Source organism: Nitrospira sp. (assembly GCA_029194675.1).
Classification (GTDB): Bacteria; Nitrospirota; Nitrospiria; order Nitrospirales; family Nitrospiraceae; genus Nitrospira_D.
In genome coordinates, this window is sequence record JARFXP010000002.1 from 691,718 (window position 1) to 749,388 (window position 57,671).

General features: G+C 55.0%; 56 protein-coding genes (2 of these 56 running past the window's edge). 43 read left to right on the top strand and 13 right to left on the bottom strand.

What is annotated here, in order from left to right:
- The 4 genes from fliD to P0120_12230 all read left to right on the top strand — a co-directional run.
- A protein-coding gene (gene fliD / locus P0120_12215; protein ID MDF0675082.1) for a flagellar filament capping protein FliD crosses the window boundary here: on the top strand, positions 1–283 show its end. The gene continues 1,121 nt to the left of window position 1, outside the view; only the last 283 of its 1,404 coding nucleotides appear in the window; its start codon lies beyond the left edge, outside the window; the stop codon is at positions 281–283.
- A 21-nt stretch (positions 284–304) separates the two neighbouring features.
- Complete coding sequence (gene fliS / locus P0120_12220; GenBank protein ID MDF0675083.1) at positions 305–697, top strand: flagellar export chaperone FliS; 393 nt, start codon at positions 305–307, stop codon at positions 695–697.
- Complete coding sequence (locus P0120_12225; GenBank protein ID MDF0675084.1) at positions 694–1,020, top strand: hypothetical protein; 327 nt, start codon at positions 694–696, stop codon at positions 1,018–1,020. Before fliS ends, P0120_12225 begins: the two co-directional genes overlap by 4 nt.
- An 87-nt stretch (positions 1,021–1,107) precedes the next feature.
- On the top strand, positions 1,108–1,719 hold the full coding sequence (locus P0120_12230) for a PilZ domain-containing protein (protein MDF0675085.1): 612 nt from the start codon (positions 1,108–1,110) through the stop codon (positions 1,717–1,719).
- A gap of 26 nt (positions 1,720–1,745) precedes the next feature.
- Here the strand turns inward: P0120_12230 and P0120_12235 are convergent, their stop codons facing one another.
- Together P0120_12235 and P0120_12240 are read right to left on the bottom strand one after the other, a co-directional pair.
- Positions 1,746–2,645 (bottom strand): P-loop NTPase, encoded by a 900-nt coding sequence (locus tag P0120_12235; GenBank protein MDF0675086.1) that lies wholly within the window; start codon positions 2,643–2,645, stop codon positions 1,746–1,748.
- 332 nt (positions 2,646–2,977) lie between these two features.
- Positions 2,978–3,196, bottom strand: a complete 219-nt coding sequence (locus P0120_12240; protein MDF0675087.1) for a hypothetical protein — start codon at positions 3,194–3,196, stop codon at positions 2,978–2,980.
- Positions 3,197–3,373: 177 nt separating this feature from the next.
- Here P0120_12240 and P0120_12245 point away from each other — a divergent pair, with 177 nt between their 5' ends.
- The 21 genes from P0120_12245 (at position 3,374) to P0120_12345 (ending at position 23,621) form a co-directional block, all read left to right on the top strand.
- Complete coding sequence (locus P0120_12245; GenBank protein MDF0675088.1) at positions 3,374–3,754, top strand: chemotaxis response regulator CheY; 381 nt, start codon at positions 3,374–3,376, stop codon at positions 3,752–3,754.
- 48 nt (positions 3,755–3,802) lie between these two features.
- A complete protein-coding gene (locus P0120_12250) occupies positions 3,803–4,390 on the top strand; it encodes a protein phosphatase CheZ (GenBank protein MDF0675089.1) in 588 nt (195 codons plus the stop codon).
- Between the two features lie 12 nt (positions 4,391–4,402).
- Positions 4,403–5,173, top strand: a complete 771-nt coding sequence (locus P0120_12255) for a flagellar motor protein (GenBank protein ID MDF0675090.1) — start codon at positions 4,403–4,405, stop codon at positions 5,171–5,173.
- 27 nt (positions 5,174–5,200) lie between these two features.
- Complete coding sequence (locus P0120_12260; GenBank protein MDF0675091.1) at positions 5,201–6,106, top strand: flagellar motor protein MotB; 906 nt, start codon at positions 5,201–5,203, stop codon at positions 6,104–6,106.
- A gap of 99 nt (positions 6,107–6,205) precedes the next feature.
- A complete protein-coding gene (locus P0120_12265) occupies positions 6,206–6,508 on the top strand; it encodes an STAS domain-containing protein (protein ID MDF0675092.1) in 303 nt (100 codons plus the stop codon).
- Positions 6,509–6,551: 43 nt separating this feature from the next.
- On the top strand, positions 6,552–6,821 hold the full coding sequence (locus P0120_12270; GenBank protein ID MDF0675093.1) for a hypothetical protein: 270 nt from the start codon (positions 6,552–6,554) through the stop codon (positions 6,819–6,821).
- Between the two features lie 55 nt (positions 6,822–6,876).
- Positions 6,877–7,248: a response regulator gene (locus P0120_12275; GenBank protein MDF0675094.1), complete on the top strand. Its 372-nt coding sequence runs from the start codon at positions 6,877–6,879 to the stop codon at positions 7,246–7,248.
- A 172-nt stretch (positions 7,249–7,420) separates the two neighbouring features.
- Positions 7,421–9,589 (top strand): chemotaxis protein CheA, encoded by a 2,169-nt coding sequence (locus P0120_12280; GenBank protein MDF0675095.1) that lies wholly within the window; start codon positions 7,421–7,423, stop codon positions 9,587–9,589.
- 222 nt (positions 9,590–9,811) lie between these two features.
- A complete protein-coding gene (locus P0120_12285) occupies positions 9,812–10,342 on the top strand; it encodes a chemotaxis protein CheW (GenBank protein MDF0675096.1) in 531 nt (176 codons plus the stop codon).
- Positions 10,343–10,494: 152 nt separating this feature from the next.
- Entirely contained in the window at positions 10,495–10,593 is a 99-nt protein-coding gene (locus P0120_12290) for a DUF2934 domain-containing protein (GenBank protein ID MDF0675097.1), read from the top strand.
- A 274-nt stretch (positions 10,594–10,867) separates the two neighbouring features.
- On the top strand, positions 10,868–13,372 hold the full coding sequence (locus P0120_12295; GenBank protein MDF0675098.1) for a PAS domain S-box protein: 2,505 nt from the start codon (positions 10,868–10,870) through the stop codon (positions 13,370–13,372).
- Positions 13,369–14,127: a response regulator gene (locus P0120_12300; GenBank protein ID MDF0675099.1), complete on the top strand. Its 759-nt coding sequence runs from the start codon at positions 13,369–13,371 to the stop codon at positions 14,125–14,127. Before P0120_12295 ends, P0120_12300 begins: the two co-directional genes overlap by 4 nt.
- Positions 14,128–14,708: 581 nt before the next feature.
- Positions 14,709–17,480, top strand: a complete 2,772-nt coding sequence (locus P0120_12305) for a methyl-accepting chemotaxis protein (GenBank protein MDF0675100.1) — start codon at positions 14,709–14,711, stop codon at positions 17,478–17,480.
- 257 nt (positions 17,481–17,737) lie between these two features.
- The gene (locus P0120_12310; GenBank protein MDF0675101.1) at positions 17,738–18,556 is read left to right on the top strand and encodes a protein-glutamate O-methyltransferase; all 819 of its coding nucleotides are present in this window, start codon (positions 17,738–17,740) and stop codon (positions 18,554–18,556) included.
- 5 nt (positions 18,557–18,561) lie between these two features.
- The gene (cheD, locus tag P0120_12315) at positions 18,562–19,173 is read left to right on the top strand and encodes a chemoreceptor glutamine deamidase CheD (GenBank protein ID MDF0675102.1); all 612 of its coding nucleotides are present in this window, start codon (positions 18,562–18,564) and stop codon (positions 19,171–19,173) included.
- Positions 19,174–19,246: 73 nt separating this feature from the next.
- The gene (locus tag P0120_12320) at positions 19,247–20,311 is read left to right on the top strand and encodes a chemotaxis response regulator protein-glutamate methylesterase (GenBank protein MDF0675103.1); all 1,065 of its coding nucleotides are present in this window, start codon (positions 19,247–19,249) and stop codon (positions 20,309–20,311) included.
- Between the two features lie 16 nt (positions 20,312–20,327).
- Positions 20,328–20,666: an STAS domain-containing protein gene (locus P0120_12325; protein ID MDF0675104.1), complete on the top strand. Its 339-nt coding sequence runs from the start codon at positions 20,328–20,330 to the stop codon at positions 20,664–20,666.
- Between the two features lie 47 nt (positions 20,667–20,713).
- Positions 20,714–21,064 carry an STAS domain-containing protein gene (locus P0120_12330; protein ID MDF0675105.1) on the top strand — a complete coding sequence of 117 codons (351 nt, stop codon included), beginning with the start codon at positions 20,714–20,716 and terminating at the stop codon, positions 21,062–21,064.
- Between the two features lie 69 nt (positions 21,065–21,133).
- Positions 21,134–22,342 (top strand): SpoIIE family protein phosphatase, encoded by a 1,209-nt coding sequence (locus P0120_12335; protein ID MDF0675106.1) that lies wholly within the window; start codon positions 21,134–21,136, stop codon positions 22,340–22,342.
- 23 nt (positions 22,343–22,365) lie between these two features.
- Positions 22,366–22,725 carry an Hpt domain-containing protein gene (locus P0120_12340; GenBank protein MDF0675107.1) on the top strand — a complete coding sequence of 120 codons (360 nt, stop codon included), beginning with the start codon at positions 22,366–22,368 and terminating at the stop codon, positions 22,723–22,725.
- A complete protein-coding gene (locus P0120_12345) occupies positions 22,722–23,621 on the top strand; it encodes a response regulator (protein MDF0675108.1) in 900 nt (299 codons plus the stop codon). Before P0120_12340 ends, P0120_12345 begins: the two co-directional genes overlap by 4 nt.
- 57 nt (positions 23,622–23,678) lie before the next feature.
- Here the strand turns inward: P0120_12345 and gspK are convergent, their stop codons facing one another.
- From gspK to P0120_12400, 11 genes are all read right to left on the bottom strand, one after another.
- A complete protein-coding gene (gene gspK / locus P0120_12350; GenBank protein MDF0675109.1) occupies positions 23,679–24,623 on the bottom strand; it encodes a type II secretion system minor pseudopilin GspK in 945 nt (314 codons plus the stop codon).
- The gene (gspM, locus tag P0120_12355) at positions 24,610–25,158 is read right to left on the bottom strand and encodes a type II secretion system protein GspM (GenBank protein MDF0675110.1); all 549 of its coding nucleotides are present in this window, start codon (positions 25,156–25,158) and stop codon (positions 24,610–24,612) included. The genes gspK and gspM overlap by 14 nt, the downstream gene beginning before the upstream one ends.
- The gene (gene pilM / locus P0120_12360; GenBank protein MDF0675111.1) at positions 25,155–26,738 is read right to left on the bottom strand and encodes a pilus assembly protein PilM; all 1,584 of its coding nucleotides are present in this window, start codon (positions 26,736–26,738) and stop codon (positions 25,155–25,157) included. Before pilM ends, gspM begins: the two co-directional genes overlap by 4 nt.
- A 178-nt stretch (positions 26,739–26,916) precedes the next feature.
- Complete coding sequence (gene gspN / locus P0120_12365) at positions 26,917–27,822, bottom strand: type II secretion system protein GspN (GenBank protein ID MDF0675112.1); 906 nt, start codon at positions 27,820–27,822, stop codon at positions 26,917–26,919.
- The gene (locus P0120_12370) at positions 27,798–28,421 is read right to left on the bottom strand and encodes a type II secretion system protein GspJ (protein ID MDF0675113.1); all 624 of its coding nucleotides are present in this window, start codon (positions 28,419–28,421) and stop codon (positions 27,798–27,800) included. Before P0120_12370 ends, gspN begins: the two co-directional genes overlap by 25 nt.
- Positions 28,393–28,830, bottom strand: a complete 438-nt coding sequence (locus tag P0120_12375) for a prepilin-type N-terminal cleavage/methylation domain-containing protein (GenBank protein ID MDF0675114.1) — start codon at positions 28,828–28,830, stop codon at positions 28,393–28,395. The genes P0120_12370 and P0120_12375 overlap by 29 nt, the downstream gene beginning before the upstream one ends.
- Positions 28,831–28,836: 6 nt before the next feature.
- Positions 28,837–29,541, bottom strand: coding sequence for a prepilin-type N-terminal cleavage/methylation domain-containing protein (locus tag P0120_12380; GenBank protein MDF0675115.1), 705 nt, complete (start codon positions 29,539–29,541; stop codon positions 28,837–28,839).
- A gap of 7 nt (positions 29,542–29,548) precedes the next feature.
- A complete protein-coding gene (gene gspG / locus P0120_12385) occupies positions 29,549–30,112 on the bottom strand; it encodes a type II secretion system major pseudopilin GspG (GenBank protein MDF0675116.1) in 564 nt (187 codons plus the stop codon).
- Between the two features lie 32 nt (positions 30,113–30,144).
- Positions 30,145–31,383, bottom strand: coding sequence for a type II secretion system inner membrane protein GspF (gspF, locus tag P0120_12390; GenBank protein MDF0675117.1), 1,239 nt, complete (start codon positions 31,381–31,383; stop codon positions 30,145–30,147).
- Between the two features lie 97 nt (positions 31,384–31,480).
- The gene (gene gspE / locus P0120_12395; protein ID MDF0675118.1) at positions 31,481–33,337 is read right to left on the bottom strand and encodes a type II secretion system ATPase GspE; all 1,857 of its coding nucleotides are present in this window, start codon (positions 33,335–33,337) and stop codon (positions 31,481–31,483) included.
- A gap of 162 nt (positions 33,338–33,499) precedes the next feature.
- Positions 33,500–34,411 (bottom strand): hypothetical protein, encoded by a 912-nt coding sequence (locus P0120_12400; GenBank protein MDF0675119.1) that lies wholly within the window; start codon positions 34,409–34,411, stop codon positions 33,500–33,502.
- A gap of 148 nt (positions 34,412–34,559) precedes the next feature.
- Between P0120_12400 and gmd the strand changes: the two genes are divergently transcribed.
- The 18 genes from gmd to P0120_12490 form a co-directional block, all read left to right on the top strand.
- Positions 34,560–35,567, top strand: coding sequence for a GDP-mannose 4,6-dehydratase (gene gmd, locus P0120_12405; protein MDF0675120.1), 1,008 nt, complete (start codon positions 34,560–34,562; stop codon positions 35,565–35,567).
- 15 nt (positions 35,568–35,582) lie between these two features.
- On the top strand, positions 35,583–36,542 hold the full coding sequence (locus tag P0120_12410) for a GDP-L-fucose synthase (protein ID MDF0675121.1): 960 nt from the start codon (positions 35,583–35,585) through the stop codon (positions 36,540–36,542).
- 166 nt (positions 36,543–36,708) lie between these two features.
- Positions 36,709–37,809, top strand: a complete 1,101-nt coding sequence (wecB, locus tag P0120_12415) for a UDP-N-acetylglucosamine 2-epimerase (non-hydrolyzing) (GenBank protein MDF0675122.1) — start codon at positions 36,709–36,711, stop codon at positions 37,807–37,809.
- A 684-nt stretch (positions 37,810–38,493) separates the two neighbouring features.
- The gene (locus tag P0120_12420) at positions 38,494–39,543 is read left to right on the top strand and encodes a glycosyltransferase family 4 protein (protein ID MDF0675123.1); all 1,050 of its coding nucleotides are present in this window, start codon (positions 38,494–38,496) and stop codon (positions 39,541–39,543) included.
- Positions 39,544–39,556: 13 nt separating this feature from the next.
- Positions 39,557–40,666: a family 10 glycosylhydrolase gene (locus tag P0120_12425; protein ID MDF0675124.1), complete on the top strand. Its 1,110-nt coding sequence runs from the start codon at positions 39,557–39,559 to the stop codon at positions 40,664–40,666.
- A 524-nt stretch (positions 40,667–41,190) separates the two neighbouring features.
- Entirely contained in the window at positions 41,191–42,141 is a 951-nt protein-coding gene (locus P0120_12430) for an O-antigen ligase family protein (protein ID MDF0675125.1), read from the top strand.
- Positions 42,142–42,265: 124 nt separating this feature from the next.
- Complete coding sequence (locus P0120_12435) at positions 42,266–43,822, top strand: flippase (GenBank protein ID MDF0675126.1); 1,557 nt, start codon at positions 42,266–42,268, stop codon at positions 43,820–43,822.
- Complete coding sequence (locus tag P0120_12440; GenBank protein MDF0675127.1) at positions 43,813–44,649, top strand: methyltransferase domain-containing protein; 837 nt, start codon at positions 43,813–43,815, stop codon at positions 44,647–44,649. Before P0120_12435 ends, P0120_12440 begins: the two co-directional genes overlap by 10 nt.
- Before the next feature lie 76 nt (positions 44,650–44,725).
- On the top strand, positions 44,726–45,853 hold the full coding sequence (locus P0120_12445; GenBank protein ID MDF0675128.1) for a glycosyltransferase family 4 protein: 1,128 nt from the start codon (positions 44,726–44,728) through the stop codon (positions 45,851–45,853).
- Positions 45,850–46,719 (top strand): WecB/TagA/CpsF family glycosyltransferase, encoded by an 870-nt coding sequence (locus P0120_12450; GenBank protein MDF0675129.1) that lies wholly within the window; start codon positions 45,850–45,852, stop codon positions 46,717–46,719. The genes P0120_12445 and P0120_12450 overlap by 4 nt, the downstream gene beginning before the upstream one ends.
- 284 nt (positions 46,720–47,003) lie before the next feature.
- Positions 47,004–47,672, top strand: coding sequence for a hypothetical protein (locus tag P0120_12455; GenBank protein ID MDF0675130.1), 669 nt, complete (start codon positions 47,004–47,006; stop codon positions 47,670–47,672).
- Positions 47,673–47,840: 168 nt separating this feature from the next.
- Positions 47,841–49,415: a VPLPA-CTERM-specific exosortase XrtD gene (gene xrtD, locus P0120_12460; protein MDF0675131.1), complete on the top strand. Its 1,575-nt coding sequence runs from the start codon at positions 47,841–47,843 to the stop codon at positions 49,413–49,415.
- A gap of 32 nt (positions 49,416–49,447) precedes the next feature.
- Entirely contained in the window at positions 49,448–51,082 is a 1,635-nt protein-coding gene (locus P0120_12465; protein ID MDF0675132.1) for an MraY family glycosyltransferase, read from the top strand.
- Positions 51,083–51,157: 75 nt separating this feature from the next.
- Positions 51,158–53,542 (top strand): tetratricopeptide repeat protein, encoded by a 2,385-nt coding sequence (locus tag P0120_12470; protein MDF0675133.1) that lies wholly within the window; start codon positions 51,158–51,160, stop codon positions 53,540–53,542.
- Between the two features lie 9 nt (positions 53,543–53,551).
- Entirely contained in the window at positions 53,552–54,154 is a 603-nt protein-coding gene (locus P0120_12475) for a polysaccharide biosynthesis/export family protein (protein MDF0675134.1), read from the top strand.
- Between the two features lie 92 nt (positions 54,155–54,246).
- The gene (locus tag P0120_12480) at positions 54,247–55,377 is read left to right on the top strand and encodes a hypothetical protein (GenBank protein MDF0675135.1); all 1,131 of its coding nucleotides are present in this window, start codon (positions 54,247–54,249) and stop codon (positions 55,375–55,377) included.
- 46 nt (positions 55,378–55,423) lie between these two features.
- Positions 55,424–57,154, top strand: coding sequence for a Wzz/FepE/Etk N-terminal domain-containing protein (locus P0120_12485; protein MDF0675136.1), 1,731 nt, complete (start codon positions 55,424–55,426; stop codon positions 57,152–57,154).
- A 14-nt stretch (positions 57,155–57,168) separates the two neighbouring features.
- A protein-coding gene (locus tag P0120_12490) for a CpsD/CapB family tyrosine-protein kinase (GenBank protein MDF0675137.1) crosses the window boundary here: on the top strand, positions 57,169–57,671 show its 5' portion. Its footprint extends 325 nt past the window's final position; the window shows 503 of its 828 coding nt (coding positions 1–503); it begins with the start codon at positions 57,169–57,171; the stop codon falls past the right edge of the window.

Here is a 57,671-nt window from a genome sequence, read left to right on the forward strand (position 1 = left end):
TCTGTTCGTGAATCAAACGGGCAGCGCCGGAGTCGCCCAGCTCCTCAATGCAGCGGTGGATACGCTCGATGATATTGAATCAGGAGCGCTGACGCTCCGAAAACGAGGCCTCACCGACCAGATTTCGGATCTGACGGACGAGATTGCCCGGAAAGAAGATCTCATCACGGAGTATGAGGAACGCCTCCGCCGCCAGTACGCTGCGCTCGATGGGCTCCTTAGGCAAATGCAAAGCCAGATCGGTTTCCTTCAGTCTAATTCCTCACTCACGGGGAAAAATTAAGATCGTCCACGGAAGGGACCTATGCTCACTCAATACACGAACCAGTATCAGCAGACACAGGTGATGACCTCCTCCAGAGTCCAGGTCGTCGTGCTGCTCTACGACGCGGCCATCCAATCGATCGAACTGGCCAGGGGCGGGATTGAGTCGAACAATCTAAGGGAAAAAGGCCGATTCCTCGGACGAGCCATTTCCATCATCGGGGAGCTCAATAGTGTGCTCGATTTCGAACAAGGTGGTGAGATCGCGCATTCGCTGCACCGCCTCTACGAGTACATGCTCAGCGAACTGGTCACAGCCAATGCCCGAAACGATGCGCGCCGTCTCGATGGCCCGCTGCGTTGCATGACGACACTTCGTGAGGGGTGGCTTGAGATCGCGGCGCAACAGACTCGTATGGCAGGTGTACGATGAACTCCACGGGGGAAAATAGTCAAGACGTCGTTGCTCGGCTCACAGAGGCCGCTGCAGAGGCGGCTGAGATCGGACAATGGGACGTCGTTGCTCAATATTATCGCGAACGCGCTGACATCTTGTCGGCCATACAGACGCCGATTCGAGAGGCGAGCGATATGCTGAAGCTCGATGAACAGATCCGCGATCGTGTGCGTACTGCACAAGCCGTGTTGGTGTCTCTGTTGGGTGAGGCGGCGGCGACCAGGCAGCGACTTCAAGGTCTACATCAGCGACTTGAGGTGCAGGCTTCAGCTCCTGTGACCGTATCCGTGAAGGTGTAGCGTTTCCTCCGGAACTGAGCCGCCCTTCATGACCGAGAGCCGGCGCGCGCCGCTACGCTGAGACAGGCCCATAGCAAAGAAAGTTACATGACCATGGCGTCCCCAGTCACGTCACCTTCCGTACCATCCAAGGATTCCGCAGATGAACGGCGAGAATGGATCAGAATCGATGACCGGGTGCTGATGGAATATCGTTTGCTGACCGATACAGGAACCGTCAATTCTGTCGAGACAGGCAGCACCGCTCCGGAGATGATTTCAGCAGCAGTCACGAAGCCGACAGCGGATCTGCTCGCGCGCACTGGAGAGTCATTGATCGGCTCACCGGTGCTTCCATGGATCATGAAAGTCGATTACCTGCTCGAAGTCATCCTCAATTCCCTTGCGACGATCGCGCCGTCAAGTGTCGTCATGGCGAGGCTGACGAATGTCAATTTGAGTGGAGGAGGGGTGGGCTTCGCATCCTCCCGCGAATTCGCTGTCGGCGACCGAATATCGGTCAAGATGATCCTGCCTCCGTTTACCCCCATCCACACCGTGGCTGAGGTTATCCGATCGACATCGGACCCCCAGGGACAGGGTTGGATTCTTGCCACGGAATTCGTCGAGATCAGTGCAAACGATCAGGAGCACCTCATCCGTCACATTCTTCTTACACAAGCCGAACGATTGAGAGCACGCCGGATTTCCGTCTTGTAGAAACCGATGGTTCCTGAAGATACCGGTTATGCCGCTTGGGCAGGAGGGGCATTGAGGAGCTGTAGCAGCGTCTCTCCCATCCTCTCCAGCGCGGCGGCGGCAGGGGAAGAAGGGGCGTACTGAACCACCGGCACGTAGGCTCGTACCGCTTGTTCCATCGCAGGGTCTTCGGGGATTTCACCCAATAAGGTTAAGTCACCCCCAACATACTCCTTGAGCAACTTCCTAAGCTGCAGCACATTGACGCGAGCCCGCCCTGAGACTCGATTGAGGATGAGGGTTGGCTGAAAAGTTCGCAGAGTGTTTTCAGCAGACGCCCGGCCGGATTCATCGGTCTTGCCCGCCACGTCCAACACCTCTTCCACACTGTTGTAGTCTCGATTGGTAAACTCCTCTGGCATGACATCCTGCATCACGAACATTGACAAGACACGACGAATCGCCGCCAGCTTGATGAACCTGTAGAGATCCAGGACAGAGGTCGGGTCCGGGGTTGCGACAGCGAGGTGATGGTCAGCCATCAGAAAAAAATCGAGCGCATGATAGCCCGTTCCCGCTCCGATATCGATGATGATCACGTCCGCTCGAATATGCTGAAAATTCCGGATCAGGCGCATCTTCTGTGAATAGGCCATGTTGGCCGTCGCCAATGTGTCCCCGGTGCCCGGAATAATCCGCAAGTTCGGGTGAACGGAGAGACGTTGAGCCAGATCATCCAGGTGCTCGATTCGATGGTTGAGGAAGTCGGTCAGGGTGAACGACGGGTTTAGGAGACCGACCAGCACATGCGCATCGGCGCCGCCGACATCGAGGTCTGTGAGCACTACCTGTTTTCCCTTCCGTGCCAAAACGAGAGCCAGGTTGACCGAAACTACACTTTTCCCCACCCCGCCTTTTCCCGATGCGACCGATATGACACATGCCATTGAGTTCAGTTTCTATTGGTTTGAGCCTGGTAGCACATACTGTGTCGGTCAGTCGCGCAGAAACATGAATACACATCATCCATCAGAGTGGAACCGGTAAGAAGATAAGGTTGTAGGCCGACATCCGCCTCTACTGGGTGCTCAAGTTTTGGAACCGCTACGCCGATACCTCAATCGTCATGAATAATGAAGTACCGACAGCAGCAGCGATCCACACTGTGGAGACCACAGCACGGGAGGGGGAAATTCTGACCGTGATGGAGGTGGCTCGGTTTCTGCGGGTACCGAAGTCTACAGTCTATAAGCTCGCCCGAGTTGGCGATCTGCCGGCGTCAAAAATTGGAAAGCATTGGCGCTTCCTTCGCCGTGATATCCATGAATGGATGCATGGTCGGTCTCGGCAAGCCTAGCGATCCGAGAGTGGCTGTTTGGTTCATCGGCAGAATGATTCGACTGCCGTCCTCGGCCGACAAGTCTCCAGGCCATGAGTGGAGGCCTATCTTGTCGGCGATGCCCTCCCAGGACAAGCGTTTTCCAAGCACCTCGATCATTCCTCACTCATGCAGGGAAGTCGGCAACGCATCGAGCCTTTCCGGCTCAGGTCGATCGGCGAATGTGCCGATATCCGACGAAGCGCCGAGAGGCCCTGGAGAGGTTGAACCGTCCTATCATGGACAAGACCGTGAATCATCGTGGCTGTGACGGTAGGAGAAGAAAAAGGAGGGGCTATGTTGGCCGATCCAAACATGAAAATCCTTGTGGTCGATGACATGGTGACGATGAGAAGAATTGTCAAGAATATCCTGAAGCAGTTGGGATTCGCCAATATAGATGAGGCAGAAAACGGACAAGAGGCGCTGCAGAAGCTGCGAGCAGACACCTTTGGCTTCGTTGTGTCCGACTGGAACATGCCGGTCATGACTGGTATCGACATGCTCCGTGCGATTCGAGCAGACGAGAAGCTCAAAACAACGCCTGTCTTGATGGTGACCGCCGAGGCGCAACAAAGCAACTTGGTCGAGGCAGTGCAAGCGGGCGTCAACAACTATATCGTCAAGCCATTCACAGCCGAGACTTTGCAAGAAAAGATTGCGAAGATTTTCAAGTAACCCGTGATCAAACAGATCCGTGTTCACACTGGGATAGGGAGCAAGGTTGTGCATAATCAAGAACATAAATTGTACGAGGAACTCGGAGCCTTGACTCGTTTTGTGGACAACGCGATGAAAGCCATTTCGGTGGTTACCCCGCAGATCATTTCCAGTAGTACCCAGCTTCCAACCGCCGCCTCCCATTTGAGCGACCTGAGCAAAATGACGGAAGATGGCACACTTGAGGTGATGCGTTTGACGGAGATGATTCAGGATCATCACGGGCAGATCGCCAAAGATCTCTCCTCGGTCGTCGAAGTCTTGCAGGCGATGGATTGCGCGACTCTTGCAGGACGTCTCCAGAACGTGACCTCTGTTCTCGCTCGGGACGGCAAATGTCTGACGGAGATCATGACCGCTCTGTCCTTTCAAGATCTGGTGGCTCAACGGGTGAAGAAACTTGTTTCGATTCTCGACGAAGTGCAAGGAAAGCTGAAGGAGCTAGTGGTCCTGTTCGGATTTCAGGAAAGCTGCGAGGCTGCACGTGATGCGGGCACAGCCGGACACTTACTCAAACAACTCGAGGAATCGAAAACGACCGTCATGAAGCAGAAAGTCGCCGACGACATCCTGGCTCAGTTCGGATTCAAATGAGGCGTCCGTATAATGGATATTGCAACAGTACTCGGGATCGTGATCGCGTTGGGTTCCATCGTTGGAGGGCAAGTACTGGAAGGCGGCCACGTGAGTTCGATCCTGCAGCTGACTGCCTTTATCATCGTGATCGGTGGGACGGCCGGAGCGATCTGTATCCAGAATCCGCTGCCGGTCGTTATCAAGGCGGTCGGCGCCCTGTCTCTGGCGCTTTCCAGCCATCACATCGACAATAAGGGAACGATCAAGTTGATTTTGGATCTCGCAAACCTCTCGCGAAAGCAGGGGTTGCTGGCGCTCGAGGGAAAACTGAAAGACATCAAAGATCCCTTCATAAAGAAAGGAATTCAACTGATCGTTGACGGTACCGAACCAAAAGCTGTGCATGAGATTCTCGAAATTGAAGTGGAACACCATGAGGAACAAGGTATGATCGCGGCCAAGGTCTGGGAAGCAGCCGGAGGATACGCACCGACCGTCGGCATCCTCGGCGCGGTTCTGGGGTTGATTCATGTGATGGAAAATCTCGCCGATCCCTCGAAACTTGGCAGCGGGATCGCGGTCGCGTTCGTCGCCACGATCTACGGCGTGGGGGCGGCGAACCTCTTCTTCCTTCCCCTTGCCAACAAGATCAAGCTGAAGCTGAAAGAGGAAGCGGGGGGCCGCAACCTGATCATCATGGGGCTCGTTGGACTCGCTCATGGCGAAAATCCTCGGTTGCTGCAAGAAAAGTTGGAGAGTGTCCTTCCACACAGCGAACGTACGAAAGAGACAAAGAAATGAAACGTGAAATGTGAAAAGTGAAGCGGCATGCTCCAAGCCTGGGTCGAACGTCTCACCCCTTCACGTCTAACGGTTTACGCGCTTATGGCCAAGCACAAACACGAAGAACACGAAAATCACGAACGCTGGCTAGTCTCGTATGCCGATTTCATTACCTTGCTGTTTGCGTTTTTCGTCGTAATGTACTCGATCTCGTCGGTCAACATCGGGAAGTACCGAACCGTCAGCGAATCGATCAAGGCGGCGTTGAATCCGCTCGCTAACCACTCGGGTGCGAATCAGGTAATCAGCGTCGGCGAAGCAAAACTAGCGCTGCAAGGGCGGAATCTAACCGACGCCAAGGAAGTCATGATTCGCCGTATCCGCCAACTGACCCAAGTCATTAAGGATAAGCAACTGAAAGACATGGTGGCGTTCGTCACCGTCGTGCAGACGATCAATGGAGACATCGTAATTACGATCCCTGATCGACTCCTGTTTAACAGTGGAGAAGCGACTGTCAGAGCGGAAGCCCTGCCTTTTCTCGAAGGATTAGGCGGAGCTATCCTGGAAATGAACCGGCATGCCCGCGTCGAAGGACATACGGATAATGTTCCAATGCGGACAGCACAATTTCCTTCCAATTGGGAGCTGTCGGCCGCTCGGGCAGTGATGGTTGTGCGGGTATTGTCGGAACTCTACGGAGTACCGGCGGATCACCTGGCAGCCGTGGGGCATGCCGATACCAGACCCGTGACGGCCAACTCGGATGCGGAACAGAGGGCCAAGAATCGTCGAGTCGAAGTCGTCATTCTTGAGCAAGCGCCTCCGGCTCCCGTGCTCCCGTCCGAGGATGAGACGGATATATCCAAGCAATCGACAGAAGAAATGCCGCCGAGCGCATCGCAGGCTGGTCCTGAGTTGCTCGGCGAAGGCCGACTCCGGACGCCGTAGGCCTATCGCAGGTTCCCACAGGCAGCCCGACTCTCAAGTCTCGTTTAAATGCAACCGACAGTAAGTGTCAGTGACCTCAGAGAAGAGGTTTCACGATCGATGACAACAGAACTGGCTGCATCTCAGACGCAACGGACTGAAGATCAGAATCCCAGACACCTCGCCCCCAAGTGCGATCTCACCATTTTTGAGGTGGCAGAATTCAAGGAATCTCTGGTGAAGCTGTTTGCAAATGATGGGTTGGTGTCATTGGATCTCAGCGGCGTTGCGCGAGTGGACACAGCGGCGATTCAGCTGATGCTGGCCGCGCGCAAGCAAGGACGCATGATCGTGATGGGTATCTCCGATGACCTTCAGACCAAATTGAATCAGTTGGGATTGACCGATCCTCTGAGCGAGTGAGGCGCATGACAAGTCAACCAGCTTATCCAAGATCGTGACGGCGATGCAGTTTCAGGATATCACGCGGCAAAAGCTGGAACACGTTGGGCGAGCGTTGGATCGATGGAGCCGGCATCTCCTGACGCTGATGAAGGGACCCGAGGACGACAGTGGGAAGCAGGAGGTGGCTGCCCTGGAACTGATTAAGCAGCACTATACCATGGAGGAGGAGGAGGAACGTCGCGTGCATGCGACGGCGGTCGATCCTGATTACGGAGAACCGGTGCCCATGGACATGTCGAGCAACGAACCCGATCTCGTCGCGCTCTGTTAGAGCGAAGTCCGATGTTACTGCAATAGGATTCTGTCGCCGATGTCGGAGGGTCGCCATGGGCAAGACTGCGCTGATCGTCGATGATTCACCCACTATGCGTCAGCTGGTGTCGTCTACCTTGACGAATGCCGGTTTTACCGTCGTCGAAGCAGAGCATGGGAAAGATGCTGTAAATAAAGTTGCAGCAGAGCCCAAGCTGGATATCATCGTGACCGATCTGAATATGCCGGAGATGGACGGGATCACGCTCATCAAAGCATTACGGAAATTGAACGCGTTCAGATTCACACCGATCCTCATGCTCACGACCGAGTCAGCGGCTGACAAGAAACAGGCAGGAAAAGAAGCCGGTGCGACGGGCTGGATCGTCAAACCGTTCAACCCGGACATCCTGCTGAAAACGATCGCCAAGGTATTGCCGGTATAGCGGCGCGAACGTGCCTTTCGAGAAGCGTTCGCGTCGGAGTTTCAAGTTGAAAGTTCCAAGTTTCACGATGGAACCAGAAACCTGAGACTTGAAATCCGAAACGTGAAACCTGCCAACGAAACGACGCACGTCTCGCTGAGTCAAACGGGCCTTCGGAAGGACAAAGCAGAAGATGAGCAACGAGTTCGCACAATTTCAGGACGCGTTCTTTGAGGAGGCTGCCGAGCATCTCGCGGTCGTCGAAGAAGGGCTGCTGGAATTGGAACAGCATCCAGAGGATCTCGACCTGCTCAATAAGGTCTTTCGCTCGGCCCATTCGATCAAAGGCACAGCCGGCATGTTCGGCTTTCATGCGGTTGCGGAATTTACCCACAAGATGGAGACGTTGCTGGATTTACTGCGGAATGGGCGGAGGGCGGTTTCTCCCTCCATCGCGGGTCTCCTCTTAAGGGCAACCGATTGTTTGAAAGCGTTGATCCAATCAACGAAGTCAGGCGCGGCAATTGACGACGAAACAGTCCAGAGACTCGCTGGAGAGTTGGCCTCATCGAGAGCGTCGGACTCGCAGGCGTCGGCAGTGAATGTGAATAGGAAAAGTGCGCAACCTGTTTCAGACGAGAACTGTGGTGGAGATCAGACTTTTGTGATCAAGTGGACCCCTCCGGAATGGCTATTTCAACGAGGGCTCGACCCGCTTCAAACGTTCAAGGAACTAAAAAGCATTGGTGTCCTGACCGGAGTCACGCTCGATATGTCTCGACTACCGGGTCTTGACTGCATCGATCCGGAGACCTGCTACCTGTCATGGACCATGCAACTGACAACGAGCAAGGATCAGAAGGTAATCGAGTCCGTCTTTGAATTTGTCAGAGGAGACAGCGCGTTATCAATTCGGCCGATTGAAGGCGCGGGAGACCGATCGCAGAACCTTGTAACGGAGGCAGGCTTCTCTGTCGAACCAGAAGACCCCAAACCGCTCGGGCAAATTCTCATGGAAGGCGGCTTGGTCTCTCCCGACGAGCTTGATCACGCTCTGGGACAACAAAAGCGGGTAGGCGAAATTCTTGTCGAGCAAAATGTGGTCACCCAGCAACAGGTCGAGCAGGCGCTGCAGAAACAACGTCAGCAGGAATCTGTCGCGCAGGCCAAAAAAACCGATGCCACATCCATCCGCGTTGATACGGCAAAGATTGACAAGCTTATCAACTTGGTGGGTGAGCTGATGATCACCCAGTCTATGTTGAGCGATTTGGGGGCTCGATTCGAGATGCGCCATTTGCCGGTGTTCTTGGAGCGCATGGTGGAACTGGAACGGAACACTCGAGAAATTCAAGAACGTGTCATGAGCATTCGCATGTTGCCCATCGGTACCGTATTTGCCAGGTTTCCTCGGCTTGTGCGAGACCTTTCGACCAAAACAGGCAAGAAAATCCAACTCATCCTGTCCGGAGAAGAGACGGAATTGGACAAGACGGTCATCGAATCCATCGGCGATCCGCTCATACACTTGGTAAGGAACTCGGCCGATCACGGATTGGAGACTCCGGATGAGCGATTGGACAATAATAAGCAAGAGGTCGGGACGATCCGGCTCAGCGCGTTCCATGAGGGCGGAAATATCTGCATCACCGTGGAAGACGATGGGCGTGGATTGGACCGCGACAAGATTTTGGCGAAGGCGAATAAGCAAGGCTTGATCAGCGAGAACGATAACCTGACTGACGATCAAATTTGGCCGTTGATCTTCAAGCCAGGGTTTTCCACCGCGGAGACAATAACGGACGTGTCCGGTCGTGGTGTGGGTATGGATGTGGTAAAGCGAAACATCGAAAGTCTGGGAGGGACGGTCGGTATCAAAACCACCAAAGGCAAGGGTGCCACGTTCATACTCAAGCTGCCGCTGACGTTGGCGATCATTGACGGCATGACGGTGCGGGTCGGCAAGGAAACCTACATCGTGCCGCTGCTGTCCATACTCGAGTCGATCCAGCCCAAAGCCGAATTGACCAAGACCGTGGTCGGCAAGGGCGAACTCATTAATGTTCGAAGTACGTACATCCCGATAGTGCGATTGTACGAAGTCTTCGCGAGCGAGCCCCAGTATACGGATCCCAAGGAGGCAATTCTGCTCATTCTGGAGACGGAAGGGGAACGGGTGGCGATTATGGTGGATGAAATTCTTGGACAACAGCAGGTTGTCATCAAAAGCATGGAGCAGAATTTTCGCAAGGTCGAAGGCATCGCCGGCGCAACGATTCTTGGAGACGGCAGGGTCGGGTTCATTGTCGATGTGCGTGGCGTGCTTGAAATCGCTCGCCACGGCAGCCCGGTTGCGGCGTAATCTTTCTGATGCCATCCCAGCGGTCGACTTGAAATCTGTATGCGATTTCAAGGAGGGCGATTTCAATGCGCTGTCCATTCCGAGGATGCGGGAAGGCTTTCTAAAGGACGACCGATATATCTGTGACCGTATGTATAGTGCAGAAATCTGGACGGGCACCGACTTGCCGGATCAAGCAGCGATGCTGAAGAGCCGGAGAGACAATCGTGAAAGGAGCATTCCATGTCAGGAATGGCTACGGACAAGAAATTCAATGATCTTCGCCGGCATGCGGCGTCGCAACTGGACGGCGGTCAGTTTTTGACATTCAGTCTAGGAGAAGAGCTCTATGGTGTCGATATTCTCCGTGTGCAGGAGATCAAGGGGTATGCGGCCGTGACCAAAATTCCCAATACACCGCCTCATATCAAGGGAGTTGTGAATCTGCGCGGAACCATCGTGCCCATCGTCGAGCTACGGACCAAATTCGGTATGCCGACAATCGACTACACGGCGTTTACCGTCATCATCGTGGTGGTGGTGCGGGACAAAGTGATGGGGTTGGTGGTTGATGCGGTATCGGACGTGCTCGACATCGAGAAAAAGGATATTCAGTCGGCGCCGGATTTCGGGAATAAAGTCGACGTGACGTTCTTAAACGGGATTGGAAAGTCCGGTGACAAACTGGTGTCGCTGTTGGACATCGACCGATTGTTACTGGATTCAGCCGGGAAAGATTCATCGATGGATTTACCTGTGGCGGCCGCAACGTAAGGAGTCGGACCGAGCGCCATGTCCGGTTACTAAGCCGGCGGCCATGCCATAGCGGAAAGTGATCCTTTATGGCAAAACGTGAACGAAGATCTGGTCAGCCGCCGGTCTCAAAACAGATTCGATCATCATCGGAGCGTCGGCAGTAAATCGAGATGCGAGCGTACGAGTTGTGTACAGCCCGTGGCTATCGACAGGGCTATGATCTCGATGATTGGCTCGATGCCGAACGAGAAATCGACCGCGCGACGTAGCCTCCCTCTCTTCCTTTCGTCTATACCGTATTATCAATTAGTTGATTTGAGCAGGGGCTTGCGTAGGGCCATATGGATTTGACGGATGATGCATGGCGCGTTATCCTGCCGTCCCGTGACCAATCACGGTTGTCAGACGACCACTGAAGCTAGTGTCAGTCCCCATCGAAGTTATAGCCCTCCATCTCCAAGCATTCTCGGTCCTTCGATCATAGGCCTTGTCGCGTTTCTTGGCTTCAATGGCTTCTACCTTGCTATCTCAGGGCAGGCTTCCATGACGATTCTCCACGTATCGACCCTTGCAGGCTTTTGTCTTATGTTGGCGGGACTGTGCCGGTGGATCAGCAGGTTTCCATCTGAAGCTGCCCCGACTGAAGAACGATTTCGCCGTCTCTTCGAATATGCCGCTGTCGCTATGGCGATTGTCGACTCCGACAAACGGTTCGTCCATGTGAATCGGGCGTACTCCGAGCTGCTCGGATACGACACACTCGAGCTTCTCGGCAGACCCTTCACTATGGTGGCGCATCCGGAAGATCTACCGGAACATCTTGTATTGTGGGACGAGGTGTTTCGTCGCAACGAGTGTTCAAGTGCTGAAGACAAGCGGTACATCCATAAAGACGGCCGTGTCATCTGGGTCCGAGTGACGGCCAATCTATTTAAACCATCGGATGGTACGGCACCTCTCGTCATGGCCGTCGTCGAAAACATCATCGAACGCAAGCAGGCAGAACAGGTTCTACGGCAAAACGAAGCGCGATTGATCGAAGCGATTCCTCAGCAGGTCTGGACCGCCCGTCCGGACGGCACATTAGATTATGTGAGCCGGCGCGTGCTGGAGTATTTCGATGTTCCGGCAGAGCGACTGCTCGATTGGGAATGGCAGTCTGTGCTCCATCCTGACGACCTGCCTGCCTGTATGACGGCGTGGACTGCTTCTCTGCAGACTGGGGAACCCTATGAGATTGAGTTTCGTCTCAGACAGGCGGGTATCGGCACCTATCGCTGGCATCTGACCCGCGCCCTGCCGATGAGAGACGAAGCAGGTCGGATCGTCAAGTGGATTGGGACAAACACTGACATTACCGGACGCCGACAGGCCGAAGAAGCCATTCGGGAAAGCGAGGAACGGTTTCGAGTCCTTGCCGACACGGCGCCGGTTCTAATCTGGATGTCAGGCCTCGACAAACACGTCAGCTATTTCAATACCCGCTGGCTGGAATACACCGGCCGAACTATGGAAAAAGAGCTGGGAGGGGGTTGGGTCGAGGGGGTGCATCCTGATGACGTTGATCGCTGCTGGAATATCTATTCTGAAGCGTTCGATCGCTGTGAGCCCTTTGAGCTGGAATACCGCTTACGAAAGGCCGATGGGCAGTACGGCTGGTTGCATGAGAGCGGTGCGCCTCGGTTCCTTCCGGGCGGAACGTTTGCTGGCTACCATGGCGCCTGCATTGACATTACGGCGCGAAAGCTGGCGGAGGCGGAGCTGCGACGAGTGCATGATGAATTAGAGCAGCGGGTCAGTGAACGGACCGCGCAGCTGGCGCTGGCCAATCGATCTCTTCAAGACGAGATTGCCGAGCGGAAGTACGTGGAGGAGGCGGTACGCGACAGCGAACTGCGGTACAAGCTGCTGACGGAGGCGACGTTCGACGGTATCGCCATTCACGATCAGGGGATCCTGATCGAGGTGAATACCGGTTTGGAGCGGATATTCGGGTACGGACCGGGTGAACTCATCGGCCGATCCCTATGGGATCTCGTCGCCGACGAATCCCGCGATCTGGTCCTGGCCAATATGCAGAACGGCGTGAACGGGCCCTACGAAGCCATGGGGCGTCGCAAAGACGGTTCCACTTTTCCTGGTGAAGTCGTAGTCAGGCCCTGTCGTTATCGTGGGAAGGGAGTTCGACTGGTGGCGGGCCGTGACATTACCGAGCGCAAGCACTTGGAGGCGGAGCGGTTCCGCCATACGGAAGAGCTGGAGCAACAGATTGCCGAACGGACCGCCGAGATCGCCAAGCTGGAATCGCAGCGGGCGCAGACGGAAAAACTGGCGGCGATGGGCCGCTTAGCCGCCGGGGTCGCGCATGAAATCAATAACCCGATTGCCGGGATCAAGAACGCCTTTACGCTCGTGAAACAGGCGGTAGATCCTGCCCATCCTCACGCCGAATTCGTCGGCATGATCGATCGTGAGATCGCTCGCGTCGCATCCATCGTCCAGAACATGTATCAACTCTATCGACCGGAGTCCGGCAAGGGGGAGACGGTGGAACTCCAGTCGATGATGAACGACATCGAGGCGCTTTTCTTCAAACGGCTGCAACAGCGCCGGCTCGATCTGGCGATCGATGTGGATCCGGGTATCGACCGGCTCCGCGTACCGCGAGGGGATTTGCTGCAAGTCCTGCTGAATCTGCTGAATAATGCCATCGATTGTTCCAGCGACAGCGGTACGGTCACACTGGCTATCCGTGCGGAGCCGGATACGATACGGATTGCCGTGTCCGACCAAGGGCCAGGCATTCCCCCAGAGCACTTCCCGCACATCTTCGACCCCTTCTTTACGACAAAGACGGGGGGAGACCAAAAAGGCATGGGGCTGGGGCTTTCCGTCTCTCAGAGCCTGGTGATGGCGATGGGCGGCAAGATCGAAGTTCAGACTCAGCCGAATGACGGATCGACGTTTTCGGTCCTCTTACCGCGCCACACGGCTGTGGCTTGTACGCAAAATCAATCAGATATCATGAAGGAGGTCGTGACCCCATGATCACTGAGGCACCACGGGTATTGCTCGCCGATGATGAAGAAACGTTTCGTCGCTCGACGGCGCGGCTTTTGGAGCAAGAGGGGTATCATTGCGATTGCGCCCAAGACTCGCAGGAAGCAAGTACGCTCCTGACGAGTCAGCATGATGCCCTCATTACGGATATTCGTATGCCAGGCAATATGCAATTCGAATTTCTCCGGGATGTCCGCACCCGGTTCCCTTCGCTTCCGATCGTGCTCGTGACCGGCTACCCCTCGGTCCAAACTGCCGTGGAATCACTCCGCATGTCGTTCACGGACTACTTGCTGAAGCCGGTCGATTGGCCGGATTTGCTTCGTGCGGTAGGCGAAGCCGTGAAGAGGACCAGCCTTCTGCGTATGACCGCTGCGGTTCGAGAAGAAGCGAGTCGACTGGTTGCTTCCTTGGAACATGTGCAGGAGAACCTGCCTCGACTGGGAAGCGGGGCCAACGAACGAGAACTGGCATGGTCGCTCGATGCGTTCCTTTCCCAGAGTTTCGCACAGATGGCCGTCTTGTCTTCCAGGATTCGGTCAGTTCTGACGAGCCAATTGCAAGGCGGTGCTGAGGAACCTACGGATGTTTGCCGTACGATGCAATGTCCAAGACTGGATGCGTATCGGGAGGCGCTTGAGAGTACGGTTGAGGTGCTGGTGCAGACCAAGCACCCTTTACGATCCCAGGACCTAGCACTTTTACGGAGTAAAATCCAACAGTTACTCCGCGAGGATGCATGAATTCAGAATCGTCTCCCATTCCGTCGATTGCCGGGTCGACATCGTGACCAATCCGGCATCGCTCGCGAAGGGCGGTCGCTCCTCACGCATGTAAGGATTGCGTCGGCGGTGTTCTTCCCGAAGCACTCCTTCCCAAGGCTTTCCGCTTTTCCTGACCGCGGGCTCGTCTACCGTCACCACTTAAGGTTTCCCATCCCGAACCGATAGAGTGTGGGGCAAGACGTAGGCTGCCGATGTGAACGTTCGGCTTGAATCGCCTTAACGGGCAGGAGAGTGACCTGCAAACTGAAGGCGCACCCAGGAGACACTCGAAACAAAGCGTCTCGTGGATGCGTTTTTTTACTGGTGAACCGCATCGCATTTGCAACCCCGCTGGACAAAAAGAGCGCGCCCGTGAACGAGTTCCCAATTTGTGGATCAAATTCAAATGGATTGCCACGTTTGAAATGATGGAAATGCTCCCTGTGTGGTTTGGGCAGCGGCCATGTTCGGTGTGGCTCAGTTGAGCGCACGCAATGGAACGGGCATAGCAGACGCGGAGGTCCACGAAGGCCTGGCTGACGGAGCTTGAGGGAGGTCCTATGAGCGAAAGGTTCAGTAATTTCAAGATCAGATCGAAACTGCTGTGCGGGTTCGGGGTCATCGGACTACTGCTCGTCATCATCGGCGGCTTGTCCATCGTGGGCATGAATCGGCTGAATGGGAACACGGAGTTTATCTATAAGACGAACGTGATGGGGGTCACGGTCATGGGTGATCTGCGCGCACAGATGCTGCGCAGGAGCAACTTCGTCGTATGGCACATTCTGGCGAACGACTCGGCCACGATGGCCGCGCGGGAAAAGAGCATCGCGGAACTCGACAGTGAAATAGAAGACCTCTTGGCGAAGTATGTCCCGCTCATCGTCACGGAACCTGAACAAAAGGTATTTGAAAAATTAAAGGCCGGGATCCCCGAGTATATGGAAGTCCGCAAGAAAGTGTTGCAACTCAGCAAGAACTTCAGCAAAGACGCGGCAGCAGAGGTTCAGAAGACCGAGCTGGCAGGGAAAATCGACGTGCTCTATGACGCAGTCGACTGGTTGGTCGACGAAAACAAGAGACAAGCGGAGGAAAGTTATCGATCCGGCCACGATCTCAGCACGAACCTGAATTGGGGCATGGGGGTATTGAACATCAGCGCGATCCTCATCGGCGCATTCACCGTATGGTTTGTCTCCAAGCTGATCAGTAAGAACTTGCTGAATGTGCTTGACGCGGCACATAAACTCCAAGGCGGCCAATTGACCCACCGCTCGACGGTCACGACACAGGACGAAATCGGAGAGTTGGCGCAGGCGTTCAATCAAATGGCCGAGGCGTTGGCCCAGGCAGCGGGCAAACAACAGGAGATGATGGAGGAGATGCAGGCACGCATCGACATCATGAACACCACAAGCATCGTTTCGGAAGCCGACCTCAAGGGCGATATCCTCACCGCCAACGAGAAATATCGTGAAATCTCCAAGTACTCAGAAAATGAATTGATCGGTAGTCCGCACAGTATCACGCGCCATCCGGACATGCCGAAGGAGACCTTCAAGGCCATGTGGAAAGCGATCGGCCGGGGAGAGATCTTTCGGGGCGTCATCAAGAACCGCGCGAAAGACGGTACACCCTATTATGTCGATGCGGTGATCAAGCCGATCATGGGTTCGAACGGCAAACCCCGGAAATACTTGGGTGTGCGCTACGAAATCACGCAGTACGAGCTTGCGCGTCAGAACATGAAGGGCATCGTCGATGCGATAGATGCGTCCTACGCCACCATCGAGTTCGATCTCAAAGGCAACGTCCTCACGGCCAACAATGTGTTCTTGCAGACGATGGGCTACAGCCTGGACGAAATCAAGGGCAAGCACCACAGTCAGTTCGTCGAATCGTCGTATAGTGGATCGCCCGAGTATCGCGCCGTCTGGGAGAAGCTCGGGCGCGGCGAGCGAGAGGCCGGTCAGTACAAATGCATCACGAAGAGCGGCAAGGAGGTTTGGGTTCAGTCCAGTTACAACCCGGTCATGGACGAGATGGGGCGGCCGTTCAAAGTGCTGCAATTGGCTGATGACATCACGGGACAGAAGCAGGCGCAGGTCGAAGTGGAAAAACTGATTGTCGCCGCGGCAGCCGGCCAGCTGTCGGAGCGCATCAAGGCCGATCGGTTCGAGGGTACGGCCAAGGTGCTCACCCAGAGTTTCAACCAGCTCCTTGATGCCGTCGCCACGCCCTTGAACGAAGCCCAAGCCGTGCTCACCGCGTTGGCGAGCAACGATCTCACCAAGACGCTGACGGGGGTTTATCAGGGTGAATTCGAGCAGATGAAGACCAGCTTGAATGGCGCGCTGACGAATCTAGCCACGACGATCGCCGCCGTGCGTGAGTCGGTGGAGGCGGTGGCGACGGGTGCCGAAGAGATCACAAAGGGCAACGAAGACCTGTCGCAACGGACCAGCGAACAGGCCTCGGCGCTGGAAGAGACCAGTGCCTCAATGGAGGAGATGACGAGCACGGTGAGGCAGAACGCGGACAATGCCAAGCAGGCCAATCAACTGGCGGTGGCTGCTCGGGACACGGCGGACAAGGGCGGGGCGGTCACGAAACGGGCCGTGGATGCGATGGGGGAGATCAACAAGAGCAGCAAGAAGATTGCCGACATCATCACGGTGATCGACGAGATCGCATTCCAAACAAACCTTTTGGCATTGAACGCAGCGGTGGAGGCGGCGCGGGCGGGAGAACATGGGCGCGGGTTTGCCGTGGTGGCGGCGGAGGTGCGGAACCTGGCGCAGCGCTCGGCGACGGCGGCCAAGGAAATCAAGGGCCTGATCAACGAGTCGATTCAACGGGTGAACGACGGCAGCGAGCTGGTCAATCAGTCGGGGAAGACGCTGGAAGAAATTATGAGCGCGGTGAAGCGGGTGGGTGACATTATTGCTGAGATCACGGCGGCGTCGCAGGAACAGGCGAGCGGGATCGATCAGGTGAACAAGGCAATCATGGCGATGGACGAAACGACACAGCAGAATGCGGCCTTGGTGGAGGAGACCACGAGCGCCAGTCAGTCGATGAGGAGTCAAGCGGCGGAACTGCTGCGCCGAATGGCGTTGTTCAAGATCCAGAGGATGTCTGAGGCAGAGAAAGCAGAGAACGTGGCAATCGCTAGTGTGAGGGAACATACTGCGCGGTCAATCGACCGCGCGTATAACCTTCGGGAACGGAAACTGGCATTGCGACCACCTCAAACGATTGCGCCAAAGAACGCCATGGTCGTTAGCGGAGGGGATGCCTCCCAGCGGTCGGAGGAGTTCGAAGAATTTTAACGGGGGATTGCTCAGTCGAAACGGATCTCGGTAGGAGGTTCCCCTTCATGACATCACGTAGTTCTGTCTGGGCCTCAACCTAACCATCCGAAGGTTTGCGCAGAGTCGGATGCCGCATAGCACCTTCCGGCGTGCTCCATCAGCCTGTTTCCGTCCGCTTCGTTTAAGATTTGCTCTCGACAGACCGATAGAGCCCTATGCACGGGTGCGTCGCGTCAGCCGACGGCGTGCCTTGTTCGTCACAGGCTTTGACCGCCATGGAATTCGCCATCTCGACAGAGGAGTATCAACGCTTTCGGAGGCTCATCTACGACAAAAGCGGAATTTCGCTTGGAGACCGAAAACAATTGTTGGTGAAGTCCCGCTTGTCCAAGCGATTGCGCGACCTCCAGTTGTCGACCTTTTCAGAGTACTACGATCTCGTCCTGAGCGATCCGAAGGGGGAAGAATTCACCCGTCTGCTGGATCTGATCTCAACCAATAAGACCGATTTCTTTCGTGAGCCGAAACATTTCGATTTTCTCCGTGACAGGATTCTTCCAGAATTGGCGGAAGAAAAGCGCATCCGCATCTGGTCGTCTGCATGCTCGACCGGTGAAGAGCCCTATACGATCGCCATGACGCTCTTCGAACATGCGCAGAATCCCGCCCAATGGGATTTTAAGATACTCGCTTCGGATCTTTCCACCCGAGTATTGGATAAAGCGGCAGCCGGTACATACAACGAAGACCGCTTCCGTGATGTGCCGTCGGAGGTGCTGAGGCGGCATTTCTTACGCGGGCTGGGGGCCAGCGCGGGTCTCTTCAAGGTGAAGCCGCACCTTGCCGCGGTGATTCAGTTTCGTCGACTCAACTTGATGGACAGTCAGTTCCCCATCAAGAATCCTCTAGACCTGATTTTCTGCCGGAATGTCATGATCTACTTCGACCGGCCGACTCAGGAAACATTGATCGAGAAGTTCCACCGCCATCTGAAGCCGGGCGGCTATCTCTTCATCGGGCATTCCGAGAGTCTCCAGTGGGTGAATCACGCGTTCAGATCGTTGGCTCCGACGATCTATCAGAGGGAACACTGACATCGATGGCGCTGATCCAGACCGATCACTTCGTCCATATTCGGCGGATGCGTGACAGTCGTTTCCCGCACGAAATTGCCGCGATCCTGCCTGGAGAATTCTTTGTCAGCCCGGATCCCATGATTGTCTATACCGTGCTGGGTTCCTGCGTGTCGGCTTGCATTCGTGATCCGGTCGCCGGTGTCGGTGGGATGAACCATTTTATGTTGCCGAAACCAAAAGAGGTGGAGAATGACTCATGGGGCGAGTCCACCAGATACGGCTCATACGCGATGGAGTCGTTGATCAATGACATTATCAAGCGCGGAGGGAACAAGAGTCGCCTGGAGATCAAGTTATTCGGGGCAGGACGAATTTACGAGGGCAACATCGACGTGGGTGCCAGGAATGCAGAGTGGGTCCTGGACTATCTCCAAGCGGAAGGACTGACCGCTTGTAAGACGGACCTCGGGGACATCTTTCCGCGGAAAATATACTACTTTACCGAGTCGGGGCGAGTGCTCATGAAGAAGATTGAGCGCGTGAAGAATCACACGATCGCCGAGCGCGAGCACGAATATGCGGCAAAGATTCAATCAAAGGAACAAGCGCCGGTTGAAGACGTGACGCTATTCTGATGGAACAAGAAACCAGCGGCCTCTATCCTCGATCCATGGGGATGGGCTAACGGTGACCGGTCATGAGGAATCGATGAACAAGATTCGCGTCTTGACGGTCGATGACTCGGCATTGATGCGGCAAGTGCTCGCCATGTTGCTCGAGAAAGATCCTCAAATTGAGGTCGTCGGCTCGGCGCCGGATCCCTACATTGCGAGGGAGAAGATTAAGGCGCTGAACCCCGACGTGCTGACTCTCGATGTGGAAATGCCCAAGATGGACGGACTCACATTTTTGGAGAAACTGATGCGTGGGCGCCCAATGCCGGTGGTGATGGTGAGTTCACTGACGGAGGTCGGCTGCCAGACGACATTGCGCGCGCTTGAACTCGGAGCGGTGGATTTTATTGCCAAGCCGAAGATCGATCTTCGGGAAGGAATGGAGGAGATCGCCCAGGATCTCATCACCAAGGTCAAAGCCGCCGCAGTAGCTCGGGTAAGGGGCAAGGAGGTAGGGGGGAGGGATGAGCAGAAATCCATCACCTCTCATCCTTCACCTCTCCCCTCCGGAAGCGCCATGATCAAAACAACCGATACCATCATTGCCATTGGTTCTTCTACCGGTGGAACGGAGGCTGTGAAGGAGATATTGGAAAGACTCCCGCCGCATACCCCACCCATCCTGATTACGCAACATATGCCGGAACGATTCACGAAAACATGGGCCGACCGGTTGAACCGTCTCTGTCGGGTTGCCGTCAAAGAAGCGCAAGACGGAGACAGTGTCTTGCCGGGACATGCCCTGATCGCTCCAGGTAATTTCCATATGACGTTGGTCAGAAGCGGGGCTCGGTACACGGTGCGGATCAATCAAGATCTCCCGGTCAATCGCCACCGGCCGTCGGTGGATGTCATGTTTGCTTCAGTGGCCCGCCACGCAGGGGGCAATGCCGTCGGGATCATCCTGACGGGGATGGGAGGCGACGGCGCCAAAGAAATGTTGACGATGAAACAGGCCGGTGCCCTCACGATCGCTCAAGATGAAGCGAGCTGCGTCGTGTTCGGGATGCCGAAGGAGGCCATCAAGGCCGGCGCGGTCGACAAAGTATTGCCGCTGGATGGCATTGCCGGAGCCATTCTTGCATACGTCGGACGCTGACGACGCTGGAGTCTCTATGCCGATTACTCAACGGGTATTGCACGACGCCACCGTGATCCACATTGACGAGGTGTTCACCTACCGCAATCGCAAGGATTTTTCGACTGCGGTGATGGCGTTTAAGGAATCCCAAAGCCGGCACCTCATCGTCAATCTGCACGAGGCGACCTATATCGACAGCGCGGCGATCGGGCTGTTGGCGTTAACGTCCCAGCAACTTATGGCGGCAGAACGACGACTCAGCCTGGTGGGTCCGCAGGGTACGGTGAGACAGATTCTGGAGATGGCGAACATCGACAGGATGATGGCGGTGTTTCCTACAGAGGAAGCGGCGGTTGCAGCCCGGGGCTCGTGAGAACTCGATGCGAGCCGATCTCGACTGATCCGAAGAAGGAGGTGCTCATGACGATGCAAACAAAAGAACGACCCGTTCCAAACGGGGTCATCCTCGAAATGGCGGGTGATCTGACCTATGCCAATCGTGAACAGTTTAAGACGGCGGTCGAAGCCATCAGGCAGAAAGGTTGCCGGCATCTGATTTTAAACATGGCTGAGGTCCGATTCGTAGACAGTTCAGGACTGGGCTTGCTGGCCCTCGTCTCTCAGAATTTTAAACTGAGTCAAGGGAAAGTGAGCATGTTGAAGCCGCAGAGCTATGTGAGGGAAATCATGAGCTTGGCGAATATTCAGAAGTTGATCCCAGTCTACGACAACGAGCAGGACGCGTTGACGGGACATCAGCAAGCCGCGTAGCCAAACCGTGACACCGCCCGTCGGAACAGACATCCGCCATGCGTGCCGCATCTCGTCACAGGAGGTGTGATGCCGATTCCAGTGAAGGTATCAACTCCTCGAAATGCCGAAGCGTCGGAACCGCAAACTGTGTTGGTCGTGGACGATGAGCCTACCGCACGGGTGGCGTTGGCGGCTCGACTCAAACGGCTCGGGTATCGGGTGATCGAAGCCGGAGACGGAAAGGCGGGGTTGGAAGTGCTCCGCCGCGAGCGACCAGATCTGACCATCTTGGATTGGCTGATGCCGGAAATGGATGGCCCATCCTTCTGTGAACTGGTTCGTCGAGATCCTGAGCTGCTGTCGAGTCAAATCCTCATGATGACCAGCCACGACCAGCCGGAGCAGATCGCCGAAGGACTGGCGCGAGGCGCCGACGATTTTCTCAGCAAGGCCGCCAGCAAGTACGAAATCACGGCACGTGTTCAGGCGGGCATGCGCACGGCGACCTTGATCCGAAGGCTTGAGGATGTGACGGAGGAAATTCGGACAAAGCAGGAGGCGCTTGAACGGGAACTTCAGTCCGCTGCCCGCTATGTCGAAACGCTGCTCCCAGCCTCGGGGACAGTTGTTCCCGGTGTGCAGATGGTTCGCGCCTATCGGCCTTCTCTCACCTTGGGCGGGGATCTCTTCAACATCGTTCAATGGAGCGACGACTTCTTGGGGCTATATCTGCTGGATGCGTCCGGCCACGGTGTTTCGCCGGCCTTACGATCAGCCTCAATTTCAACCTTCCTGCGAAGAGACAGCTTGCTGCACCATGTCGGCTCGAATGACCCGGGTGCCGTCCTGACGGAAGCGAATAAACAATTCCCTCTCACAGAAAATGGACATTACTTCACGATCGTGTTCGCGAGCCTCGACCTCCGGTGCCGTACACTGTCTTACGCGACAGCCGGCCACAACGGGGTGCTCCTTCATCGCCGGTCTGGCGGGACTTGTTGGATGGCCCAACCGAATTTGCCGCTTGGTTTCGATAGCTCGACAACCTACGTCGCGGCGGAGCTTCCGATCACCCCTGGTGACCGTCTGTATCTGCTCAGCGACGGTCTCTACGAAGTGCCGGATCCGTCCGGCGAACTATGGGGGCAAGCGCGCTTAGACGAGACGATTCGCGGGTTGGGTGAACAACCCCTGGCCGAGGTGGTGTCAGGGACCATCGCGGAGGCCATTCGATGGCAGGGGCATGAACAATTTCCAGATGATGTTGCGTTGATGGGTGTGGAAATAGCCGTGTGACCGCTTCAATGGGAGTGGAACCCATGAACCTACACTCAATCTTCAACCTGGATGAAGCCCTCGCTCGTTTGGATGACGATCGAGAGACGCTCCAGCTGATGATCGAATTGTTCATGGAGCATGGTCCGAAGGACTTGGCGGAAGCTCAGGCGGCTCTCAGCGCCGGGAATGCTGCGGGTGTGGCGCGATCCAGTCACCGCTTGAAGGGCGCTATATTACAGTTTTGCGCTCCCGCCGCCCTTCAAGCCTGCAAAGAATTGGAAGAGTCGGCGAAAGTAGACAATCTGGCGCAGGGGGGGCGGCTCTATGCCACGTTGGAGCAGGAGTTCCAACGTCTTCTGGCTGCACTCTGTCAGGTGCGCGACAAAGGAATTGCCGCATGAACATACCCACGACGTCTGAGCATCTCTTGGTGATCGATCCCTGTCCGGATACTCAGGCGCGTATTGCAGAACAGTTGCAAGGTAGAGGGTTTTCTGTCGTTGCGGCGTCCGATCCGACCACCGCGTTGACCACGATCGACATGGCGGCACCGGATATTGTGATCACCGACCTGTTTCTTCCTGAGGCAACGGGCCTGACCTTGCTCAAGGAGCTCAAGGCCAGGCATGAACTCTGTCCGGTGATCGTCATGGCGGAGGATGCACCGGAACCGATGATCGTACAGGCACTTCGGGTCGGAGCCGCCGACTATTTGCACAAGCCCGTGACCGAAGAAGAGCTGGCGCATGCGTTGCAGCGCGCTCGGCATCTCCTGCCCGGAGACCTCGCGGATATTCCGGGACTCTATCGATCAGAATATCGACTGACCGTCGATTCCGACCCGACCCATATCCCAGGGGTGATCTCCTGGCTGATCAAGACGACGGCCTCGACCCTGCCTCCTATCCGACGGCTGCACCTTCGCGGAGCGCTACAAGAATTGCTCTTTAACGCTGTTGAACATGGGAATCTCGAGATCGTCTACCGGGAAAAGCAGGAAGCTCTCGCAGACGGCCGCTATGAGCAATTGCTGGCTCACCGACTCGCTCAAACTCGGCTGAGAGATCGTCGGGTGATCATGCATGTGCTTCACGATAAGGATGCAAACAGTCTGGCGTACCGGATCACCGATGAGGGCAAGGGCTTCAAATGGCGGAGCCTGCTCACGCGATCCCAAGAGCTCTGTGAGGCGGAAGACACGAACGGGCGGGGGATCTTTTTGGCCCGATCGTTCTTTCCCTGCTTGGCGTACAACGAGCGGGGCAATGAGGTGACGATCACGGTGTCGCTCGATTAGATTTCCGGTTTCCGGGTTCATGGTGAAAGCACAGAGCCCGAAACTCGTCTTGTGTCATTAGAGCAGCCGCAGGTATTCGACAGTGCTCTCCCCCTTGCCGGCATCTCGCTTCAGTATGGCCAATGCGGTTTTGGTCGTTTCATTCACGGTGACGGTAAGGCGCGCGGAGAAATAGTCCGATTTGATATCGTAATCGCTTCTTAGTGTCCGACCGATCTCTTGGAAGCTCCCGACTCGATCGAGTTCCACTTTCGTCTTGTAGGGGCGTCCTTGGACGATCTCCAGTGCGACGGATTGGGTGACGCTCGGATCCAGCGTCTGAAGGACGATGGGATCAGCGGTGTTGACATTCATCGGGATTCCTCCTTCTTGTGGAAAGACCGTCACATAGGGAGAGATCCGCTCGATGATCTCCGGCGTGAACCCCTTGATGAGCCGCAGATCTCCCAGCCCGGGTAACGGGCTATTCGGGGACCGATAAGGCGGTCTCAACGATTGGTAGTAGAGGCTCTCGGCACCGGCTGGCTGGGGCACTTCATCCTGATCCATCCAATCGATGAGAGCATCGACCAGATTTGGGCTGACCCTGAGCAGTTCGAATAATCGTTTGGCTCGAAGGATCTTCTTCTTCTGTGCAATGTCACCTCCCGACGTCGACGCGAGGTCGTTCAAATTGAATTTCCCCGTCTCATCCTGGATCTGCGCGGTCAGAAACCCGTCTCCGATCGCATAATTCTTGATCGGCATGGCCCAGATATCGGTCGGCCCGTCGTATTTCTGCCCCGTCATCTTTTCACGCAAGAGGTCCTGCAGCAGTACGGCTCGAGCAGCCTGTACAGCGGCGCGGGTCAACATGCCTGCCTTATAATCGTCCCGAAAGGCGGCTGCGGCTCGATATTCACGGCGTGCTTCCGCATCGAACTCAAGGATAAGGGCGGTAAGGATCGTCAGAACCAGGAGTGCCAAGAGCAGTGCGATGCCTCGTTCGTCAGCTCTTGGCATAACTCAAGACCCGAACGGTAGCGTCGATATTGACCGGATTATCGAATTTCGGGCGGATCTGCAGATGGCGAACGTGAACATCATACGGGGCTTGATCGATGGCCACGAGCAATGCCAACAAGTCGGGCAATTGGATGCCATCCAATCGGAGATCGACGGCTGTTTCCTCGTAGCCTTGTGCCAACGATTGTTGGTGAGGCTGCATGCCGGTGATGCGTTCGCGCACATGGGCGGTGGTGGCCGCTTCCTCCATGAACGTCAGCAGGGAGAAATGGCTGTCGGCTCCCGGCATGCGGCTTTCGGTTTTTGCCAAGCGGTCCCGTTTGACGAGATACGCTTGACCCAACGTCGCCAATTCGGCCAGGTCTTTCTGCTTCCGCACCTCCTGGCGATCGAGGCGATCCAGGGTGTCCAACAGAGGGTCGACGATCAGGACAAAGAGGAGACTGAGACCAAACACGATCCCGCCCGCCAGAACGAGGATGCGTTCACGCTGCGACATCTGGCGCCAACGTTCCCGGAAACCCTGCGTCATGATTTCTCCACCGTGACGGTAATTCGAAACACGACTTGATTGGGGCCTGCGCCCACTCGGGTTTCCGTCACCGCGACATCCTTCAATTGGGGGCTTGATGCGAAAGTTTGTTTGAGTCGTTCCACGGCGTCGAAGGAGGTGGTCTCACCCTCCATGAGAATGGCTGCTCCGTCTACGGTCAGCTCGCGCACCTTCACCATTGTTCCAGGCGGGAGTTGTTTCACGAAGGTCGAGAGTGTGCGCAACACGTTGCCGTCGGCGGTATCGACGACGCCGAGGGCTTTGTCCAGGACTCCGATGCGGTACTGCGCTTGATCGAGCTCTTCCCCGGGAGCGGCACCCGCTCCGAAGAATTGCTCATACTGGCTGTGCAGCGCAGTTTTGAGCCGAGCGACCCGCTGGCTGTGTAGCATGAAGTGAATCGAGAAATCTATGATCACCAGGACGGCAATGACTAGACCGGCGGCGATCGCCAGGCGGCGGTCTTGTTTGGTCGTGCCGCGGTCCGACGAGGCGGCGTCGGCCACGCCTTTGAGGTCGAGCGCGAGCTCCATGGGAGACGATGTGAATCGCCATCGCGGCCGGATGATCTTTGGGTGAATCGCCAAGCCGAACGCGATGGAAAATGCCCGTGGGGTTTCAGCTCCGAACCCCTGCCGAGGTCCCACCGGGTAGAGTCCCAATTGTCGGGAGATATACTCGCCGATCTCTTGCAGCTTGGCCCCCCCTCCGCATACCCAACAGTGCGTCAAGCGGCTGCGCTCGTTTCCCAGATGGGCCTGCAAGGTGATGCGGAGTTCCTTTAGGATCGGTTCCAACAGACTGTCCACCTGATCCACGGCCATCGTGCGCTTCCGACGTTCTGCGTCTGCGAAACTACAGGCGTGCCGGACGGCCAAGGCATGCGTCAGATCGTTGCCGCCCCACAGAATCGTCCGAAGGACCAGGGGACGTCCTCCCTGCACGAGGCAGAGCGTCGTCTTCGATGCTCCGACGTCGATGATGGCCAGGTCTTGCGGGACGGCCGCTCCTTCTTCTCGAAGGTATTGAGTCACGGAGAAGAGGGCCATGGCATCGACATTGATTGCCGAGGGCTCCACATCGGCTTGGGCCAGAAACCGGAGATGCTCCGCGACCTTGTCTCTTGGTGCGGCTGTGACCAGGACTTCCGAACCCTTACTCTCGCGGAGCGTGCCTTCCGCCGTGGGTCCCGGCGGCAACACCAGGCTTCCGACCGCAAGGTCTTCGAGCGGCATCGGAACGAGATTCTCGACTTCAAAAGGGACGACTTGGGCGAGCTTGGTTGAATCCTTGAAGGGAAAGGACAAAGTTCTGACGAAAAGGTCCTGGCAAGGAATCGCGGTCACCAACCGGTCTGTGCCATAGAGTCCGTTTTGCCAGAGGAATCCACGCAGCGACTTCACACGTCGAGCCGGATCGAGGTCCTCGGGGCGGGAAAACGGCATGGGATGTTGGAAGTAATCGATGGTTTCGCGCCCGCTCAGGCGGCGGCGGAAACGCACGGCCTTCAAGCCCGTTTGTCCGATGTCCAGCCCGACACATTCGTTTACGATGGCCATGAAGTCGTCCTGCTATTCCGCATTCTGGCTTGACCGGTCCGAAGGTTCGAGTTTCAGGTTACAAGTCGGCAAGTTTGAAAGTTGCAAGTTGAGAAGACTCCTAAAACCCGCACTTGTGAACTTTCCCACTTTCTTACGTTTCAAGCGGAAAACTCCTTACGACTGCTCCGCCCGTACTTTACAATGCAATCCTCGCCTGTGCCAAGGTTCCTACAATCTTGACGGTCATGGGTGTTCCCGGAGGTAGCGAGGGAAAGCCCAGTGCTCCAGCCTTCGAAGCAAATCCAGGGCCTGGGATGACCGTCACCGTGAGATTCAATTGGCTCTGTTGCATTGGTTGCTGGATGGTGATGTGTCCTTCGCTCGTAAAGAGGCAATCGATGCCTTCTCCCTTCAGTTGCGTGACGTCGCAGCGGAGGTCTCGGCACGCGAGTCCTGCCGAAACCTTGCTGAAAGTGAGCGACAGGGTTCGTCCGTTTCCAAGGGGAATCTGATCGATCACCAAGTCTGTCGCCTCGGCCGTCCACATGCCTTCCCCCTTCATCGTGGTGACGGTCGTCTGGCCGGAGTCGACTCGATGGGAAAAATCTCCGTTGAGCGTGCCGTGCGTGACGTAGCGACGGAGCAATTTGGAAAGATCCACTTGTTGAACCTGCCCCTTGATCGTGACGGGGCCCGCCAAGGAAAGGGACGAGGTGGTGACGGTGCCTTTGGCGAGACCTGTCGGGGAAGAGGTCTCATTCAGCTTTGCAACGACATCGAGCCCAAGCGTGCCGCTCAACGCTTTCATGACTCCGAGTTTGGCCTCCAGCACCGCCAATTGGATGGGGGTCCAGTTCTGTTGAGTCAAGGTAACGTTCCGCCATTCAAGGCCTAACGGAAGCCTCACGGTCCAATCGGCAACTCGGATTTCCATGCCGGTCGCTCTCATGAGTTCTGCAACCACCCGCGCCTGGAGCAGGCCGTACGGAAAGGTCGCCACCAAGGACAACACCAAGATGGTGATTCCTGCTACCGTCCAAGCTAGGATCTCTCGCCATGCTTCGGGCCATTTGATGGTCATGATGTGCCGATTGTCACCCATTCCCGTACCGTCCAGGGGTCGGCGTCGGGGTATTGAAACGTCACTTCGATTAACAAAGCCTTGGGGATTTTGGTGACCGCCGGCCATTCGTCGATCCAGATCCGGTTCTGGTCGTCGTAATAGCGGATATTGAAGGCCTGGACTCGATCGGCCAGTTCCATCTGATCCAGCGACTCATTGGTATCGGTGACCGTATAGAGATTCCGGCGGACGAACCGAATCAGCCGATCACGTTCACGCGTATAGACCACGCGAACGGTTTCGCTTTCCTTGGCGGCCGAAGTGCTCAATTCTTGACTCATCGCCAGGATGGCCAGGATGTCGGCCGGTTGCCCGTCTTGCGTCCCGTTCGTTCCCACCCAAGGGTACATGGTGTTGCGTTTGCTGAGGGAGACTTCCTCGGCCATGAGACGCAAAATTCTTCTGATCGCTTGTTCCTTTGCCGCATGGTCTCGTCCGGCTTCCACGGCGTTCGTTGTCATGACGAGCGACCCAAAGACCATGGCGCCGACCATGCCCAACAAGGCTACGGCCACCAAGACTTCGACGAGCGTAAAGCCCGCTTGGGATTTAAAAAGTGAGACGTCCGGCAAAGACATACGTGCTGACCTCTACCGCTTCTTCCAGTTCTCCCCGCAGCCACGAGACCTTGATCCGAATCTCTCGAATCAGCTCCAGCGGGGTGGGTGCGATCGTACGCTTCCATTTGTACCCGACCGCTCTCGGGACTGTTTGCATGGTCATTTGTGCCCCAAGCGGGATGTTGAGAAATTCTCCGGTGTTTTCCCCGATGGCATACTGTCCCGAGAGCTCGGTTTCGAGGAGTTTCTCTTGGGCCAACAGCGTGGCGGCGGTCAGTTCGGATGCTCTCTCTTGGAGCTCCAGGTCGAAATTTCTGAGGCCAAGGAGAATCGGGAGTGCGATGGCCAGCAAGGCGATGGCCAGCAGCACTTCGAGCAACGTGAATCCGCTTTCATCGGACTTGGTTCGGTCTCTAACTTGGTCCATCGCGATCTACTGTTGAGTTGGAAACAACCCTCTCGGCGGCGCTCCTGCTCCTGCTTGCTTGGTCGGCTTCAACAGAGGTCGGACCCGGTCGGGGATGATCTGGTTCGGAGGAGGGTCGAGACGTTCGTCGCTGACCCGAATTCCTCCCGTCAAAGAATCGACCGCCAGCCCCAGGAGATTATTTTTCGCATCCATCAGGTACATCGTGACCGGCTCGATCCGCCCGTTGGCGAAGAAGGATACATCGACTCGTCCGGAAAAATGTTTGTCTTGTCCGACGGAGACTTCCGTCAATCGAATCGATTCAGGCAGCGAACGAGGTGTCTTCCAGCCGGGATCGAGCGGAAGCCGTTCTTCTTTCCCCTCCACCATCATCATCCAGTAGGTTCCCTGATCCAAATCGAGGTAGAGCTTCAGGGGTTGTTGGCTTGTGGTCGCCAGTCCTTGAAAGGTTCGAAGGACACCGACCAGTTTCCGTCCTGTGGAGCTCAGATCTTCGTCGAGACTGAACCGAGGGAAAACGACCACCACGACCATGGTCAAGAGAAACAGGACGATCAGCATTTCCAGGATGGTGAAGCCTGCTGAAGCGGGTAAGGGGTGAGGGGTGAGGGGCGGGGGGTAAGGGGTAAGGCGCAAGGCGTGAGAGGAAAGCGGCCATCGCGCTTGACCCGAATGCTCGATGCTCGATGTTCGGTAGCCGGTACCCATTGACTTCCTATTCTTTGTCGAGATTCCAATTGGTGATATCGGCGTTCACGCCTTCCCCGCCAACCTCGCCGTCCGTCCCGAGAGAGGTGACCTCATATTCCACTTTGTACTCTCCTTTTTGGACCGGGCTAAGATACTTGTACGGATTTCCCCAAGGATCTTCGGGAAGTTTGGGGAGGTATCCTCCGATTTTCCATTTCTTCGGGACCACACCGACGGATGGCTTTTCAATGAGCGCCTTGAGGCCCTGTTCTGTGGTGGGATAGACACCGTTATCCAATTTGTAGAGTTGCAGCGCTCCCTCGATGTTTCGAATCTGGACTTTGGCCGCCGTGCGCTTGGCATCATCCGTTCTGCCCATGATGCGCGGGACGACCAGGGCCGCGAGAATGGCCAAAATAGCCACGACGACCATGATCTCGATGAATGTAAAGCCGGCGGAGTGTGCCGATGTCCGCTGGCTTAGGCAGGCGACGAAGCGAAGCAGTCGATTGGTTTCACCGATGTGTGTGGTAGACGGGCACTGCTTTTCCGGATCAGTCATCGTGAGTCCCCCTTTATCTCGTTTCACGCTCTTTCTCTCCCGTGTTTCGGATCGTCTCCTCAATGGACCATCTGCCCCATCTCGAAGATGGGTAACAGGATCGCGACGACGATGAAGAGGACGACGGCACCCATGGCCAGGATCATGATCGGCTCCATGAGCGAGGTCAAGCGGGCGATGACCCGCTCCACTTCGCCGTCGTATATTTGACTTACGCGGCGCAACATCTCCTCCATTTCACCGCTTTTTTCACCGACGGCGATCATATGGGTGACCAAGGCCGGAAATTCGCCGCTCCGTTTTAACGGATCGGCGATCGTCTCCCCCTCGCGGATGTTCTGCCGTGCTGTTTCGACCGTTTCTTCAAGGACCCTATTGTTCATGACACGCTTCGAGACATCCATCGCGTCGAGCAATTGCACTCCGCTGGCCAACATCGTAGACAGGGTGCTGGTGAGCCTGGAAATCGACACCATTCGCGCGACGTCTCCGATCAATGGAAATTTTAGGATCAACCGGTCCGCCATCATCCGACCGGCGCCGGTCCGGACGAAGCGCCGCGTCGCATAGAGGCCTCCGAGTATGAGCCCCATCAATAGCATCCAATAGTCTGCAAAGAACTGGCTGACCGACATCAAGGCAACCGTCGGCCATGGCAGTGCTTGTTTCTGTTGAGCAAACACGAGCGTAATCTTGGGGACGACAAACGTAATGAGGAAAAAAAGGATGACCGATCCGATCACGAGCATGATAATGGGGTAGAGCATCGCATTGGTGACCTTGTTTCTCAGGGCGAGCTGTTTCTCCAAGAACTCCGCGAGTCGGAACAAGATCTGATCCAGCGCTCCACTGGCCTCACCGGCCCGTACCATATGCACATAGATGGGAGAAAAGTCCTTTTCGTAGGTCTCCAAGACAGCACTCAAGGCTTTACCTCCACGGATTTGTTCCCGGAGATCGGCCAGCAGACCCTTGATGGATTTCTTCTCCGCTTGGTCCACCAAGACGCCGAGGGCTTCGATCAACGGGAGTCCGGCCACGAGCAGTGTCGCAAACTGTCTGGTCATCAGGGCCAGATCGTTTGCGGTGAAGGTGGCCGATCGACCGATGGATCGTTCGGTGCGGCCGTGAGGTTTGTCTCGCGTTCGACTCGGCGCTTGGCCTTGCTCGACGACATCGGTCGGATAGACGCCTTCTTTCCTCAGTTTGAGTCGGGCGACTTTGACGTTCTCCGCGTCGATGATCCCTGTCGTGGATCCGCCATCGCTCCGGTAGCCCTGGTATTGATAGACCGGCATGATCAGCAGACTCCGGACGCATCGGGCTTGGGCGACCGGTGCCGGACAGTCCAAGCTCGAACCGAGTGGGGTAGGCGGTCAGCGCGTCGGTGCCGCATTATTCGACGTCGATTTCCTGTTGAGTGATCCGCATGACTTCTTCCAGCGTGGTATGGCCTTGAACGACTCGCTCAGCCCCTTCCTGCTTTAACGTCACCATGCCTTTGGCGATCGCGGCCTGTTTGATGGCAGTGGAGTCGGCTTTGCTTCCGATGAGCCGCCTGATCTCGTCATCCAGTACCATGAGCTCAAAAATACCTGTACGGCCACGATAGCCGGTTTGAGAACAGGCTGCACAGCCGGCTCCTCGGTAAAGGGTGACGTTGGAACCAGGCGCGACGTCCAAGCGGCCGAGTTCTGCTTCGCTCGGACGATAGGGGCGTTTGCAGTCAGGACAGATCCTTCTCAACAACCGTTGGGCCAGGACGGCAACGACCGATGAAGCCACCAGAAAGGGCTCGATTCCCATATCGATCAGGCGTGTGGGGGCACTGGCGGCGTCGTTGGTATGTAGGGTGGAAAACACCAGATGTCCGGTGAGCGAGGCATGAATCGCGATCTCCGCCGTTTCGCGGTCGCGAATCTCGCCGATCATGATGACGTCGGGGTCTTGCCGGAGAATCGAGCGGAGTCCGGCGGCGAACGACAAATTGATCTTGGGGTTCACTTGCATTTGGCCGATGCCGAGCAGTTGGTATTCCACCGGATCTTCGACCGTGATGATATTCTTGTCCGGCGCATTGATGTGGCTCAACGCGGCATAGAGGGTCGTGGTTTTGCCGCTTCCGGTCGGACCGGTGACGAGAATAATTCCGTGTGCGAGTTGAATCAGCTGATGGATCACGGCGAGCCGTTCTTTCGAGAAGCCCATTTCCGAAAGATTCAGGAGGCGATTTTCTTTCTCCAGCAATCGCAATACGACCCGCTCGCCATGGGAGGTGGGCAAGACGGAGACCCGCAGGTCGACGTCTTTCCCGGAGGTCCTGATGCCGAACCGACCGTCCTGCGGTAATCGCTTCTCAGCAATGTTGAGACCGGCCATGATCTTCAGCCGCGCGATAATGCTGGCTTGCAAGTGCTTGGGTGGGGTGAGGACGGGGTAGAGCACGCCGTCGATACGATATCGGACCACCAGCCCCCGCTCGAACGACTCGAAATGGATGTCGCTCGCCCGTTGCCGAACCGCCTGAAACAGCACCGAGTTGACCAATCGGATGATCGGAGCCTCGTCGGTGGCGTCCAGCAAATCTTGCGGCTCGTCGAGCTCATGCGCGAGCTGGTCGAGGCTCTGGTTTGCCGCAATGTCTTCCATGACCTGTTCCGCGCCGGCCGGGTTGGCGATTTCGTCGTAGGCCCGGTTCAAGCTGGCCAGCAGAACGACACTGGTGGTCAAGACCGGTTTGATCGGTTTGCTCAAGAGCAAACGGAGGTCGTCAAGCGCGACCGTTTCCAGAGGATCGGTCGATGCGGTCAGAATGGCTCCTTCCTCATATCGAAGCGGCAGGACGCGATAGCGTCGACAAAATGCGATGGGTACCTTCTTGATCAGCTCGTGGTCCACATGGGTGTTGTCGAGATGGGGCATCCAAGACATCTCAAATTGTTGGGCGAGAGCCTCCAGCAATTGCTCTTCTCTCAGCGAGCGCAAATGCAGCAGGATTTCTCCCAGCAGACCGCCTTTCTCCCGCTGGTAGGCTAAGGCCTCCTCGAGCTTTGAATCCAAAAGGTTGAACTTTTGCGCGAGGATTTGTCCCAATAGAGGGCGATGAACCGTAGGATTGGACTGATCGTTGTCGAGTCGATCCGACACTTTTCCCAGACCTTTCATGAATAGGGACGAGCGCCATCGCAGTCCTTTCTCCGATACGGCTCGACCCCGGTCGTAAAGATACTCTCCCTTCCGATGGACTGGCAAGGACGCCTCGAATTCTTAACGCAATGGTGAACTCTTGGGTGTCCTAGACCGTGAGTATTCCTTGCCGTCAACCCGCTATTGCAGGAGTCGATTCCTCATTCATCGAGGGGTGGTGGCTCAAACGACCACGGAGATTGTCGAGGGAGAACGCCGACCAGGCTTTCAGCGAAGCTCGTACGTGATCGTTGATCGTTGATTGTTCCGCAGCACGTCGAGCTTGACGATCTGCTCATTCTTCAGCTGTTGCAATAAATTCAACATGGTACCGGGATCGCGAATGTCGACTCCATTGACGCGCTGCAACACATCTCCCGCCTGAACCCCAATTTTTTCGTAGAAACTGGTCGGGGCGATGTAGTCCAATCGAAACCCGTTGATGGCTCCGTTCACCATATGCGGCGCGGCTCTGGCCTGAGATAAGAGTTTCGGCAGATCGCTCATAGCCTGGTCCACCTCCCGGCGGTCTATGACTTTTCGTAGAGGAACGCCAGCTGTCTGCGTCTGGACGGCTGAAGGCACGGAACTGGAGGAACCGCCTGGAGCTGCCGGATTATCCAACAGCGCCAGCTCCAATAATTCCTCCAGGTTACCTTGGCGGACCAGAATTCCATTCCGCCGAATCTCACTGACTTCTCCCAGGTCGAGAACCTGATCATGGATGCGAACCAACATCTGTTGCTTAGATGCAATCTCCTCGACGATCCCGAACATGCCGCGCTGATCGCCTAGCACGACACCGATCAAACGAACCCTGCCTGCTAAGCCGAGCGAAGCTCGAACTGGGGCGCCGGCTGGTCCTCGTCTATCAGCGTTTGTGAGCTCGCCCTGAGGGGTGGCGGGGAGAAGGAAGAGGCCGCTGGAACGCACATCCTCCGCTGCCTTGGCCGGCGAGTAGGAGGCGCGCAACTGAGAGCCAGCCGCTCGGTCGTCGCCGGCACCAACGGGATGGGTAGGGATCACATACAAGGCCTCGGCGACGAAGGCATTGATGGAGTGCGCGATCAAGAGCCCGCTCACGACCAGACAGAGGAATAGGCTGATACGGCGCACTCGTTGGGGAAGAATTACTGCCATGAATTGCCTCTGGTTCTATCTGCCGCCATCGTACATGGCTACTATCGTTGGTCGCAAGAATCTTTCATCAACGATCTTTTTGTATAGATGAGTAGACAAACGGATCACAGCACGCAATAATCCGTTCCTATTCAAGGAGGGTTTCCGCGTGAAGAAAGCACTGATTACGGGGATTACCGGACAAGATGGATCTTATCTGTCGGAATTTCTGCTCGCTAGAGGCTACGAAGTCTACGGCATTGTGCGCCGTTCCAGTTCGTTCAACACAGGGCGCATCGATCCGATTTATGAAGATCCGCATGTGCCCCATCGGCGACTTCACTTGATCTACGGTGATCTGAACGACGCCAGCTCTCTGAATCGGATTTTGCGCACCGTCCAGCCTGATGAAATCTATAATCTTGGCGCTCAAAGCCACGTCCGGGTGAGTTTTGATATTCCTGAATATACAGGGGAGATCACAGGGTTAGGAACCATTCGACTGCTTGAAGCCATACGAGAATCGGGGCTCAAGCCGAAGTTTTATCAGGCGTCGTCCAGCGAAATGTTCGGCAAGGTGCTGGAGGTGCCACAGAAGGAATCGACTCCCTTCTATCCAAGGAGTCCGTACGGGGCGGCGAAGGTCTATTCCTACTGGATTACGGTCAACTATCGGGAGGCGTACAATCTCTTTGCCTGCAACGGCATCCTGTTCAACCATGAATCGCCGCGACGGGGGGAAACCTTCGTGACACGGAAGATCACCAAGGCTGCGGCCCGCATCAAGCTGGGCGTCCAACAAGATTTGTTTTTGGGAAATCTGGAGGCCAAGCGCGACTGGGGCTACGCCGGCGACTATGTCGAAGCCATGTGGATGATGTTGCAAGCTCCGACTCCGGACGATTATGTCATCGCGACGGGCGAAACACACACAGTGAAGGAAATGTTGGAGCTGACGTTCGACCGGTTAGAATTGGACTGGACGAAACACGTGAAGATCGATGCCAAGTACTACCGTCCGACTGAAGTCGATCTACTCATCGGTGATGCCGGCAAGGCCAAGAAGGAACTTGGTTGGCAACCGAAAGTACGGTTCGAAGAGTTGATCGCCATGATGGTGGATGCGGATCTCGCAGCGGAACGGGAGAGATTGGAAGGAGTCGGTAGAAAACATTGAGACTTGGATGTTCTTATGTCTTTCTGGTCCAATAAGAGCGTCGTTGTCACAGGGGGAGCCGGATTTCTCGGGTCGTTCGTCGTCGACCAGTTGCGCGCGAAAGGGTGCCGACAGATCGTGGTGCCGCGAAGCAAGGAATACGATTTAGTGCAGATGGAGGCGGTGAAGCAATTGTATAGCGATGCGAAGCCTGACCTGGTGATCCATCTTGCGGCGCGTGTCGGTGGAATCGGGGCCAACCAGGCCAATCCCGGTCGATTTTTCTACGATAACTTGATGATGGGCACGCAGCTGATCGAGGTGGGCCGCCAGCGGGGGCTGACAAAATTCGTCGCAACCGGGACCATCTGCGCCTATCCTAAATTCGCGCCCATTCCATTCAAGGAAGATGACATCTGGAACGGGTACCCTGAGGAAACGAATGCTCCGTACGGGCTGGCGAAAAAGATGATGTTGGTGCAGTCACAGGCCTATCGGCAGCAATATGGTTTTAATTCGATCGTCTTGTTTCCCGTGAATCTCTATGGGCCACGAGATAACTTCGACCTGGAAACCTCTCACGTCATTCCGGCGCTCATACGTAAGTGCGCGGCGGCAAAGGAAGCGGGACAGGCATCGATTAACCTTTGGGGTGATGGATCGCCGACTCGAGAGTTTCTGTATGTTGAGGATGCTGCGGAAGGCATTCTGCTCGCGGCTGAACAGTATGATGGGAACCTACCCGTCAATCTGGGAACAGGTGAAGAGGTCGCGATTCGTGATCTTGCCCGAATGATCGCGGCTGAGGTTGGGTTCACCGGGACGATTCAGTGGGATACCACAAAGCCTAACGGCCAGCCTCGGCGATGCCTTGACGTCAGCCGCGCCAAGCAGCTCTTCGGCTTTCAAGCCCGACATGGCTTGCGCGACGGATTGAGGAAAACCGCTCAGTGGTTTCAGGACAACCGTCAGGCGATACGGGAAGTGCGCTTCTAGATCTCTCTCCTGAGTCGGCTCATTCCAGCGGGAACTTGTGCGGATGGACCGATATCGGCTTTGCTGCCGTGACGTTCGTCAAAAGCTGGAATCATTGAACGAAACTCCGCGTCGGCTACAATAAGTGGGCCGCAAAGCTGCATCGATTTGCAATGGGAGGCTCTGAGTGAAGCGCATCGATATCATCGCCGGAGCACGGCCCAATTTCATGAAAATCGCGCCGATCATCGAGGCGCTAAAAGCAACCGAGCGGCGTGGCGGACAGCTACGGTACCGATTGATTCATACCGGTCAGCATTATGATCGCGCGATGTCCGGAAGTTTCTTCGAGGAACTCGGGATTCCAGATCCGGATATCAATCTCGAGGTGGGGTCCGGCACTCAGGCCGAACAAACCGCCGGTATTATGGTCGGGTATGAAAGAGTCTTGTTGAAGGACAAGAGCGACCTCTGTCTTGTGGTCGGTGATGTTACGTCCACGATGGCCTGTTCCATCGCGGCGCGAAAGCTAGGCGTGCCGGTGGCTCATGTCGAGGGCGGGATTCGATCCGGGGATTGGACGATGCCGGAGGAAATCAATCGAGTGGCGACCGACTCCATCACCAACTGGTTTTTCACGACGAGCGAGACGGCCAACGGCAATTTGCGACGCGCTGGGGTAACCGATGACCGGATCTTTTTTGTCGGCAACACGATGATCGACACGTTGCTCAAGAACGTGCCGCGTTTTCGAGCTCCGGCTTGTTGGCACTCCCTCAAGCTCGAACCGGGACAGTTTTTTGTCGTAACACTCCATCGTCCGGCAAACGTCGATGGAGAGCAGCAGCTCTTGTCTTTGCTCCGCGCCATCGTCGAAGGCACCAAAGGACTTCCGGTGGTCTTTCCCGTGCATCCCCGGACCGCGAAAAACCTCAGAGAACTCGACAGTGCGACGCCACAGCTTCATTATGTCGATCCGCTTGGGTACCTGGAATTCAACTATCTCGTCAAACATGCGAAAGGGGTGATTACCGATTCGGGGGGCATCACCGAAGAGACAACGGTGCTCGGAGTGCCCTGCTTGACTCTTCGTGACAATACCGAGCGACCGGAGACCATTACCATCGGGACAAACGAACTGATCGGGACTGATCCCAACAAGCTGCCACCTGCGCTGTCGCGTTTAATGGCAGGACAGTGGAAGAAAGGCGCGATTCCTCCGCTTTGGGATGGAAGGACGGCTGAACGGATCGTTGGACAGTTGGAAAGACTGCTGCTCCCATCGTGAGTTCATCTTGAGACTGCAGGCAGATGGAGACCTTGCGATACTCGTATCATTACACTCGGGTAATGATCAGCATTAATGGAAGAAGGTGTGGTGTCCACGTCAACTATCTGAGCTATGGAGGCTAAATCATCAAGAATGTCGTGTCACATTGAAAAACCCGCATCGATTGAAGACTATTTGGTTTCAGGCCAACCTTCAGTCGATACGGGAAGTGCAATTCTAGGAGTGTAAGACCCTCTCTCCCACCACGATCGTCCAGACGGTGAACTAGTTCTAGCTCTCGTTTTTTCTACTCCCAAATAAGGTATGCCCTTCTGGCCACTGAGGATGAGGCCATAGCGCCACCGTCAGAAATCGTTCTGTGCCGTGCGTGCTGTCTGGGAACTGGTGGGTCTCGATCACGCGGTTCATCGATGATTCACTTCGTGAGTGTAAAAACCATTTTTCTGTTTGTAGCAGAGAAAAGCTGAGTTAGTGTTTTCCTAACAGACCGCATATCCCTGCAGACAGATCAGATGGTTTTTCGCAATACTCGAACATGAATGCCCACGTTCGGAACCTCGTCCTGGCATGCGAAAAGTTTCAATCATTCAACGCGAGCTCCCGCACTACCGCATAAGATTCTTCGAAGAGTTGTATACTCAGGGAAGGTTACAGGATCTGGATATCCAGGTGTACTGCGCAGTGCCTCCAGCGCAGAGACCAAGAGCTGTAACTTTCCCCTTTCAGGTACTTTCGGCACGCTACCTCGGCAAGAGGAAATCAAACTCTTATTGGCTCTCTGGGTTAGCGAAAGCGATCGTAGGATCAGATGCTGTTGTTGCACCGCAAGAATTGCAGTGCCTGACCGTTCCCTGTCTGTGGATGAGGCGAAAGCTGATTTGTAAAACCTGGATTTGGTGGGGGCATGGCTATAACTTTCAAGTGGCAGTTCGACCGTCACTAAGGACAAGCATAAAAGAGATCGTGAAAGGGTTCATGACAAGACGGGCAGAGGGTTTGATTACCTATACGGAGAAGGGCGCAGATTATTGGAGAAAGCGCGGTTTTCCTCAGGATCGAGTCATTCCATATTACAACACGATCGATGTCGAGGAATTGCGAAGGGCTGCCAATGAAATGGGCGAAACACAACGGCGGGAACTCAGGCAAAAACTCATGTTAGACGGGAAACATGTGCTGCTATTTTCAGGCCGTTTGTATGCTGAGAAGAGGGTGGATTTCATTTTACGGGCATTTGCGCTTCTAAAGAAGTCCCGCCCAGATGTATCGCTGTTGATTATTGGAGACGGGGAGGAACGCAACAGACTGCAGCAATTGGCCAAAGATCTTGAACTTCACGACGTGCACTTCCTAGGGGAGATCGTGAATCCTAAGGATTCCGCGGCGTACTTTTTGCTTGCCGATCTCATGGTGATTCCAAGCCTGGTAGGACTTGTCATTGTGCACGGGTTTGCGTTCGGGCTTCCACTACTTACTACAGATTCCCCTGGACACGGACCTGAACTTGAGTATCTCACTGAAAACAATGGAGTCATGACCGGACGTGATCCATCGCGTTATGCGGAAGTCATTCGGATGCTGCTGTCGTCTCCACTACGGCTTGAGGCGATGAAACGCTCAGCGCTGGCTCAAGGTGATACCCTGAAACTCGAGTATTCTGTTCAGCGATTTGTGAACGGGATTACCCAATTTTCGAAAAATCAGAAATGTATAGGAGATGGAATGACATGATGAGTGAGGCGCAATGAGAACGACGACGAATTGTTTACGAGGCCTATTCGCCATCATCGCAGTCTGGTGCTTTCCTTGTAGCATGGTGCGAGGGGAGGATGTTTCGTCACACCCCGCATCACCATTCGAGGGCAAGCGGGCCATTCTAGACGGCGACATCCCTTCATGGACGAAGAAGGAATATGTAGATGAAGTACTGTCACGGATCAAACGTGCAGGCTTTAATGTCTATATGCCGACGGTCTGGCAAGGACGCGGTACGGTGTGGCCATCCAAACACGCTCCTTGGGATACCAAGCTGGCGAATCGTCACAAATCAAACTTTGATCCATTGCGGTACGTCATTGAAAAAGCGCATGAGATGGGACTCGAGGTGCATCCATGGTTCACCCTGACGCTAAGACAAAGCGATATTTTCCCTGAATTCGCGTTGCCAACCATGCCGCAGAAAGCCTTTGATGTGCACAACCCGGAGTTTAGGGAGCTCTTAGTAAAACTGATTGAGGAGGTTACGGTCGGTTACGACATCGATGGCATCAACTTGGATTACGTACGTGCTATTGAGCTATGCACGAGTGTGAGGTGTGAAGACGAGTACAACAGGACATACAAGAGGAGTCTAAAAGGGGACACAATGCTGTTCAGGATGGTGCCGAATCGGGTTCCGTCTCTCATCGACTATCAAGAGACAGCCGTCACGACGTTGGTGCGGGAGATCTCGGAGGCACTAAGATCGAAAAAACCGCATCTCTTGCTCAGTGCCGATGTGTTTGTCGGTCATGCTCCATTGAATCAAGGACAGAACAGCGTCTCATGGGTTAACGACGGTCTCGTCGACGTGATTTTTCGGATGGATTATGGGAGGCAACTCAACTTTGCCGCCATGGATCGCACCCGGCAAGAGCTGAACTATCCCGACAAGCAGAATCTTTTGATCTCGAATATGTCGAATCCAGAGGAAATGGTTTCCGGGCAAGCATACTTCGCTCGGGACGGCAAGTGGCTCGCGGATACGATTACCAACGTTCGGAAGCGTTGGCCGAAGACGGGGATCGCCGTTTACTTCTATAAATATCTCACGGATGAGCAGATTGCGGCAATACGCAATGTGTGGCCTCGGTAGCGAGCAGCCCGTTCCATTCTGCAAGCAACGCATTGATCAATCAGGAGCCGTAGGTGTTCTGAATATGCCGTTTTCAACCTGGCTATGCAGTCTGGAGCTGTGAGGGTATGCTCGATCGGACGCACTGGAAAACGACCGTTCTGTATTCCGTGGTATTTCTTCCCATGTTGGGACGGTCCTTTTTCCCCGCGGTCAGAAACACAAATTCCATCACATTTCAGTCTTCGCTCACAGATCCTCAAATTCTGGGTATGTACATCCTTTGGGCATGCTGCGTGTGGTTCCTAGTCAAACACCCAGGCAATCTAAAGTTTGCATGTGCACCGCCGCTCTGGCCGTTGACACTATTCGTGCTGATCGTGGCTTCATCGGTCCTGACCGTTTCACGCGCACCGTTGTACTCGCTTTGGAGAAGCGTGGAAACGTGTGGGGTTCTTCTCTGGGGCCTTCTTGTGTTCGCGATGGCGCGAGAACATCAGAGCCCTCACAAGCTATTTACATCATTCTATGCCATGAGTGCGCTGATGCTTGTGGGCGTTATTGTAGCAGTGATCAGTGACTCTCAACATGCATGGATGCGGGAGGGAAGTAGCGTTGAGCGGTTGGATGTGACATCGACATTCTTGATGGGAGCTAACACGATCGGCGTGATTGCCGCGCTGTTGAGCTTGGCGGCTCTTTCCAGATTTATGGTGTTGGTCGAAATGCGGTATCTCATCGTCGGCAGCATATCTCTCGCGTTGTGCTATGCAGCGAGGTCTCGAACAGGATTTATTGTCTTGCTTTTAGGGGGTTGTGTATTGACGAGTGTTCTCGTGCGAATGCCGACCAGGCGTGTGATCTCCGCGATTGTTGGGATACTGTCGAGCGTTCTCATGATCGGGCTTCTTTTGGTGAGTCCCGAGTTTGTTGATACCGTCGCGTATACCTTTACGCGTGGTCACAACGAGGCGAATATTAGGTCGCTTGATGGGCGGATGAGTATTTGGACAGAGGCGTTGGAAGCGTTCGAGCAGTCCCCTCTCCTTGGATCAGGCTACGCGACATATCCGATGCACATCACGGGGGGAGGACATTTCCATAACATGTTTATTGAATTGATGGTGACAACGGGGCTTCTAGGGATTATCCCCATCCTCATTTTGTTCGCGTTACTCGGCGCTCGGCTTGTCAAATTATTTCAAAATGTTCCCGTGAACGCTGCGTCCAATCCCATCGAGTCACTCGATGCACTCCTGATAGGTACCGTCGTAATCGTGTCGGAAATGACGACGGCCGGAGCGGCGTACTACTCATGGCAGATGATCGGGATCGTGGTGTTGGCCGTGGGCCTCCATACGCCACTTGATGCTCCTCAGACTGATGACAGCACTGAGTGCTCTCTTCAAGAAAAAAGACGCATGCAGACGTTGGCGCACGTTCAAGGTGGAGTGCTGGTCTCTGAGCCGTACAGGAAACCGATCATTTTCGGATGATGACGGACGTGTGGATTCATCGGGTGTTGGGTATTGAATGTCGTTCAAAGGGCTTTCCGATAGCCGGGGGATGGTCCATACCAAGCCGTAGATTTTCAGAATTTCACGGAGCGCTGAAGCTCTGATGGAGGTGTCATCCGCTTCTTCAACCCCACAAGCAGCTTCTCTGCGTGCCACAGACGGCTCTCAGTTGGTTCGCGTGGCTCGTGGGGGCGTCTTGATATTCATCAGCATGTTCTTTGGGCTCGGGCTCAACTATATCTACAGCATTTGTCTCGCTCGCATGTTCGATGCAGAGGTGTTTGGTCTGTATACGCTTGGGTTGGCTGCGTTCAGTGTACTTTCCGTGGTTTCAGTGGCTGGTTTAGATCGTGCGATTTTGCGGTTTATTCCGGCGGTGAATGACGGCGATAGGATCACATTGGTTGGTCCTATGGTTAAGTATATTGCCCGGATGTCGCTCATCATCGGATGTGTGGCTGGATTCACACTCTTGGGGCTGTCGTCAAGCCTCTCTACGAAGATCTTCGGTAAGCCGACACTCACAGATGTTTTGATACTCTTTTCCTTTGCAATCCCATTGTTTTCCCTTTCCATGGTGCTGCTCTCCACGTTGCAAGCGCTTCAAGACAACCGGTGGAGATCATTTGTGAAGTATGGCTGCGAGCCAATTGTCAAATTTTCGCTTACAGTGGTTTTTGTCTGGCTGGGGTGGGGGGTATACGGTGCGCTCGTCGCGTTTGGAATCGCGCTTTGCCTCACGATCGTGTTGGCGTATATCCCGCTTCGCCGCTATGTTTCCTTAGGCTGCCACTCTTTTCAACACCGAGCGTTCCACGAAAAGGTGGTGCGGTTTGCCGCTCCGCTACTCGGGGCGTTGATTGTCGCCAGCCTCGCGGCTCGTTCAGATGTGTTCATGATCGGTTATTGGTTGCCGCCGGAGCAGATAGGATTTTATGGGGCTGCGTTTCAGACTGCGTCCATCATTGCGTTAATCCTCGGCAGTCTGGACTCTGCTGCAACGCCACTCATCTCCAGAGCTATTGCTGGTGATAATCAGTCATGCCTTCAGTCGCTCTTGCAGTCCGTTCTCCGATGGTCCGTCAGCATGTCATTGCCGATGTTTCTTGTTTTTGTCTTATTCCCTGCCGAAGTGCTTTCGATATTCGGAGATCAGTTTCATCATGCGTCGTATTGTCTCGTCGTCCTGGCAATGAGCCAGGTGATCAACGCCGCAAGTGGCTCATCGAACACCGCATTGGTATTGGCTGGATATTCAAAGCTGGTGATGTGGAACAGTATTTGGCTGGGGGTCACCCAGATTGTATTCAATGTGATGCTCGTCCCTCTCTATGGAATGACCGGCGCAGCAGTGGGGACGGCCACTGCTCTGACTCTTGTGAGCGTTGTCCGTTTTTATGAATGTTCTCTGCTACTCAAAGTGAAGATGATTGAGCGAGAGATCTGGAAGCCCGTTGCCGCTGCAGCGATCACGTTTGCTCTCGTCTCTGTCTGTAAGTTATGCGGGCTGCCGGTGAGCTGGTGGATCTTGGCCGCGACATCGGTAGGCCTCTATACACTCATCACCACGCTGTTGGGATTGCATGAGCAAGATCGAAACCTTCTGAATCATTTGAAAGAGACGGTCTATCGTCACGGAGGTCCACGACTATGCGTATAACCAACGAAACCGACGCTATGAATGCGACGTACATGCGTGAATGCTTGTCAGGCCGGATACTGTACGGAGACGATTTATCCGAAGATGCGATCGACGCATGGTTTGACGATGAAAAGGAAGGGTTCGCGGATCTTGGGGCCAAGAATCACGAGTCCTATTGTTACGAGTATCACGGATTAAACACTCTTCATGGATTCCGTCACCTCCCATCAAAGTTGTATGGCCGCACGCTTTGTGTGGGAGGGGCGTATGGAGAAGAAGTGAAGCCGTTTCTTGAGAATATCAGGGCGATCACGATCCTGGAGCCTTCTGGAGCATTCAGAACCACCAGCCTCGATGGTGTCCCTATCGAATATGTCAAACCTCTTCCCACGGGTATCATGCCGTTCGAGGATGGGACCTTCGATTTAGCGACGTGTTTTGGCTGTCTTCATCACATTCCAAATGTGGGCACCGTCTTGCGCGAGCTCCATCGATGTATGAAGCCCAACGGGTTTGCGTTGGTTCGAGAGCCAATTATTTCCATGGGAGACTGGCGGCGCCCACGGAAAGGGTTAACGAGGCGCGAGCGTGGGATACCATTGCCTGTGTTCCGGGTATTGATCTCTGATGCTGGATTTAGCATCGAGAAAGAAACATTGTGCGGATTTTCTGTAACCTCCAGGCTTGGGGGAATGCTCGGGAAACATTTCTATAATTCGCCGACCATCGTTCGAATCGATCAGCTTCTCGCCGAGCTGTTCGCATGGAACTACCGGTATCACCCTGTGACGGCCGTTCAAAAATTCATGCCCACGGTTGCTGCATTTGTGCTGAGGAAGCCCTAGGCCGTGAGTCCTGATTAGCAGGGTATGCGGTACCGTCATCTCAACCTCGATACCTGTGTGTAGCAGGAAAGATGTCGTGGAAGATAGAGCACGGCTTTTTATTCTTGGCCCCACGCCACCGCCATTCCATGGAGTGGCGGTAGCGGTACAAACGTTGCTTCAGTCGGACCTTGGGAAACGGTTTCGCACATATCACTTGGATCTTGCAGACCGGCGAGGCATTCAGCATGTCAATAAGCCTGATTTGCACGACGTTGTCCTCTTTGCTCGTCAGTGGCTCAAACTGGTTAGCATGCTCATCAACGCCTGCCCCGCGGTGAGCTACCTGGTTCTGTCCCAATCGACGATAGGATTTCTACGCGACAGCCTGTTGATCTGGCCAGCGTATCTGAGAGGCAGTCATGTCGTTCTTCATCTGCATGGAGGAAATTTTCGAGACTGGTTTCTCGGGCGATCCTGGCTCATGAAGGCATATGTGAAAGCTGTCCTTCGACGTGTCACGCGTGCCATTGTCCTCGGCGAGTCCTTGAAGCGTCAATTCGAGGGACTCGTCGATGAGCAGCGAATTGCCGTCGTGCCGAACGGCGTCGATTGGGGTGCGTCCAGCCTCCATTCAGGAATGCCACGCGGCGGATCTCGATTCCGTATTCTTCATCTGAGTACGTTAAGCCATTTGAAGGGAGCGCTCATGTTCCTTCGGGCTGTCCCATCCGTAGTTCAGCAGCGAAAAGATGTGGAGTTCGTATTGGCAGGACCATGGTCGCATGCGGAGGACAAACAATGGGCAGACAGCTTCATTTGTCAACATAAACTCGAAACCTATGTGTCGTTCAGCGGGCAAGTGGACGGCGCAGAGAAAAGGGCTTTGTTTGACTCTTCGGACATTTTCGTTTTTCCTGGAGTCCAGCAAGAAGGACAACCCTTGGTTGTTCTCGAGGCGATGGCGGCAGGCATCCCCGTGATCTTTACCGATCGAGGTTGCCTCCGTGACACGGTGCCGGATGGAGAAGTTGGACTAGAAGTGCCAATCGGAGATCCTCGTCAGTTGGCAGATCGCATACTATGGTTGCTGGATCATCCTGAGGCTATCAAAGCGATGGGAGCACGCGCCCGCAAAAGATACGAAGCTCTGTACACGAAAGAGCGACACATCGAGCGAATGATGGATATCTTTATCTCATCCTGCGAGGAAGGTGTTGCGTGAGCAGAACCGTATGCGCAGGTGAGAATGCCGGTGTGGGCAAACGGGATGCCGGAATACTGCTAGGAGTTCCGATTGACAGGAAGTCCCTCGCAGACATGGTGCAAGAGTCCATGCACGCTGTCGCGCACAGAACGTTTCAAAAGGTATTTGCCTGTGCCAATCCTCATTCGTTGGTGGTCACACAACAGGATGCTGACTTTCATTCTGCCCTGACCCGTGCCGATTTTGTTGTCGCGGATGGCATCGGCGCAACATTGATGGCACGTCTCGTCGGTATCCGGATCGGGCCTCGAATCACAGGAACCGACTACTTCTATGGAGTTCTGAACGCACTCCAACAACGTGGCCAGGGCCGTGTCTTCTTTATTGGATCGTCGCAGCAGGTTCTGGATCGCATTGCTAAACGCTTCGCCGTCGATTTTCCTGCCCTGACGCTTGGCGGTGCTTTGTCTCCGCCGTTCGGAGCATGGAGTGAGATGGAAAATCATCGGATGGTGAAAATGATCAACGATGCTAAGCCGGACGTCCTCTGGGTCGGCATGACGGCGCCGAAGCAGGAAAAATGGGTGGAGGCCAACCGTCGACAGCTCAACGTGTCCGTAATTGGTTCGATCGGTGCGGTCTTCGACTTTTACGCCGGAACTTACTCACGCGCTCCCAAATGGGTCTGCGATATCGGTTTGGAATGGGCCTATCGATTTATCCTTGAGCCACGCCGGATGTGGCGGCGCAACTTCGTGTCCGCACCAAAGTTTGTGTGGCTAGTGCTTCGTCGACACATCTACCGTGGAGATGCCACCCTGACAGCTACCGATTTGTCGAAGCAGGAAGAAATTGCCCACCACCGTGAGAAAAAAGCTGCCTAAGATTGTGAGGGGGGCTGCAAGGTGCCTGTCGTTGGTCTTGGCCAATCTGTGCTTTTTTTCACGATCGTGTGTGATGTGACGGCAACCAGATGCCATTTCCATATACCCATCTTTACATAATTGAACACCGCTGCAGCAACATCGACACAGTTGCCGCCTTTGGTCTCCATCGTCTTCTTTAGTTTTCAGCGACATGCAAATTTCATTAGATGGTCTGGGATTTGCTGAACAGTTCTCCGTTCATACGTGTCCCTAATGAACCAACCTCTAGAAGGAGCGGTGATATGCGGATGATGAAACGATGGCTTCGGAGAGGGTTCATCCTGCAGGTTGCTGCGGTGTGTGCCCTTTCGGTTCCGATCAGTGCAGCGAAAGCAGCTCTGGTGACCTATTCGTTCACCGGCAACATCAACATCGCCGGTAATCCCTCGGTCTCCGGTTCATTTCAATTTGATAATGCGACTGGTGGGAGTGGAGGTGTCTACAACGGTGCCGTAACTGGCTTCACCCTGAATCTTAACCTGAATACTGGGACGTACACATCGTCGTTCGTTCCAGGTGCCAATGCTGTGACGATTTCCCAGAACATGCCGCTGGGGGGTGGCATTGTCGACCGTTGGGCGTTGGTGACTGCTGCTACTGGTGAAGCGATCAGTGGTACCACCACGCGGCCATTCAGTTTTGATCTTCGTCTCGACCATGAGGGCGGGGGATTGTTTACTGACACGAGCCTTCAAGATCCTCCAGGTTTGAGCAGTCTGAATGGTGGCAGTGCGAAATGGCGGCTCTTTTTCGAGGATGCCGACGGTACGCCATCCGCGTATCTCGGATCGATAAGTAATCTGACTGCCGTGCCGTTGCCGGCTGCGGTGCTCCTGTTCGGAGCGGGGCTTATCTCCTTGGTGGGTTTGGGAGCCGGAGGGCTGAGAAATCTCCGAGCGTCCAAAGCCTAGTTGTCTCGTTTCTGACGGGCTTGATACTTCGATCGTGGTATCAAGCCCGTTCTTTCTGCGGACTCGATCGATAGCTGGGAAGTTGCCAGGGAAAGTGTCACCTCACTCTTCAGAACCGGTTTAGCTCGCTCCTCTAGCTCCTAATCATCGTGTGAGTAACTCACGCTTATGACCGGCACACGTTCCTTTCTCTTCACCTCAGTCCTGGTTGTGGCGCTATTGGTGTACATGTATGCGGACAGTCTTGTCTTCCTGTTCAGCCGATGGTTTGGCACTGAGGATTATAGCCATGGAATCTTCGTGCCTCTCATCAGCGGGTTTTTGATTTGGCAGTCTAGGCATCGTTTATCTCAAGTCTCAGGGGAAAAGTCATGGTGGGGCCTTGGCGTCATCGCTCTCGGCCTTGTGCTCTACGTCGTGGGCGAATTGTCCACGCTGTTTGTAATTCTGCACGTCTCCTTGTGGATCGTGATAGTCGGGTTGGCCGTTACGCTGCTCGGGATTCGCGGGACGAGGACCATAACCTTTCCACTCGGCTATCTTCTGACTGCCATCCCTCTTCCGATGTTTTTCTACGAGGGTCTGTCGAGCAAGCTTCAACTATGGTCTTCATCGCTCGGAGTCGGTTGTTTGCAGCTTGTCGGCGTGATGGCCTTTCGTGAAGGCAATGTCATTGATCTTGGCCCGGTTCAACTCCAAGTGGCCGAAGCCTGTAGCGGGATTCGCTACTTGCTTCCGCTGACCTCCCTTGCGCTGCTCTGCGCGTACCTCTTCAAGGATAGGATGTGGAAGCGAGTCGTCCTGGTTCTCTCGTCGGTTCCGATCTCCATCATGATCAACGGATTCCGCATCGGCATGATCGGACTGCTGGTTGAGCGCTATGGAAACGGAGCTGCGCAAGGCTTTTATCATCTCTTTGAGGGATGGGTCATTTTCATGGTGAGTTTCGGGCTATTGATCATGGAAATGGCGCTCTTAGGAAAGCTTGGAGCAGCGGTGTCCAGGAAATCCTTGTCCGAACGACTGACGTGGAGAAATCAAGAGTCAGAGGTCGTCCGTGAAGTTGGACTCAAGAATCCACCAGGCAACATCTTCTCACCGGGACCAGCCTATCTGTGCAGTGTGGCTCTTTTCGTGCCATTCACGCTCCTCTCGACGATGCTCATGGACCGTGAAGAGATTCCCCCGCCGCGAACCGCATTCGTCGACTTCCCGATGCAGATCAGCGGATGGCGAGGCGAGCCCTATCCACTCGAGCAGCAGTACATCGACGCGCTTCGCTTCGATGACTATGTTCTCGCTGACTATCGTTCAGGTGTTCAGCATCCCGTGAATTTCTATGCGGCGTACTATCGGTCACAGCGGAAAGGACAGTCGGCTCATTCGCCTCAGAGTTGTCTGCCGGGTGGGGGATGGGAAATTGAGTCTCTGACGCAGCGAGAATTGTCGATGCCACCAGGGGTGATGGAACCGCTTAGGATCAATCGAGCCGTGATCCAGAAAGGTGAACAGAAGCAAATCGTGATGTACTGGTTCAAACAACGAGACCGAAACCTCACGGACGAATATCTGGTGAAGTTGTACCTGCTGTGGGATGCGTTCTCGAGACAACGGACTGACGGAGCGCTGGTGAGATTGGCTTCACTCGTTGGTCCCGGGGAATCCGAAGCAGTTGTGGATCAACGTCTACAGGAATTGGCGATCGCGGTGGGTCGAGAGCTGACCAAGTTTGTACCGGACTGAACCAACACAAGTGAGGATGCGGGGACCAATCCATGGTGAATGAACTGTTCTTTAGTTTCATGACGGCGTTATTTTTGTCCATGGCGCTCATTCCTCCGTTACGGCTGGCAGCCGAACGATTTCAGGTGATGGATTTGCCTGGAGAGAGAAAAGTGCATGCGCACCCTATTCCACGGGTGGGAGGTCTTGCCTTCGCAACCGGTGCCTGCGCTTCGATTGCCTGGTGGGTTCCGAAAGATGCTATTGCGCTATCGATTCTGGTCGGCAGCGTCATCATCGTGGGGTTCGGAGTATGGGACGACCGTGTCGATCTGAGCTATCGAAGCAAACTCATTGGACAGCTGCTTGCCGCCCTCGCCGTTGTCTTTGGAGGGGATATCTGGTTTACCACCCTTCCTTTTCTACCCGATGTGGAAGTGCCGGCATGGGCTGGGATGTTTGTGACCGTCGTGTTTCTTGTCGGCGTGTCCAATGCCGTCAATCTCACAGATGGGTTGGATGGGCTAGCCGGTGGTCTGTCATTTCTTACGCTATCTGGGATTGCCTATTTGGCCTATGTCTCTGATGATTCGACTGTCTTGTTGTTGACCGTCCCGTTTCTGGGAGGGCTCTTGGGGTTCTTGCGCTACAACACCTACCCGGCTCGTATTTTCATGGGAGACGGCGGCAGCCAATTGTTGGGATTCATCATGGGGGTATTCGCCGTTCTACTGACGGATTCCTCACGAGGGCCATTCAGTCCGAGCCTTGCTCTATTTCTATTGGGGCTGCCGTTTTTGGATACGCTTGGCGTGACTGGACAACGGCTGGCTGAAGGCCGCTCTCCATTCATCGGCGACCGTGCGCACATTCACCATAAACTGCTTCGTTTTGGGTTCACGCATTATGAGGCCGTGACCGTCGTTTACGTGATCCAGGCAGGGATGTTGGGCTTGGCGTATGTGCTGCGATGGCAGTCCGACCTATTGATCCTTCCCCTTTATCTCCTGATTGCGGGATCGGTCTTGATGCTGTTCATCGCAGCAGGGCGCGGTCTTCTTCCCAATCTCACTTCACAAAGCGGTCATTTTCTATCCAATGTGGCCGTGACGCGATTGATGAATGGCCCGTGGCTGACGGATCTGCCGATGCAGTTCTTGGCCGTGACCGTCCCATGTTTCCTCATTGCCCTGGTGTTTGTTCCATCGAATGTGCCGACCGATGTCGGATATCTGTCGATCATCATATTCGGGATTGTGTTGCTCGGCCTCTCGTTTTCTCCTCGAGTCGCGCCATATTTTGTCCGTGGTGGACTCTACGTGGGCACCACGTTCCTGCTGTATGTCTGCGATGGGTCGCGAGCGAGCGCTTTATCTACCGTCACGATCGTGCACAACGCATTCTTTGTCGTGGTCGCCGTTATGGTGTTATTGAGTCTTCGATTCAACCAGGAGAACCGGTTTCAGACGACACCGCTCGACTATTTAATGGTCTTCTTGGCCGTCATGTTCCCGCTCCTCCCGGAGGTCAGCGCCGATATCTCGCACTTGGGGGTCTTTGCCGCCAAATTGATGGTGCTCTTCTTTTCCTTCGAATTGCTACTCCATGCATTTTCGAGTCGTGTCCGACAGTTGGGACTCGTTTCGCTCTGGATCCTGTTCGGACTAGGAATTCGGATTTTGTTGTAGCAAACCGAGTTACGTAATAACCTAGGTTCCATGCCGACGGCATTCCCATACAACAGACGTGGGTGGGCTTTCAGTATGCGCGTGAGGACCGCCATCGTTCTTCTGTCGGCGGTCGCATGGACGGCTTGTGGTGGTCCCGAGGAGCGAAAGGCCAAGTACTTCGCTCGCGCCAATGAGTACATTGAAGCGGCCAACTATCCCAAGGCGCGGGTCGCCCTGCGGAATGTGCTGAAAATAGATCCAAAGGATGCGGGTGCCTATGTCCTCTTTGCTCGCGTTGAAGAGAGGGAAAAGAATTGGCGCAACGCTGTCCAACTCTATCAGGAAGCCGTCAGACTGGATCCTGGTCATACCGCAGCATGGATTACCCTGGGGAAATACTATCTGGAAGCGAGGTTGACCGAGCAGGTGGCGGAGGCGGCAGACACCGTCCTGAAGAAGGAGCCAAAACATCCTCAAGCGAACGCACTGAAGATCGCCTTGCAGGCCGTGACGGAGCAGGCCGTTCCTTCGGCGATCCTCAAAGCGGAGGCACTGGCGAAGGAGTTTCCATCAGAACCGGATGTCGCCATTCTTCTTGCCACGTTGTACGACCAGCGTCAGCGATATCATGATGCCGAGGTCACGTTGCGACGCGCGTTGGATGCTCATCCGAGAGATCTGGATCTTCTGAACAATTTGAATGCGGTCCTGACGCGGGCAAACGACATCGTCGGCGCAGAAGCGGTCATTCGTCGGATGATTGACGCCGAGCCTGAGTTCTTTGACCATCGGCTGAGACTTGTCCGCTTCTATGTTCAACAGGCTGCCTACGATAAGGCGGAAGAGATTCTCCGTAACGCGGTGGCGCTCGATCCGAACAGCGAACAGCGCCGGCTTGCATTGGCCGACTTCTTTTTGAGCAGGAAGGATGTTCCGTCTGCCGAACGAGTATTGTTGGACGCCACGGCACAGTTGCCGTACTCAAGCCAACTTCAATTCGGGCTTGCCGCGTTCTACCGGAAGACCGGACAAGACACAAAAGCACGTGAGCGCTATGCCGCGTTGGTTCAAGAGTACAAGGATAAGCCGGTCGGGTTGGAAGCCAAGGTGAAGTTGGCGGAGATGGATTTTCAGTCTGGCAAGCAGATCGAAGCGGAGCGTCAAGTGCAGGAAGTATTACGAGACAACCCCCGCTCCTCGGACGGCCTGACCCTTTTAGGACGTCTCGAGTTAGCCAGAAGGAATGGGAAAGACGCGGTTCAGGCCTTTCGCACGGTTTTGCATGATCAGCCGGGATCGGCGACGGTTCACTATCTCCTTGGCCAGGCCTATCAGCTCACTGGAGAGACCAGCCTGGCGAAAGAGAGTTTTGAGCGAGCGGTGGCGTTGTATCCTGACCAGGTCGATGCCAAGCGATCTCTTGCGGTACTGGAAAGCAAAATCGGCCGTTACCAACAGGCCCGTGCTCGACTTGACGACCTGCTGAAGCAACGTCCTAATGATATTGCTGCCCTCGATATGCTGATGACGCTCGACTTGGTAATGAAAAACTGGTCTGGAGCGGAACAGACGTTGAGGCGGATCCATCACGTAGCAGGCGAAAGTCATATGGCCTTGATGGCGGAAGGGCGACTGTATGAGGCGCAACGTCGTTTGAATGACGCGATGAATGCCTATGAACGCGCCACAGCTCTGGTTCCGAACGAGCCGGAGCCACTCTTGTCCCTGGTGAAGCTTGAGGTGGCTCATGATCACAAGGTCCGAGCGCAAGCACGGTTGGAAACGCTCCTCGCGGCTCGTCCGGACCATCCATTCGGCCACGGATTGTTGGCAGAAGTCTTGTCCGTCTCCGGGGCGCATGAAGCGGCCGAGCTTCACTATCGTGAAGCTGCGCGACTGAACCCCAAATGGATGGCGCCGTGGCTCAACTGGGCCACGTTGCTATTGTCCCGCAAAAAACCGGATATGGCCGTACAGGTTCTACACGAGGGGCTCAAGGCCAACCCCGATAGTGAGGAGTTGCACATGCTCTTGGCCTCGGCGCACTCCGAGCAAGCACAGATAGATCTCGCTATGGCCGCATATGAGACCACCTTGCGGCTGAATCCTCGCAACGTGCTGGCAGCGAATAATCTGGCCGTCTTGCTCGCGGACCACAAGGGTGATCCATCGAGTTTGCAAAGGGCCTTCGCGCTCAGTCGAGATTTTGAAAAGGAGGCGCCGCATCCTCTCTTTATCGATACCCTCGGCTGGGTGCGATTCAGAATGGGGCAACCGGAAGAGGCGATCCGGCTGATGAAAGACGCCGTCGCCAAATCACCCGACATTTCTGTCCTGAATTATCATCTTGGAATGGCATTGTTTCAGTCCGGTAAACGCACCGAGGCCCGTACGTATCTTTTAAAGGCGCTGAAGAATTCCGATTCGTTCGAAGGACGGCGGGAGGCAGAGCAAGCCCTCGCGCAGATCAGAGGGTAGGAAGAATTCATGTCTCGATCAGTGCGATCAATGATGAAGGGGGTACTGATGGCCACGGCTGTCATGATAGTGGCGATGCCTGCTTATGCGGGTGATGCGATGACCGGCTGGCCGGTGGCGCAAGTCGAGCCAGGGTACCGCCTCGGCGCCGAGGATATCATGCTGGTATCGGTGTGGAAGGATGAACAGCTGACGCGAGAAGTCGTCGTCCGTCCGGACGGGATGTTTTCATTTCCCCTCGTCGGCGATATCCAGGCCGAGGGTCGAACAGTCGAGGACATTCGTGGCGACCTTGTGAAGCGGCTGACAAAGTATATTCCGAATGCCAATGTTTCGGTCGCGGTCACAAAAGTCATCAGTTACAAGGTGTACGTCGTCGGCCGAGTGAATAAGCCGGGTGAGTATTTGATCGGCCATTACACCGATGTGCTGCAGGCGCTCAGTCTTGCTGGTGGACTGACTCCGTTTGCCGCTGAGAACGATATCAAGGTCTTACGGCGGGTGAGGGGAGAACAACATGCCATTCCCTTTCGCTATGGAGATGTTCGGAAAGGCAGGGATTTGGAGCAAAATATCATTCTGCAGCGCGGTGACGTCGTCATGGTCCCCTGACCGTCGCCCTCATGCACCCGAGCCGCAAATGGAGAGACCGGGGTTGGCATACCGTCTACGCTCTTTCCGTGGTGGTGATCGTTGCATTTGGGATGGCGCCGCGAAGCGAGGCTGCCGAATGGTCGCTCTCGCCATCAATCGGAGTCACAGGCGTTTATAACAGTAACTTGCTGCTGACCCCGCTGCCTCACTCTAAGAGTTACGGCTATTGGATTACGCCGGCAGCGGAGTTTGCGGGGAAAACCGAACGTCTGGAGGTAAGCAGCCGGCTCGCTGCGGATTTCGTGGGATACTTCGGTGGAGAGAACAGGCAGTTCGCAAATGCCTTCGCTCCTTTGTCGGTTCGATATCAGACCGAAAAGGATCTCATAGGTTTCACCGGTGGGTTTATCCGCGACAATACGCTGCTCGGTGAGTTACAGGAGACCGGGGTTGTCTTGCAGTTTACTCAGCGTAATCAATGGACTGCGAATCCTACGTGGACGAGACGGTTGACCGAAAAGCTGTCATTGCAATCGGGCATACGGTTTTCGGACACCACATATGAGGGCAACAGATTGGTTGACTACCGATTGGTGGGAGGTTCAGGAGGATTCCTGTATCAACTCTCGGAGCGGGATCAACTCCAGTTATCCGGATCGTACGTTGATTTCCACACGACCGATTCGCCATCTCCGTTTCAAGCCGATTTTCCAGGAATCAATATGAGCCTCACACATGCTTTTTCTGAATCACTCACAGGAACCGTGTATGGCGGTCCCCGATTTTTGTCTACGAGCTCGCAGTCACCGCTCGGCGACACCACGACTAGCAATACGGTGTGGCTGGCAGGGGCGAGTATCACGAAAAGATTTGAGAGAGCTTCACTGCAAGCCTCGTTATCTCGGGACCTTCTTCCAAGTGGGCTGGGATTACTCCTTGAGACCGATCGAGGAGAAGTCTCCGCGTCATACGATGTCTCGGAGACGCTGGCCTGCTCCTTGACTGTCGTCGGAATCCTCACGTCGGGAACGACGAACGCGGTAATCGGGGGAGTCTATCCGGATAGCAGGTACGTCAGTGTCGCACCAAAACTCTCCTGGAAGTTTCTCGAATGGTGGCGGGCAGAGGTGTCATATATGTACCGATGGCGCGACACCGACACTGCCGTCGATTCAGCTCAATCCCATGCGACGACGTTCATGGTGACCTATTATCCACCAAAATTCTCATATTCCAACTGAGGCTATGGCGCAGACACACGTTTCGCCACAGACATCCGGACCTGGCATGAGCTTGAAGGACTACATCGCGGCTTTTCATCGCCGTCGTAAGCTTATCCTCCTGACCGGTCTGGGACTCTTGGCGGCGTCCTTGACGCTGGCATTTCTCTGGCCTCCGACCTATAAGTCGACCGCGACCATATTGATCGAGGAGCAGGAGATTCCATCAGACCTCGTACGATCGACGATTACAAGTTATGCCGATCAAAGGATTGAGACTATCAAACAACAGGTCATGAGCCGCACCACTCTCTGGAAAGTGGTCGAACAGTTCGATCTCTACCACGATCAGCGGAAAAACAGTCCAGCCGAAGAAATTGTAAAACGCTTCGCCAAGGACGTCGAGGTGGAAGTGATCAGTGCCGACGTCGTGGATAAACGCACACAACATGCGACCAAGGCGACCATTGCGTTTACGGTGGCCTATCAAAATCGTTCTCCTGAATTGGCTCAGAAAGTGGCGAACGAATTGACCAGCTTGTTCTTGGGGGAAAATTTGAAGAGCCGCGAACGCCAAGCTCAGGAAGCCACCTCGTTTCTTCAGCAGGAGGCGGAAAATCTTGCTCGGCACATCAGCAACATCGATGAAAAGATCGCCGCGTTTAAGCAGCGAGCCAATGGGGCGCTTCCGGAGTTGATGCCGTTGAATCAGCAGCTGATGAACCAAGCCGAGCGAGAATTGATGGACGTCGACCAGCAGGTCCGAAGCCTTGAAGAACGCAAAACCTATCTCGAAGGGGAATTGGCGACGATCAAACCGAATACGCCCATCTTATCCGTGACCGGCGAGCGCATTTTGGATTCAACCGAGCGCTTACGAGCACTCCGAGCCGAGCATGCCGGCGCCGCGGCCAATCTGTCGGCGGATCATCCCGACATGATCAAGATGAAACAGGAGATCGATGCATTGCAAAAAGAGACCGGACAGGTCCCTGATGCGGAGGAAGCCTCGAAGCGACTCATCGATGCGCGCGCGGCATTGGCCGCCGACTTAGAACGGTTGGGAAACGAGCATCCGGACGTCCTGCAGACCCGGAGAAAAATCTCCGCTCTTGAGCTGGATGTCCATCGCCTCAGCGTCGTTCGGAACAAGGTGATCAATCAGCGTCCGGAAAACCCCGCATACATCAATCTCCAGGCTCAGTTGAATTCCGCAACATTCTCGTTGGAAGCATTGCGAAAAACCCGTCTGGACATCAAGCGTCGGCTGCAAGAGTATGCGACACGGCTGGAAAAGGGGCCGGAGCTTGAACCGGAGTATCTTGTTCTGACCAGGGATCGAGATACATCCGGACAAAAATATCAGGACATTCGATCAAGGTTGTTGGAGGCGAAGGTGGCCGAAGGTTTGGAAGTCCAACGGAAGGGCGAGCGCTTTTCCCTCATTGATCCACCGAGTCTTCCTGAAAAGCCTTATAAGCCGAACCGTTTGGCCATCGTACTACTCGGTTTCATTCTTGCCGTCGGTGGGGGAGCCGGCCTGGGAGCTGCAGCCGAGTCGCTCGACCATTCGATTAGGACGCCCGATCAACTGGCCGCCCTGACGCAGCATTTTCCCTTGGCGGTGATTCCTTTTATGCCGAACGAAGCAGATGTGTCCCACGCGAAATTGCGACGGCGAATCGTTCAAAGTGCGGGGATCGGCGCATTTGGAACGGTCCTTTTGCTACTTCATGTATTTGTAGTCCCTTTGGATGTGCTGTGGTTTGCCACGCTGAGACGGTTGGGCATGGAGTAAGCAGAAAGGTAGCCATGGATCGTATTCGTACCGCGCTTGAGCTATATAAAGGTTTCAAAGGCTCCTCGTCTGACGGGGAGAGCCCGAAGCGGGCTGCCAGGCAATCGGTGCCGCCGCCGATCACCTATACACGAACCAGATCGCTGAGCATTCCGCATGCTGTGCTACACGGGCATCGAGTCATGGCGGCTCATCGCAAAGGACCGTTCGTCGATGCGTACAAAATTCTCCGAACACAGGTCACGCAGCGATTGCGAGAGAACGGATGGAATGTGGTGGGAGTGACGAGCCCAGGTTACGGCGAGGGTAAGACGCTGACTGCCGTCAATTTGGCCGTGAGTCTAGCCATGGAAACAACCCAGACAGTGCTTCTCGTCGATTCGGATCTGCAGGATCCCACAGTGCATCGGGTATTCGGCTTGAAAGACTGTCTTGGTCTCGCCGACTATTTGCTGGATGATCAGTCTGTCGAAGATCTGCTTCTTCACCCCGGTATCGGGCGGTTCGTCTTGCTGCC

Bases quoted from the DNA above. Each gene is read 5' to 3' on its own strand.
- P0120_12305 (MDF0675100.1), top strand. From the start codon at position 14,709: ATGAGCGAAAGGTTCAGTAATTTCAAGATCAGATCGAAACTGCTGTGC.
- gspN (MDF0675112.1), bottom strand. From the start codon at position 27,822: ATGGGTGACAATCGGCACATCATGACCATCAAATGGCCCGAAGCATGG.
- P0120_12275 (MDF0675094.1), top strand. From the start codon at position 6,877: ATGGGCAAGACTGCGCTGATCGTCGATGATTCACCCACTATGCGTCAG.
- P0120_12380 (MDF0675115.1), bottom strand. From the start codon at position 29,541: ATGGGTACCGGCTACCGAACATCGAGCATCGAGCATTCGGGTCAAGCG.
- gspM (MDF0675110.1), bottom strand. From the start codon at position 25,158: ATGACGCAGGGTTTCCGGGAACGTTGGCGCCAGATGTCGCAGCGTGAA.
- P0120_12400 (MDF0675119.1), bottom strand. From the start codon at position 34,411: ATGGCAGTAATTCTTCCCCAACGAGTGCGCCGTATCAGCCTATTCCTC.
- P0120_12410 (MDF0675121.1), top strand. From the start codon at position 35,583: ATGTCTTTCTGGTCCAATAAGAGCGTCGTTGTCACAGGGGGAGCCGGA.
- gspK (MDF0675109.1), bottom strand. From the start codon at position 24,623: ATGCCAAGAGCTGACGAACGAGGCATCGCACTGCTCTTGGCACTCCTG.
- P0120_12325 (MDF0675104.1), top strand. From the start codon at position 20,328: ATGCCGATTACTCAACGGGTATTGCACGACGCCACCGTGATCCACATT.
- P0120_12230 (MDF0675085.1), top strand. From the start codon at position 1,108: ATGACCATGGCGTCCCCAGTCACGTCACCTTCCGTACCATCCAAGGAT.
- P0120_12345 (MDF0675108.1), top strand. From the start codon at position 22,722: ATGAACATACCCACGACGTCTGAGCATCTCTTGGTGATCGATCCCTGT.
- P0120_12430 (MDF0675125.1), top strand. From the start codon at position 41,191: ATGCTTGTGGGCGTTATTGTAGCAGTGATCAGTGACTCTCAACATGCA.
- P0120_12485 (MDF0675136.1), top strand. From the start codon at position 55,424: ATGAGCTTGAAGGACTACATCGCGGCTTTTCATCGCCGTCGTAAGCTT.
- P0120_12240 (MDF0675087.1), bottom strand. From the start codon at position 3,196: ATGATCGAGGTGCTTGGAAAACGCTTGTCCTGGGAGGGCATCGCCGAC.
- fliS (MDF0675083.1), top strand. From the start codon at position 305: ATGCTCACTCAATACACGAACCAGTATCAGCAGACACAGGTGATGACC.
- P0120_12280 (MDF0675095.1), top strand. From the start codon at position 7,421: ATGAGCAACGAGTTCGCACAATTTCAGGACGCGTTCTTTGAGGAGGCT.
- P0120_12265 (MDF0675092.1), top strand. From the start codon at position 6,206: ATGACAACAGAACTGGCTGCATCTCAGACGCAACGGACTGAAGATCAG.
- gspF (MDF0675117.1), bottom strand. From the start codon at position 31,383: ATGCCGGTCTATCAATACCAGGGCTACCGGAGCGATGGCGGATCCACG.
- P0120_12440 (MDF0675127.1), top strand. From the start codon at position 43,813: ATGCGTATAACCAACGAAACCGACGCTATGAATGCGACGTACATGCGT.
- xrtD (MDF0675131.1), top strand. From the start codon at position 47,841: ATGACCGGCACACGTTCCTTTCTCTTCACCTCAGTCCTGGTTGTGGCG.
- P0120_12300 (MDF0675099.1), top strand. From the start codon at position 13,369: ATGATCACTGAGGCACCACGGGTATTGCTCGCCGATGATGAAGAAACG.
- P0120_12425 (MDF0675124.1), top strand. From the start codon at position 39,557: ATGAGAACGACGACGAATTGTTTACGAGGCCTATTCGCCATCATCGCA.
- P0120_12235 (MDF0675086.1), bottom strand. From the start codon at position 2,645: ATGGCATGTGTCATATCGGTCGCATCGGGAAAAGGCGGGGTGGGGAAA.
- P0120_12290 (MDF0675097.1), top strand. From the start codon at position 10,495: ATGCGAGCGTACGAGTTGTGTACAGCCCGTGGCTATCGACAGGGCTAT.
- P0120_12285 (MDF0675096.1), top strand. From the start codon at position 9,812: ATGTCAGGAATGGCTACGGACAAGAAATTCAATGATCTTCGCCGGCAT.
- P0120_12245 (MDF0675088.1), top strand. From the start codon at position 3,374: ATGTTGGCCGATCCAAACATGAAAATCCTTGTGGTCGATGACATGGTG.
- P0120_12255 (MDF0675090.1), top strand. From the start codon at position 4,403: ATGGATATTGCAACAGTACTCGGGATCGTGATCGCGTTGGGTTCCATC.
- P0120_12320 (MDF0675103.1), top strand. From the start codon at position 19,247: ATGAACAAGATTCGCGTCTTGACGGTCGATGACTCGGCATTGATGCGG.
- P0120_12435 (MDF0675126.1), top strand. From the start codon at position 42,266: ATGGAGGTGTCATCCGCTTCTTCAACCCCACAAGCAGCTTCTCTGCGT.
- P0120_12295 (MDF0675098.1), top strand. From the start codon at position 10,868: ATGACGATTCTCCACGTATCGACCCTTGCAGGCTTTTGTCTTATGTTG.
- pilM (MDF0675111.1), bottom strand. From the start codon at position 26,738: ATGGCCATCGTAAACGAATGTGTCGGGCTGGACATCGGACAAACGGGC.
- P0120_12330 (MDF0675105.1), top strand. From the start codon at position 20,714: ATGACGATGCAAACAAAAGAACGACCCGTTCCAAACGGGGTCATCCTC.
- P0120_12260 (MDF0675091.1), top strand. From the start codon at position 5,201: ATGCTCCAAGCCTGGGTCGAACGTCTCACCCCTTCACGTCTAACGGTT.
- P0120_12335 (MDF0675106.1), top strand. From the start codon at position 21,134: ATGCCGATTCCAGTGAAGGTATCAACTCCTCGAAATGCCGAAGCGTCG.
- P0120_12225 (MDF0675084.1), top strand. From the start codon at position 694: ATGAACTCCACGGGGGAAAATAGTCAAGACGTCGTTGCTCGGCTCACA.
- P0120_12370 (MDF0675113.1), bottom strand. From the start codon at position 28,421: ATGTCTTTGCCGGACGTCTCACTTTTTAAATCCCAAGCGGGCTTTACG.
- P0120_12270 (MDF0675093.1), top strand. From the start codon at position 6,552: ATGCAGTTTCAGGATATCACGCGGCAAAAGCTGGAACACGTTGGGCGA.
- cheD (MDF0675102.1), top strand. From the start codon at position 18,562: ATGGCGCTGATCCAGACCGATCACTTCGTCCATATTCGGCGGATGCGT.
- P0120_12475 (MDF0675134.1), top strand. From the start codon at position 53,552: ATGTCTCGATCAGTGCGATCAATGATGAAGGGGGTACTGATGGCCACG.
- P0120_12340 (MDF0675107.1), top strand. From the start codon at position 22,366: ATGAACCTACACTCAATCTTCAACCTGGATGAAGCCCTCGCTCGTTTG.
- P0120_12465 (MDF0675132.1), top strand. From the start codon at position 49,448: ATGGTGAATGAACTGTTCTTTAGTTTCATGACGGCGTTATTTTTGTCC.
- P0120_12310 (MDF0675101.1), top strand. From the start codon at position 17,738: ATGGAATTCGCCATCTCGACAGAGGAGTATCAACGCTTTCGGAGGCTC.
- P0120_12470 (MDF0675133.1), top strand. From the start codon at position 51,158: ATGCGCGTGAGGACCGCCATCGTTCTTCTGTCGGCGGTCGCATGGACG.
- P0120_12375 (MDF0675114.1), bottom strand. From the start codon at position 28,830: ATGGACCAAGTTAGAGACCGAACCAAGTCCGATGAAAGCGGATTCACG.
- P0120_12455 (MDF0675130.1), top strand. From the start codon at position 47,004: ATGCGGATGATGAAACGATGGCTTCGGAGAGGGTTCATCCTGCAGGTT.
- P0120_12480 (MDF0675135.1), top strand. From the start codon at position 54,247: ATGGCGCCGCGAAGCGAGGCTGCCGAATGGTCGCTCTCGCCATCAATC.